Origin of the sequence: Streptomyces curacoi (assembly GCF_001513975.1) — a bacterium.
GTDB lineage: Bacteria > Actinomycetota > Actinomycetes > Streptomycetales > Streptomycetaceae > Streptomyces > Streptomyces curacoi.
On sequence record NZ_KQ947985.1, the window covers coordinates 688,266 to 744,017 of the forward strand.

Annotated in this window: 56 protein-coding genes (1 of these 56 cut by a window edge); 38 read left to right on the plus strand and 18 right to left on the minus strand. The window is 71.5% G+C overall.

Translation table 11 applies throughout. The annotated features are described in order from the left end of the window. Window positions 1-937 precede the first annotated feature (937 nt). The 7 genes from AQI70_RS08660 (at window position 938) to kynU (ending at window position 8,735) form a co-directional block, all read left to right on the plus strand. Window positions 938-1,735: an aldose epimerase family protein gene (locus AQI70_RS08660; protein ID WP_062146107.1), complete on the plus strand. Its 798-nt coding sequence runs from the start codon at window positions 938-940 to the stop codon at window positions 1,733-1,735. A gap of 10 nt (window positions 1,736-1,745) precedes the next feature. Beyond that, window positions 1,746-2,294, plus strand: a complete 549-nt coding sequence (gene pyrE / locus AQI70_RS08665; protein WP_003999325.1) for an orotate phosphoribosyltransferase — start codon at window positions 1,746-1,748, stop codon at window positions 2,292-2,294. Window positions 2,295-2,442: 148 nt separating this feature from the next. Then, entirely contained in the window at window positions 2,443-3,474 is a 1,032-nt protein-coding gene (gene fbaA / locus AQI70_RS08670; protein WP_062146109.1) for a class II fructose-bisphosphate aldolase, read from the plus strand. A 73-nt stretch (window positions 3,475-3,547) separates the two neighbouring features. Beyond that, entirely contained in the window at window positions 3,548-5,083 is a 1,536-nt protein-coding gene (locus AQI70_RS08675; RefSeq protein WP_062146111.1) for an MFS transporter, read from the plus strand. Window positions 5,084-6,002: 919 nt separating this feature from the next. Next, window positions 6,003-6,416 (plus strand): DUF3151 domain-containing protein, encoded by a 414-nt coding sequence (locus AQI70_RS08680; protein ID WP_003999322.1) that lies wholly within the window; start codon window positions 6,003-6,005, stop codon window positions 6,414-6,416. 152 nt (window positions 6,417-6,568) lie between these two features. Continuing rightward, entirely contained in the window at window positions 6,569-7,429 is an 861-nt protein-coding gene (locus tag AQI70_RS08685; protein WP_062146112.1) for a tryptophan 2,3-dioxygenase family protein, read from the plus strand. After that, on the plus strand, window positions 7,422-8,735 hold the full coding sequence (gene kynU / locus AQI70_RS08690; protein ID WP_244181526.1) for a kynureninase: 1,314 nt from the start codon (window positions 7,422-7,424) through the stop codon (window positions 8,733-8,735). The genes AQI70_RS08685 and kynU overlap by 8 nt, the downstream gene beginning before the upstream one ends. On the opposite strand, the gene AQI70_RS08695 is transcribed toward kynU, so the two are convergent. After that, window positions 8,732-9,334, minus strand: a complete 603-nt coding sequence (locus AQI70_RS08695) for a TetR/AcrR family transcriptional regulator (RefSeq protein WP_062146114.1) — start codon at window positions 9,332-9,334, stop codon at window positions 8,732-8,734. The genes kynU and AQI70_RS08695 overlap by 4 nt on opposite strands. A 198-nt stretch (window positions 9,335-9,532) precedes the next feature. Between AQI70_RS08695 and AQI70_RS08700 the strand changes: the two genes are divergently transcribed. The 9 genes from AQI70_RS08700 (at window position 9,533) to AQI70_RS08740 (ending at window position 19,137) form a co-directional block, all read left to right on the plus strand. Then, the gene (locus tag AQI70_RS08700) at window positions 9,533-10,489 is read left to right on the plus strand and encodes an alpha/beta hydrolase (RefSeq protein ID WP_062146116.1); all 957 of its coding nucleotides are present in this window, start codon (window positions 9,533-9,535) and stop codon (window positions 10,487-10,489) included. Between the two features lie 277 nt (window positions 10,490-10,766). After that, window positions 10,767-11,768 (plus strand): alpha/beta hydrolase, encoded by a 1,002-nt coding sequence (locus AQI70_RS08705; RefSeq protein ID WP_062146118.1) that lies wholly within the window; start codon window positions 10,767-10,769, stop codon window positions 11,766-11,768. Next, complete coding sequence (locus tag AQI70_RS08710; protein ID WP_062146120.1) at window positions 11,761-12,990, plus strand: acyltransferase family protein; 1,230 nt, start codon at window positions 11,761-11,763, stop codon at window positions 12,988-12,990. Before AQI70_RS08705 ends, AQI70_RS08710 begins: the two co-directional genes overlap by 8 nt. Continuing rightward, window positions 12,983-14,329 carry a sensor histidine kinase gene (locus AQI70_RS08715; RefSeq protein ID WP_062146122.1) on the plus strand — a complete coding sequence of 449 codons (1,347 nt, stop codon included), beginning with the start codon at window positions 12,983-12,985 and terminating at the stop codon, window positions 14,327-14,329. Before AQI70_RS08710 ends, AQI70_RS08715 begins: the two co-directional genes overlap by 8 nt. A gap of 16 nt (window positions 14,330-14,345) precedes the next feature. Beyond that, the gene (locus tag AQI70_RS08720; RefSeq protein ID WP_062146124.1) at window positions 14,346-15,020 is read left to right on the plus strand and encodes a response regulator; all 675 of its coding nucleotides are present in this window, start codon (window positions 14,346-14,348) and stop codon (window positions 15,018-15,020) included. Between the two features lie 135 nt (window positions 15,021-15,155). Beyond that, window positions 15,156-16,496 (plus strand): sensor histidine kinase, encoded by a 1,341-nt coding sequence (locus tag AQI70_RS08725; RefSeq protein WP_062146126.1) that lies wholly within the window; start codon window positions 15,156-15,158, stop codon window positions 16,494-16,496. After that, a complete protein-coding gene (locus AQI70_RS08730; protein WP_062146127.1) occupies window positions 16,493-17,158 on the plus strand; it encodes a response regulator in 666 nt (221 codons plus the stop codon). Before AQI70_RS08725 ends, AQI70_RS08730 begins: the two co-directional genes overlap by 4 nt. A gap of 73 nt (window positions 17,159-17,231) precedes the next feature. After that, window positions 17,232-18,452, plus strand: coding sequence for a cytochrome P450 (locus AQI70_RS08735; protein WP_062146129.1), 1,221 nt, complete (start codon window positions 17,232-17,234; stop codon window positions 18,450-18,452). Between the two features lie 88 nt (window positions 18,453-18,540). Further along, window positions 18,541-19,137 carry a Uma2 family endonuclease gene (locus tag AQI70_RS08740; protein ID WP_062146132.1) on the plus strand — a complete coding sequence of 199 codons (597 nt, stop codon included), beginning with the start codon at window positions 18,541-18,543 and terminating at the stop codon, window positions 19,135-19,137. A gap of 5 nt (window positions 19,138-19,142) precedes the next feature. On the opposite strand, the gene AQI70_RS08745 is transcribed toward AQI70_RS08740, so the two are convergent. Both AQI70_RS08745 and AQI70_RS08750 read right to left on the minus strand, forming a co-directional pair. Further along, on the minus strand, window positions 19,143-20,747 hold the full coding sequence (locus tag AQI70_RS08745) for an ABC transporter permease (protein WP_062146134.1): 1,605 nt from the start codon (window positions 20,745-20,747) through the stop codon (window positions 19,143-19,145). Next, window positions 20,744-21,646, minus strand: coding sequence for an ABC transporter ATP-binding protein (locus AQI70_RS08750; RefSeq protein ID WP_062146136.1), 903 nt, complete (start codon window positions 21,644-21,646; stop codon window positions 20,744-20,746). The genes AQI70_RS08745 and AQI70_RS08750 overlap by 4 nt, the downstream gene beginning before the upstream one ends. Before the next feature lie 73 nt (window positions 21,647-21,719). Here AQI70_RS08750 and AQI70_RS08755 point away from each other — a divergent pair, with 73 nt between their 5' ends. Further along, on the plus strand, window positions 21,720-22,217 hold the full coding sequence (locus AQI70_RS08755) for a GbsR/MarR family transcriptional regulator (RefSeq protein ID WP_079051200.1): 498 nt from the start codon (window positions 21,720-21,722) through the stop codon (window positions 22,215-22,217). 81 nt (window positions 22,218-22,298) lie between these two features. Here AQI70_RS08755 and AQI70_RS08760 read toward each other — a convergent pair whose 3' ends face one another. Further along, on the minus strand, window positions 22,299-23,156 hold the full coding sequence (locus AQI70_RS08760) for a diacylglycerol kinase family protein (RefSeq protein WP_062146141.1): 858 nt from the start codon (window positions 23,154-23,156) through the stop codon (window positions 22,299-22,301). 195 nt (window positions 23,157-23,351) lie between these two features. On the opposite strand from AQI70_RS08760, the gene AQI70_RS08765 reads away from it, so the two are divergent. After that, a complete protein-coding gene (locus tag AQI70_RS08765; RefSeq protein ID WP_037887231.1) occupies window positions 23,352-24,635 on the plus strand; it encodes an adenylosuccinate synthase in 1,284 nt (427 codons plus the stop codon). A gap of 116 nt (window positions 24,636-24,751) precedes the next feature. Here AQI70_RS08765 and clsA read toward each other — a convergent pair whose 3' ends face one another. Next, window positions 24,752-25,369 (minus strand): cardiolipin synthase ClsA, encoded by a 618-nt coding sequence (gene clsA, locus AQI70_RS08770; protein WP_062146143.1) that lies wholly within the window; start codon window positions 25,367-25,369, stop codon window positions 24,752-24,754. Window positions 25,370-25,567: 198 nt separating this feature from the next. On the opposite strand from clsA, the gene AQI70_RS08775 reads away from it, so the two are divergent. Beyond that, a complete protein-coding gene (locus AQI70_RS08775) occupies window positions 25,568-26,032 on the plus strand; it encodes an RICIN domain-containing protein (protein WP_079051201.1) in 465 nt (154 codons plus the stop codon). On the opposite strand, the gene AQI70_RS37170 is transcribed toward AQI70_RS08775, so the two are convergent. Both AQI70_RS37170 and AQI70_RS08780 read right to left on the minus strand, forming a co-directional pair. Beyond that, on the minus strand, window positions 26,017-26,214 hold the full coding sequence (locus AQI70_RS37170) for a DUF397 domain-containing protein (RefSeq protein WP_079051202.1): 198 nt from the start codon (window positions 26,212-26,214) through the stop codon (window positions 26,017-26,019). The genes AQI70_RS08775 and AQI70_RS37170 overlap by 16 nt on opposite strands. Beyond that, a complete protein-coding gene (locus AQI70_RS08780; protein ID WP_425264607.1) occupies window positions 26,211-26,453 on the minus strand; it encodes a Scr1 family TA system antitoxin-like transcriptional regulator in 243 nt (80 codons plus the stop codon). The genes AQI70_RS37170 and AQI70_RS08780 overlap by 4 nt, the downstream gene beginning before the upstream one ends. A gap of 66 nt (window positions 26,454-26,519) precedes the next feature. Between AQI70_RS08780 and AQI70_RS08785 the strand changes: the two genes are divergently transcribed. The 3 genes from AQI70_RS08785 (at window position 26,520) to AQI70_RS08795 (ending at window position 27,654) form a co-directional block, all read left to right on the plus strand. After that, window positions 26,520-26,786: a cupin domain-containing protein gene (locus tag AQI70_RS08785; protein WP_062146149.1), complete on the plus strand. Its 267-nt coding sequence runs from the start codon at window positions 26,520-26,522 to the stop codon at window positions 26,784-26,786. After that, entirely contained in the window at window positions 26,783-27,226 is a 444-nt protein-coding gene (locus AQI70_RS08790) for a PIN domain-containing protein (protein ID WP_062146151.1), read from the plus strand. Before AQI70_RS08785 ends, AQI70_RS08790 begins: the two co-directional genes overlap by 4 nt. Window positions 27,227-27,357: 131 nt before the next feature. After that, window positions 27,358-27,654 (plus strand): hypothetical protein, encoded by a 297-nt coding sequence (locus AQI70_RS08795; protein ID WP_062146153.1) that lies wholly within the window; start codon window positions 27,358-27,360, stop codon window positions 27,652-27,654. On the opposite strand, the gene AQI70_RS08800 is transcribed toward AQI70_RS08795, so the two are convergent. From AQI70_RS08800 to AQI70_RS08810, 3 genes are all read right to left on the minus strand, one after another. Continuing rightward, window positions 27,647-28,297, minus strand: a complete 651-nt coding sequence (locus AQI70_RS08800; RefSeq protein ID WP_062146155.1) for a phospholipase D-like domain-containing protein — start codon at window positions 28,295-28,297, stop codon at window positions 27,647-27,649. The genes AQI70_RS08795 and AQI70_RS08800 overlap by 8 nt on opposite strands. Window positions 28,298-28,550: 253 nt before the next feature. After that, complete coding sequence (locus AQI70_RS08805) at window positions 28,551-29,252, minus strand: GntR family transcriptional regulator (RefSeq protein ID WP_062146157.1); 702 nt, start codon at window positions 29,250-29,252, stop codon at window positions 28,551-28,553. 280 nt (window positions 29,253-29,532) lie between these two features. Next, entirely contained in the window at window positions 29,533-30,888 is a 1,356-nt protein-coding gene (locus AQI70_RS08810) for an aspartate aminotransferase family protein (RefSeq protein ID WP_062146159.1), read from the minus strand. A gap of 166 nt (window positions 30,889-31,054) precedes the next feature. Here AQI70_RS08810 and AQI70_RS08815 point away from each other — a divergent pair, with 166 nt between their 5' ends. From AQI70_RS08815 to AQI70_RS08830, 4 genes are all read left to right on the plus strand, one after another. Beyond that, on the plus strand, window positions 31,055-31,657 hold the full coding sequence (locus AQI70_RS08815; RefSeq protein WP_062146161.1) for a type 1 glutamine amidotransferase family protein: 603 nt from the start codon (window positions 31,055-31,057) through the stop codon (window positions 31,655-31,657). Further along, window positions 31,654-32,112, plus strand: coding sequence for a MarR family winged helix-turn-helix transcriptional regulator (locus AQI70_RS08820; RefSeq protein ID WP_003999293.1), 459 nt, complete (start codon window positions 31,654-31,656; stop codon window positions 32,110-32,112). Before AQI70_RS08815 ends, AQI70_RS08820 begins: the two co-directional genes overlap by 4 nt. Window positions 32,113-32,187: 75 nt before the next feature. Further along, on the plus strand, window positions 32,188-34,080 hold the full coding sequence (locus AQI70_RS08825; RefSeq protein ID WP_062146162.1) for a serine/threonine-protein kinase: 1,893 nt from the start codon (window positions 32,188-32,190) through the stop codon (window positions 34,078-34,080). Between the two features lie 150 nt (window positions 34,081-34,230). After that, complete coding sequence (locus AQI70_RS08830) at window positions 34,231-35,844, plus strand: substrate-binding domain-containing protein (protein ID WP_079051203.1); 1,614 nt, start codon at window positions 34,231-34,233, stop codon at window positions 35,842-35,844. Window positions 35,845-36,034: 190 nt separating this feature from the next. Here the strand turns inward: AQI70_RS08830 and AQI70_RS08835 are convergent, their stop codons facing one another. Then, complete coding sequence (locus AQI70_RS08835; protein WP_062146560.1) at window positions 36,035-36,787, minus strand: SLATT domain-containing protein; 753 nt, start codon at window positions 36,785-36,787, stop codon at window positions 36,035-36,037. Window positions 36,788-37,119: 332 nt separating this feature from the next. Here AQI70_RS08835 and AQI70_RS08840 point away from each other — a divergent pair, with 332 nt between their 5' ends. The 5 genes from AQI70_RS08840 to AQI70_RS08860 all read left to right on the plus strand — a co-directional run bounded on the left by AQI70_RS08840 (window position 37,120) and on the right by AQI70_RS08860 (window position 39,810). Continuing rightward, a complete protein-coding gene (locus AQI70_RS08840; RefSeq protein ID WP_079051204.1) occupies window positions 37,120-37,464 on the plus strand; it encodes a YbaB/EbfC family nucleoid-associated protein in 345 nt (114 codons plus the stop codon). A gap of 91 nt (window positions 37,465-37,555) precedes the next feature. Further along, window positions 37,556-38,155, plus strand: a complete 600-nt coding sequence (gene recR, locus AQI70_RS08845; protein ID WP_030053254.1) for a recombination mediator RecR — start codon at window positions 37,556-37,558, stop codon at window positions 38,153-38,155. After that, window positions 38,148-38,810 carry a DUF5063 domain-containing protein gene (locus AQI70_RS08850; RefSeq protein ID WP_062146166.1) on the plus strand — a complete coding sequence of 221 codons (663 nt, stop codon included), beginning with the start codon at window positions 38,148-38,150 and terminating at the stop codon, window positions 38,808-38,810. The genes recR and AQI70_RS08850 overlap by 8 nt, the downstream gene beginning before the upstream one ends. Before the next feature lie 158 nt (window positions 38,811-38,968). Beyond that, entirely contained in the window at window positions 38,969-39,385 is a 417-nt protein-coding gene (locus AQI70_RS08855; RefSeq protein WP_062146169.1) for an SsgA family sporulation/cell division regulator, read from the plus strand. Between the two features lie 71 nt (window positions 39,386-39,456). Beyond that, window positions 39,457-39,810 (plus strand): hypothetical protein, encoded by a 354-nt coding sequence (locus AQI70_RS08860; protein WP_244181527.1) that lies wholly within the window; start codon window positions 39,457-39,459, stop codon window positions 39,808-39,810. 66 nt (window positions 39,811-39,876) lie between these two features. Here the strand turns inward: AQI70_RS08860 and AQI70_RS08865 are convergent, their stop codons facing one another. Continuing rightward, on the minus strand, window positions 39,877-40,608 hold the full coding sequence (locus AQI70_RS08865) for a sulfite exporter TauE/SafE family protein (protein WP_062146171.1): 732 nt from the start codon (window positions 40,606-40,608) through the stop codon (window positions 39,877-39,879). Between the two features lie 193 nt (window positions 40,609-40,801). On the opposite strand from AQI70_RS08865, the gene AQI70_RS08870 reads away from it, so the two are divergent. After that, window positions 40,802-41,305 (plus strand): SgcJ/EcaC family oxidoreductase, encoded by a 504-nt coding sequence (locus AQI70_RS08870; protein ID WP_062146173.1) that lies wholly within the window; start codon window positions 40,802-40,804, stop codon window positions 41,303-41,305. On the opposite strand, the gene AQI70_RS08875 is transcribed toward AQI70_RS08870, so the two are convergent. The 4 genes from AQI70_RS08875 to AQI70_RS08890 all read right to left on the minus strand — a co-directional run bounded on the left by AQI70_RS08875 (window position 41,271) and on the right by AQI70_RS08890 (window position 45,351). Beyond that, window positions 41,271-42,629 carry a sensor histidine kinase gene (locus AQI70_RS08875; protein ID WP_062146175.1) on the minus strand — a complete coding sequence of 453 codons (1,359 nt, stop codon included), beginning with the start codon at window positions 42,627-42,629 and terminating at the stop codon, window positions 41,271-41,273. The genes AQI70_RS08870 and AQI70_RS08875 overlap by 35 nt on opposite strands. Next, window positions 42,626-43,342: a response regulator transcription factor gene (locus AQI70_RS08880; protein WP_062146177.1), complete on the minus strand. Its 717-nt coding sequence runs from the start codon at window positions 43,340-43,342 to the stop codon at window positions 42,626-42,628. Before AQI70_RS08880 ends, AQI70_RS08875 begins: the two co-directional genes overlap by 4 nt. 88 nt (window positions 43,343-43,430) lie before the next feature. Beyond that, entirely contained in the window at window positions 43,431-44,618 is a 1,188-nt protein-coding gene (locus AQI70_RS08885) for a cytochrome P450 (protein WP_062146179.1), read from the minus strand. Then, window positions 44,608-45,351, minus strand: coding sequence for a cyclodityrosine synthase (locus AQI70_RS08890; protein ID WP_079051206.1), 744 nt, complete (start codon window positions 45,349-45,351; stop codon window positions 44,608-44,610). The genes AQI70_RS08885 and AQI70_RS08890 overlap by 11 nt, the downstream gene beginning before the upstream one ends. Before the next feature lie 569 nt (window positions 45,352-45,920). On the opposite strand from AQI70_RS08890, the gene AQI70_RS08900 reads away from it, so the two are divergent. From AQI70_RS08900 to AQI70_RS08915, 4 genes are all read left to right on the plus strand, one after another. Then, window positions 45,921-47,213 (plus strand): aspartate kinase, encoded by a 1,293-nt coding sequence (locus tag AQI70_RS08900; protein ID WP_062146183.1) that lies wholly within the window; start codon window positions 45,921-45,923, stop codon window positions 47,211-47,213. Further along, window positions 47,210-48,262: an aspartate-semialdehyde dehydrogenase gene (locus AQI70_RS08905; protein WP_062146185.1), complete on the plus strand. Its 1,053-nt coding sequence runs from the start codon at window positions 47,210-47,212 to the stop codon at window positions 48,260-48,262. The genes AQI70_RS08900 and AQI70_RS08905 overlap by 4 nt, the downstream gene beginning before the upstream one ends. Before the next feature lie 400 nt (window positions 48,263-48,662). Then, window positions 48,663-49,343: a SigE family RNA polymerase sigma factor gene (locus AQI70_RS08910; protein WP_079051207.1), complete on the plus strand. Its 681-nt coding sequence runs from the start codon at window positions 48,663-48,665 to the stop codon at window positions 49,341-49,343. A 119-nt stretch (window positions 49,344-49,462) separates the two neighbouring features. After that, window positions 49,463-50,503, plus strand: coding sequence for a hypothetical protein (locus AQI70_RS08915; protein ID WP_062146187.1), 1,041 nt, complete (start codon window positions 49,463-49,465; stop codon window positions 50,501-50,503). 195 nt (window positions 50,504-50,698) lie between these two features. On the opposite strand, the gene AQI70_RS08920 is transcribed toward AQI70_RS08915, so the two are convergent. Continuing rightward, the gene (locus tag AQI70_RS08920; RefSeq protein ID WP_062146190.1) at window positions 50,699-51,538 is read right to left on the minus strand and encodes an SURF1 family protein; all 840 of its coding nucleotides are present in this window, start codon (window positions 51,536-51,538) and stop codon (window positions 50,699-50,701) included. Window positions 51,539-51,650: 112 nt separating this feature from the next. Between AQI70_RS08920 and AQI70_RS08925 the strand changes: the two genes are divergently transcribed. After that, window positions 51,651-53,489: a S9 family peptidase gene (locus tag AQI70_RS08925; protein ID WP_062146192.1), complete on the plus strand. Its 1,839-nt coding sequence runs from the start codon at window positions 51,651-51,653 to the stop codon at window positions 53,487-53,489. A gap of 97 nt (window positions 53,490-53,586) precedes the next feature. Here the strand turns inward: AQI70_RS08925 and AQI70_RS08930 are convergent, their stop codons facing one another. Beyond that, window positions 53,587-55,509, minus strand: a complete 1,923-nt coding sequence (locus tag AQI70_RS08930; RefSeq protein ID WP_062146194.1) for an NAD-binding protein — start codon at window positions 55,507-55,509, stop codon at window positions 53,587-53,589. 181 nt (window positions 55,510-55,690) lie between these two features. Here AQI70_RS08930 and AQI70_RS08935 point away from each other — a divergent pair, with 181 nt between their 5' ends. Next, window positions 55,691-55,752, plus strand: partial view of a permease gene (locus tag AQI70_RS08935; protein WP_374195760.1) — the beginning only. Its footprint extends 958 nt past the window's final position; the window shows 62 of its 1,020 coding nt (coding positions 1-62); it begins with the start codon at window positions 55,691-55,693; its stop codon lies beyond the right edge, outside the window.

Sequence of the window (55,752 nt, forward strand, 5' to 3'; positions counted from 1 at the left end):
CCTCCTGGGGGCCTGCGGCCCCCAGACCCCCGCCATCGGCCCTGAACGGGCCTCGTCCTCAAACGCCGGACGGGCTGGAATGCCGGCACGGGCGCCGGGAAGTGACTGCCCGCTGAGTCTGCGGGCCCCTGCGGGTGGGTGGGGGCTCGGGATGGTGCGGTCTCGTCCTCAAGCGCTGGGCGGGCTGGTTGTTGTCGGCTCGGCGCTGGGAAGTGACCGCCACCGGGTGTGGGGCGCCAGCGGGTGGGTGGGGGTTTGGGATGGTGCGGTCTCGTCCTCAAGCGCTGGGCGGGCTGGTTGTTGTCGGCCCGGCGCTGGGAAGTGACCGCCACCGGGTGTGGGGCGCCAGCGGGTGGGTGGGGGTTTGGGATGGGGTGGTCTCGTCCTCAAACGCCGGGCGGGCTGGTTGTTGTCGGCCCGGCGCTGGGAAGTGACCGCCACCGGGTGTGGGGCGCCAGCGGGTGGGTGGGGGTTTGGGATGGCGTGGTCTCGTCCTCAAACGCCGGACGGGCTGGTTGTTGTCGGCCCGGCGCTGGGAAGTGACCGCCACCGGGTGTGCGGCGCCAGCGGGTGGGTGGGGGTTTGGGATGGGGTGGTCTCGTCCTCAAGCGCCGGACGGGCTGGAATGCCGGCACGGGCGCCGGGAAGTGACTGCCCGCTGAGTCTGCGGGCCTCAGCGGGTGGGTGGGGGGTGGGGATGGTGCGGTCTCGTCCTCAAGTGCCGGGCGGGCTGGAATGCCGGCACGGGTGCCGGGAAGTGACCGCCCGCTGAGTCTGCGGGCCCCTGCGGGTGGGTGGGGGTTTGGGATGGGGTGGTCTCGTCCTCAAGCGCCGGGCGGGATGGGCAATGCCGACCGGTGTGTAGGGACGGTGCCTCTCCTCGGTGGGGACCGGAATCGGAGCACCGTGCTCTTGATCGCCCCAGTAGGGTCGTCCCGTGAGTAACGAAGACATCACGCTGACCGCGGGTGACGCGGAGGTGACCCTGCAGCCGGGGAACGGTGGGCGGGTCGGTGGGCTGCGCGTCGGGGGGATCGAGTTGTTGCGGCGGGGGGAGCGGTTCGGGTGTTTCCCGATGGTTCCCTGGTGCGGGCGGATCCGGGACGGGCGGTTCCTGGACGGTGCCGTCGTGCGGCAGCTGCCGCTCAACGCCCCGCCGCACGCCATCCACGGCACCGCACGGGACGGCGCCTGGCGCATCGCCCGCGTCACCGGTGACGAGGCCGTCATGGCGTACGACCTCGTCGAGCCGTGGCCCTACTCCGGCCGGGTCACCCAGGTCGTCCGTCTCGCCGAGGACAGCCTCACGCTCACCATGGCCGTCGAGACGTACGACACCTCCTTCCCGGCCCAGATCGGCTGGCACCCCTGGTTCAACCGGAACCTCGGCGGCGAAGGCGCCCAGGACGTCCGGCTCGACTTCAGCCCCGCCTGGCAGGAGGAGCGGGGTGAGGACCACCTCCCCACCGGCAATCGCATCGATCCCGAGCCCGGCCCCTGGGACGACTGCTTCGGCATGCCCGGCGGAGTCGACGTCACCCTCACCTGGCCGGGGCAGCTGGAGCTGAAGGTGGCCAGCCGGGAGGAGTGGGTCGTGGTGTACGACGAGCAGGAGGCCGCCGTATGCGTCGAGCCGCAGACCGGGCCGCCCAACGGGCTGAACACCATGCCCCGCCTGGTCACGCCCCTGGAGCCGCTGGAGGCCACGACCGTCTGGAGCTGGCGGCGCCTCTAAGCTGGGCGGCATGACAGACGTACGCGGCGAGCTGCTGCAGCAGATCAAGGACAAGGCCGTGGTGCACGGCAAGGTGACCCTGTCTTCGGGGCTGGAAGCCGACTACTACGTCGATCTTCGGCGCATCACCCTCGACGGGGAGGCGGCCCCGCTGGTCGGGCAGGTGCTGCTCGACCTCACCGCGGAGCTGGAGTTCGACGCGGTGGGCGGGCTCACCATGGGTGCCGACCCCGTCGCCGCCGCCATGCTGCACGCCGCCGCCGCGCGCGGGAAGAGGCTGGACGCCTTCGTCGTACGCAAGGCCGCCAAGGCGCACGGCCTGCAGCGCCGGGTCGAGGGGCCGGACATCGCGGGCCGGCGGGTGCTCGTCGTCGAGGACACCTCCACCACCGGTGGCTCCCCGCTCGCGGCCGTCGAGGCCGTGCGCGAGGCGGGCGCCGAGGTCGTCGCCGTCGCGACGATCGTCGACCGGGCCACCGGCGCCGCCGAGAAGATCCAGGAGGGCGCGGGAGTGCCGTACCTGTTCGCGTACTCCAAGGACGAGCTCGGTCTGGACTGACGGGCGCTCGGAGCATCCCGGTTCGTCTGGAAAGATGGGGCCGACGACGACGTCACACACCCCCCAAGGTCTAGGTCAGGGCCGTAAGAAAAGCGCAGAGCAGCGCAGTAACGCTGTACGTCAACCCGCACACTCAAGGAGCGGACAGATGCCCATCGCAACCCCCGAGGTCTACAACGAGATGCTCGACCGGGCGAAGGCAGGCAAGTTCGCCTACCCGGCCATCAACGTGACCTCCTCCCAGACCCTGCACGCGGCCCTGCGCGGTTTCGCGGAGGCGGAGAGCGACGGCATCATCCAGATCTCGACTGGTGGCGCCGAGTTCCTGGGCGGTCAGCACAGCAAGGACATGGTCACCGGCGCCGTCGCCCTGGCCGAGTTCGCGCACATCGTCGCCAAGAAGTACGACATCACCGTCGCCCTGCACACGGACCACTGCCCGAAGGACAAGCTCGACGGGTACGTACGTCCGCTGCTCGCGGTGTCGGAGGAGCGCGTCGCCCGCGGCGAGAACCCGCTGTTCCAGTCGCACATGTGGGACGGCTCGGCCGAGACCCTCGCCGACAACCTCTCCATCGCGCAGGAGCTGCTGGAGCGCGCCCGCGCCGCCAAGATCATCCTTGAGGTCGAGATCACCCCGACCGGCGGCGAGGAGGACGGCGTCTCCCACGAGATCAACGACTCCCTGTACACGACGGTCGACGACGCGATTCGTACGGCGGAGGCCCTCGGCCTCGGCGAGAAGGGGCGCTACCTGCTCGCCGCGTCCTTCGGCAACGTCCACGGCGTGTACAAGCCGGGCAACGTCGTGCTCCGTCCCGAGCTGCTGAAGGAGCTCAACGAGGGCGTCGCCGCCAAGTACGGCAAGCCGTCCGGTTCCCAGCCGTTCGACTTCGTCTTCCACGGCGGCTCCGGCTCCACCGAGCAGGAGATCGCGACCGCGCTGGACAACGGCGTCGTCAAGATGAACATCGACACCGACACGCAGTACGCCTTCACGCGTCCGGTCGCCGACCACATGTTCAAGAACTACGACGGTGTCCTCAAGGTCGACGGCGAGGTCGGCTCGAAGAAGACCTACGACCCGCGGACCTGGGGCAAGCTCGCCGAGGCGTCCATGGCCAAGCGTGTGGTCGAGGCCTGCTCGAACCTGCGCTCGGCGGGTACGAAGATCAAGTAACCGGGCGGCTGCCGCACAGCCGACCCTCGCGAGCCGGGTGCCGTCGCACCCGGCTCGCTGTATACCTGGGGGCATGCCCGACGTCCGGCTGGCCTCACCGCAGGGCAAGTGGATCCTGCTCACCACCGTTCTCGGCTCCAGCATGGCCATGCTGGACTCGACCGTCGTCAACGTCGCCCTCCCCCGCATCGGCCGCGATCTCGACGCCGACCTCGCGGCGCTCCAGTGGACCGTCAACGCGTACATGCTCACGCTGGCCGGGCTGATCCTGCTCGGCGGTTCGCTGGGGGACCGGTACGGGCGGCGCAGGGTCTTCGTCGTCGGCGTCGTCTGGTTCGCCGTCGCCTCGCTGCTGTGCGGCATCGCACCGAACGCCGGGGTGCTCATCGCCGCCCGGGCCCTGCAGGGCGTCGGCGGGGCGCTGCTCACGCCGGGCTCGCTGGCCCTCATCCAGGCGTCCTTCCATCCCGACGACCGGGCGCGGGCGGTCGGCCTGTGGTCGGGGTTCGGGGGCATCGGCGCCGCGGTCGGCCCGTTCCTGGGCGGCTGGCTGGTGGACGGGCCGGGCTGGCGGTGGGTGTTCCTGCTCAACGTCCCGCTGGCCCTGCTGTGCGTCCCCGTCGCCGTCCGCCATGTCCCCGAGTCCGGCGACGGCGGCAGGCACGGCCGCTTCGACGTGCTCGGCGCGGCCCTCGGCGCCCTGTCCCTCGCCCTGGTGACCTACGCGCTGATCGAGGCCCAGGAGGGCTCGATCCTCGTGCCCCTCACCGCGGTGGCGGGCGTGGCCGCGGGTATCGCCTTCGTGTACGTCGAGAGGCGCCGCCCGGACCCGATGATGCCGCTCGACATCTTCTCGTCCCGCCAGTTCACCGCGGTCAACCTGGTCACGCTCTGCGTCTACGCGGCCTTCGGCGGCTTCTTCTTCCTCGCCGCCCTCCAGCTCCAGGTCGTCGTCGGCTACTCCGCCCTCGGCGCCGGTACGGCGCTGCTGCCGACGACCGCCCTGATGCTGCTGTTCTCGGCCCGCTCGGGCGCCCTCGCCGACCGGATCGGCCCGCGCATCCCGCTGACGGCCGGGCCGCTGCTGTGCGCGGCCGGACTGCTGCTGATGCTGCGGGTGGGCCCGGACGCCTCCTACGCCGTCGACGTCCTCCCCGCCCTGCTGGTCCTCGGCCTCGGCATGGTCACCCTGGTCGCCCCGCTCACCGCCACGGTCCTGGCCTCCGTGGACACCGCCCGCGCCGGCCTGGCCAGCGGCATCAACAACGCGGCGGCCCGGGCGGCGGGCCTGGTCGCGGTGGCCGCGCTGCCGCTGCTCGCCGGGATGGGGGAGGAGGCGTACCGCTCGCCCGGGGCGTTCGACGAGGCGTTCGGGCGGGCGATGGCGATCTGTGCGGGACTGCTGGTCCTCGGGGCCGGGGTGGCCCTCGCGACGGTACGGCCCCTGCCACCGGACTGCCGCAAGCCGGAATGCCTCCACCACGGCTCGATCACAGCACCGCCCCTGGAGGGGGTACGCAGCAAGCCGCGACTGTCGGTGGAGTCGGTGGAGGGGGACGGGCTGGGAGGGCCCGGTGGGGAGGGGCGGACGGGGCGGCTTGGGCGGTGATGGGGGGGACGGGGGCAGGTTGGCCTGGGTGGTGAGGGGTGGGCGGGCCGGCCTGGGCGGGGAGGGGCGGGCTGGCGGGCCGGGCGATGGAGGGCGGGCCGGTTGGGCCTGGGCGGTGAGGGGTGGACGGCGGGTCGGGCTGGGTGGTGATCGGGCGGCGGGCCTGGTCGTGGTGGCTGCGCTGGTTGGGCGAGGAGGGGTGGACGGGGTGGCTCCGGCGGTGAGAGGTGGACAGGTGGCTCGGGCCGTGAGAAGTGGACGGGTCGGCTTGGGTGGTGAGGGGCGGGCTGGCAGGTCTGGGCGGTAGGAGGTGCACTGGTCGGGCTGGGTGGTGATCGGGCGGCGGGCCTGGTCGTGGTGGCTGGGCAGGCTTGGGCGGTGACGGGTGTGCTGGCAGGCCTGGGCGGTGGAAGGCCGGCTGGCAGCTTGGGGAGTGAGGGGCGGAACGGGGTGGTCCGGGCGGTGAGAGGTGGACGGGTGGCTCGGGCCGTGAGAGGCGGACGGGTCGGCTGGGGTGGTGAGGCGGGCTGGCAGGCCGGGCGGTGGAAGGCGGGCTGGCAGGTGGGCGGTAGGGGGTGCACTGGTCGGGCTGGGTGGTGATCGAGCGGCGGCCTTGGTCGTGGTGGCTGCGCTGGTTGGGCGGTGACGGGCGTGCTGGCAGGCCTGGGCGGTGGAAGGCCGGCTGGCAGGTCTGGGGACTGCGGGGCGGACCGGGTGGGTCGGGCGGTGAGAGGTGGACGGGGTGGTTCGGGCCATTGAGAGGCCGAGGGGTCGGCTGGGGTCGTGGGGGCGGACGGGTCGGCCTGAGTGGTGAGCGGTGGACTGGCAGGCCGGGCAGTGAGGCGCGGACTGTTCGACCCGGGCCCTGAGGGCGGGGCACGGGGTTCGCCGGGTGGGGGGATGGCCCACACTTGGACCCATGGCCATTCACGAAAACCTGCTCGGGGGCCCGCCCCCGACCCACCTCCCCGACGACCCCGAGCCGCGCGAGCTGCTCGCCGGCGGCACCGCCCCCGCGGACGTCGCCGCGAAGTACCCGACCTCCTCCCTGGCCTGGGCCCAGCTGGCCGACGAGGCGTTCGAGCGGGGCAGCGTCGTGGAGTCGTACGCCTATGCCCGCACGGGCTACCACCGCGGCCTCGACGCCCTGCGCCGGAGTGGCTGGAAGGGCCACGGCCCGGTCCCCTGGGAGCACGAGCCGAACCGCGGCTTCCTGCGCGCCCTGCACGCCCTCGCCCGCGCCGCGGGAGCGATCGGCGAGCAGGAGGAGTACGAGCGCTGCACGCAGTTCCTGAAGGACTCCTCGCCGACCGCGGCCCAGACGCTGGGCTAGGCAGGCGGTCCGCGCGGCCCGCCCGGTCGGTGTGACCAGGGCGGGCCTTGCGATGTCCGGGGGCGATCCCGGAGTATGCGAGGTGGGGACCGGGGCCCCTTTGCCGATAACGGCAGGGCGGACCGCTACCCGGAGTAACACAGGAGACAGCGATGTCCCAGCAGGCTCACAAGTCCGTGGAGACGTCCACGGGGACTCAGGAGCCCGAGACCCCGAATCTCGACTTCGCGGGCACGACGCCGTACGAGGACTACGTCAAGGCGGACGTGCTCACCCATCTCCAGCACACCCTCTCCGACGATCCCGGAGAGATGGTCTTCCTGGTCACGACCCAGGTGATGGAGCTGTGGTTCACGGTCATCGTCCATGAATGGGAGACCGCGGCGCGCGCGCTGCGCGAGGACCGGCCGGGCGTGGCGATCGACGCCCTGAAGCGTTCGGTGCGCGAGCTGGAGGCCCTGAACGCCTCCTGGAAGCCGCTCGGCCAGCTCACGCCGGCCCAGTTCAACGCGTACCGCGGCGCCCTCGGCGAGGGCTCCGGCTTCCAGTCGGCGATGTACCGCCGTATGGAGTTCCTGCTCGGTGAGAAGTCCGCGTCCATGCTGGTCCCGCACCGCGGCGCCCCGCGCGTCCACGCGGAACTGGAAAAGGCGCTGCACGAGCCGAGCCTGTACGACGAGGTGCTGCGCTTCCTCGCCCGGCGCGGGTGCGCGATCCCGGAGTTCGTGCTGAAGCGGGACGTGACGCAGCGGTACGAGCCGTCGGAGGCCGTCGAGGCGGTCTGGACCGCGCTCTACTCGGGCGACCAGAACGCCGAACTTGCCCGGCTGGGCGAGGCGTTGACCGATGTGGCGGAACTGGTGTGGCGCTGGCGCAATGACCACCTGGTAGCCACTCGCCGCGCCATGGGCGCGAAGACCGGCACGGGCGGTTCGGCGGGGGTGGCCTGGCTGGAGAAGCGGGCGCAGAAGAACGTGTTCCCGGAGCTGTGGACGGCGAGGTCTCATGTCTGAGTTCGCCGAGACCGCCGAGACCGCCGAGACCGCCGAGATAGCCGGGATAGCCGAGACCCCCGAAATAGGCGAGATAGGCGAGACCGTCCAGACCGCCGAGTTCGCCGCGAAGGCCGAGAAGCTGGACGCGGCCGACGAACTCGCCGCCAAGCGCGCGGAGTTCGTGCTGGACGAGGTCGTCTACCTGGACGGCAACTCGCTGGGCGCGCTGCCGGCGAACGTGCCGGGCCGGGTCGAGGACGTCGTACGCAGGCAGTGGGGCGAGCTGCGCATCCGGTCCTGGGACGAGAGCGGCTGGTGGACCGCGCCCGAGCGGATCGGCGACCGGATCGCTCCGCTGGTCGGCGCGGCGGCGGGCCAGATCGTGGTCGGTGACTCGACAAGTGTCAACGTCTTCAAGGCACTTGTGGCGGCCGTGCGGATGGCCGGCGAGGACCGCGACGAGATCCTGGTCGATGCGACGACCTTCCCCACGGACGGGTACATCGCCCAGTCGGCGGCGCGGATGACCGGCCGTACGCTGCGGCCCGTGGCGCCCGCCGAGGTGCCGGCCGCGCTGTCCGGCCGTACCGCCGCCGTCCTGCTCAACCACGTCGACTACCGCACCGGCCGGCTGCACGACCTGCCGTCCCTCACCGCCGCCGTGCACGCGGCGGGCGCGGTGGCCGTCTGGGACCTCTGCCACAGCGCGGGGGCGCTCCCGGTGGGGCTGGACGAGCACGGGGTCGACCTCGCGGTCGGCTGCACCTACAAGTACCTGAACGGCGGCCCGGGTTCACCGGCGTACCTGTACGTACGCCGAGAGCTGCAGGATCGTTTCGACTCCCCGCTCCCCGGCTGGAACTCCCACGCCGATCCCTTCGGCATGCGGAGCGACTTCGAACCGGCGGCGGGCGCACCGCGCGGTCGCGTCGGTACGCCGGACATCCTCTCCATGCTGGCCCTGGAGGCCGCGCTGGAGGTCTGGGAGGGCGTGTCGATCGAGGCGGTGCGGGCGAAGTCGCTCGCGCTGACCGACTTCTTCCTGGAGTGCGTCGGGGCGTACGCGCCCGAGGGGGGCGTGGAGTCGGTGACTCCGGTGGCCCATGAGGAGCGCGGCAGTCAGGTGGCGCTGCGCTGCGCGGACGCCGGGGAGGTGATGAAGGCGCTCATCGAGCGCGGCGTGGTCGGCGACTTCCGGCACCCCGACGTGCTGCGCTTCGGTTTCACGCCCTTGTACGTCGGGTTCGCCGATGTGGAGCGGGCGGCGCGGGTGCTGGCCGAGGTGCTGCGGGGGGATGGGCCGCGGGGAGAGGCGCTGCGCTAACCGACGTACACCCCCGCCACGGCAGCCGCGTGCGCGGCTCGCGCTGCGCGCTCCGCGGCGGGGGCGTCGGGGATCACCCCGGTCGTCAGCAGCTGGTGGTAGAGGGGCGCCGACACCGCCCGTACGACCGCCGCCGCGTCCGTCCCGGCGGGCAACTCTCCTCGGGCGACCCCCTGTTCCACGCAGGGAGCCCACTCCGCCACCCGCACCTCGTAGAACCGCCCGAGCGCCTGCGCGGTGCGTTCGTCGCAGGTCGCCGCGGCGATGACCGCGCGGAACAGGGCGCCCTGCCGGGGGTCCGCCAGCGTCCGCTGGACCAGCGCTGCGTTGGCCCGCAGATCCCCCAGTACGGACCCGGTCTCCTCGCGCGGCAGGGACTGCTCGGCCATGTCGGCGAGGAGGTCGGCCACCAGGCCGGTCACCGAGCCCCACCGCCGGTACACGGTCGTCTTGCCCACCTCGGCGCGCCGGGCGACGTCCGCGAGGTCGAGGCGGTGGAAACCGTGCTCCGCCAGGACGTCCCCGGCCGCGCGCAGCACTGCCGCACGGACACGCGCGGTACGCCCTCCGGGACGTACGGTGCCGGGCTCGGCGGACATATCGGCCTCCTTGGTGCAGGTACGGGCTGTGCCGCCAGCGTAACGAAACAGCAGAACCGTTTGGTCCTCACCCAGCGTGACATCCCCGTGTCCGTGCACGTCACCAGCCTGATACCGTCCCCGCCAACGGCCGAATTCACCCCTGGTCCGCCACCCCCGCTTTCGTCCAATTCCGTTTCATCGCTGAGAGGTTGGAGCATGTCGGACGACGTCGCCGCAGCCCGGGCCGCCGCCGAAGAGGAGTCGGTCTTCTCGCACCCGCCCGTCGACCCCGACGCCATCGCGTCGTACGGCACCCACCCCGACCAGGTGATCGACTTCTACGCACCGCGCGGCGAGGCCCGTCCCGGCGGGCCGGCGCCGCTGGTCGTGGTCCTGCACGGCGGGGCGTGGCGGGCTCCGTACGACCGGCGGCATGTGACGCCGTTCGCGGACTTCCTGGCGCGGCGGGGGTTCGCCGTGGCCAATGTGGAGTACCGGCGGGGGGCGGAGGGCGAAGCGGGTGCCGGTCAGGGCGGGGCGGGTTCGGGTTCGGGTTCGGGTTCCGGTTCGGGTTCGGGCGCGAGTGCGGGTGCGGGTGCGGGCGGTCCGGTCGCCGGGCGCTGGCCGGAGACCTTCGACGACGTCGCCGCCGCGCTGGACGCGTTGCCGGCGCTCGTACGGGAGGCGCTCCCGCAGGCCGATCCGCGCCGGACCGTGCTCACCGGTCACTCGGCCGGCGGTCACCTGGCCCTCTGGGCGGCGGCCCGCCATGTCCTCCCCGCGGACGCCGCCTGGCGCACCGACCGTCCCGTGCCCCTGCGGGGTGTGGTCGCGCTGGCCCCGATCGCCGACTTCACGGTCGCCGACAAGCTCGACGTGTGCGGGGGTGCGGCGCGGCAACTCCTCGGCGGGGGCGAGGAGTTCGCCGAGCGTCGGCCCTATGCCGACCCCGCGCTCCTGCTCCCGACCGGCATCGCGACGACGCTCGTCCAGGGCCGCACGGACGACGTCGTCCCGCAGGCGGTCGCCGAGTCGTACGCGGATGCGGCGGCGAAGGCGGGGGAGGTGGTCGGTCTGACGCTGCTGGAGGACGTCGGCCACTTTCCGCTGATCGATCCGGCGGCGGACGCGTGCGCGGTGGTGGCGGAGGAGATCGCGCAGTTGGCGTGGTGAGCCACGTCGCGGGTGAGACGCACTCATGGGCGGGGGCTGCGACCGGAGGGCGTGACCCCGGAGGGCGTGACCCGGAGGGCGAGACCCCGGAGGGCGTGACCTCTGAGAGCCTGCTCCCGGAGGCCTGCCCCCGGAGAGCGTGACCCTCTCATACCCGTAGTACCTGAGAGCTACGTCGCAGGTGAGCTCCCTGGCACGACGCGGACGACGCGTACGGATCCGTAACTTCCCATCCTGACAAGCCCGATGGCCGGGCTGACCGGGAGGGAAGACGACCATGGGGCGTACGACGGGGGCTGCCGAGGCGAGCGAGCGGAACAACACGCCGCGCACCCACCGATGGCGCCGCGTTCTCCTCGCCGGCCTGATAACCGGCGCCCTGGTCGTGCCCCTGTCCGGTGCGGCCCGCCCCGAGATCCCCGCCCCGGCCCCGGCCGCCCCCGCACCGGTGACGGCGGCGACGCTGGACGAGACGTACGCGGCCAACCGCGCCAACGCCGCCGAGGCGTCCCGCATGGCCGCGGCCCACGGCAACCGCGAACGCGCCGCCGCGGACCGGGCGATGGCCGACCCGTCCCGCGACTTCCTCTCCTTCGACGGCCGCGGTTCCGGCCTCGCGACGGAGGTCTTCGGCGACCTGGCGCGGGCCGAGCGCGTCGCCGTGCTGGTCCCGGGCTCCGACACGTCCATCGACACATACGACCGTTTCCGCGACGCCGCCCGCGCCCTGTACCAACGGCTCGCCCGTGAGGCCCCGCAGGACACCGCGGTCGTGGCGTGGCTCGGCTACGAAACACCGGGCACGGTCAGCACGACGGTCGCGACGACGGGCCGGGCCGAGCAGGCCGCCCCGAAGCTGCGGGAGTTCATACGGCAGTTGCGCACCCTCACGGACCGGAAGCCGCGGGTCTCCCTCCTGTGCCACTCCTACGGCTCGGTGGTCTGCGGTCGCGCGGCGTCCCACCTGGACGTGGACGACATCGCGCTGATCGGCAGCCCCGGCACCGGCGCCGACACCGCCGCGGACCTGCGCACCGCGGCCCGCGTGTGGGCGGCGCGCGGCAGTGACGACTGGGTGGCGGAGGTCCCGCATGTGCGGCTGGACCTGCTCGGCACGACCGTCGGCTTCGGCACCGACCCGATGTCCCCGTCCTTCGGCGCCCGGGTCTTCGCGGCGGGCGACGGCGGCCACAGCGACTACTTCAGGCCGGGCTCGACGTCCCTGGCGAACCTGGCCCGCATCGCCCTGGGCGAGACCTCGGAGGTGACCCATGGCTGAGTCCCGCACCGCGATGCCGCTGCACGGCGCACGCCAAGGCCTGCACCGGGGCGCCGCCCGGGTCGATGCCGCCACGCCCGCGGACCGGGACCGGGCCGTCGACGCCCTGCGGGCCCTGGCCATCCTCGGTGTCGTCCTCGGCCACTGGCTGGTCACGGCCCTGGTGGCGGACGGCGGTTTTGGCCTGCGCACCGCGAGCCCGCTCCGCCACCTGCCCTGGCTGGCCCCGATCTCCTGGGTGTTCCAGACCCTCGCGGTGTTCTTCCTGGTCGGCGGCCATGTGGCAACCCGCGGCTACGCCTCCGCCCGAGCGCGCGGCACCACATACGGACAGTGGCTGACGTCCCGGCTGTCCCGCCTGTTCAAACCGGTGGCGGCCATCCTCACCCTGTGGACGGTGACGTCGGCTCTGCTGCTCCTCTCGGGCACGGACATCGACACGGTCCACACCCTGCTCAAACTGGCCCTGTCCCCGCTGTGGTTCCTTCTGGTCTTCGCCGCGCTGACGGCGGCGACGCCCCTCCTGCTGCGCGTCCACCCCCTCTGGCCCCTGGCCGTCGTTCTCCATGTGGACCTCTTCCGCTTCGGCCTGGGCGGCCCGGCCTGGCTCGGCTGGGTGAACGTGGTGGCCGGCTGGCTGGTGCCGTACACCCTGGGCGCGGCCTGGAGCCGGGGCGAGCTGGAGCACCGTCGCGCCGGCTGGATCCTGCTGACGGGCGGCGCGCTGGTGACGGCCGCGCTGGTCGCCTGGGCGGGCTACCCGGCGTCCATGGTCGGCGTCCCCGGCGCCCCGATCTCCAACCTCAGCCCACCGACGCTGGCCGCCGTCACCTTCGGCCTGGCCCAGTGCGGCCTGGCCCTGCTCCTGCGCGGACCACTGCGCCGTACGATGCGCCGCCCCCTGGTCTGGGCGGCGGTGGCCCTGCTCAACCTCTCCGCGATGACGATCTTCCTCTGGCACCAGACGGCCCTGATGGCGACCACGGCCACGGGCCTGGCGGCGGGCCACCTCCCCGGCCTGCACACCCTCCCCGACGACCTGGGCTGGGTGGCGGCCCGTCTGGCCTGGCTCCCGCTGTTCACCCTGGTCCTGGCGCTGTGCTGGACGGCGTTCCGCGCCTACGAACAGGGCCCGCGGCGCCCGACCGGTCGCCCTTCGCGCGTGGTCCGATCCCAGCCCGCCGCTCAGGGCGCCGAAGCGGAGGCACACCACGATGCCTAGGGTTGGCCATGTGACGGAGACGGGGATCCAGCGGGGCTTCACCAGTCGGGTCCGGCGCTGGCTGGGGGTGCTGCGCGAGGACCTGTGGACCGCCGAGTCGGATCCGCTGCCGCCCTCCACATGGCTGCGCTGGCTGCCGCACGGCGTGCTGTGCATCGTCGCGTTCGCGGTCGCCCTCGGCGCCGTGGCACAACTGACGGACAACGGCGGGGCGGGCGGCCAGGTCGCCTTCCTGATCGGGCTCGCGCAGGGCGGTGCGGTGGTCCTCGCGCTGTGGCGGCCTGTGCCCGGATGGTGGCTGTCGATGGCGGCCATGGTGGCGGGTGCCGTCGACGTGCGCCGTCACCTGCTGGCCGGCAGCGCGCACGACTTCACCTGGCCCTGGTCGTCGGCCGGGATCATCGGGCAGATGGCCGTGCTGCTGCTGCTCGCCCTGCGGGTGCGCACCCGGGTGTCCCTTGAGGCGCTGGCCCTGAGCGCGCTCGTCACCTACGTCATCCAGGGACTGTGGGGGGCGGGCGGCTACCAGCCCACCGGGGTGCTCGCGATCACCCTGTTCGCGGTCGTCGTGCTCCTCGGCATCGCCCTGCGCGGACGCCGCGAGGCGCGCGCCGAGCTGGTGCAGCAGACCACGCTGACGGCCGAGGAGCGGGCCCGGCGCACCCTGCTGGAGGAGCGCAGCCGTATCGCACGCGAGCTGCACGACGTCGTCGCCCACCACATGTCGGTGATCTCCATCCAGGCCCAGGTCGCCCCCCATCTCGTCGAGAACCCCTCCGACGAGCTGAGGGAGAACCTCACCGGCATCCGGCAGAACGCCCTGGACGCGCTCACCGAACTGCGCCGCGTGCTGGGCGTCCTGCGCTCCGAGAACCCCGAAGACCCCTACGGCCTCGGCGAACCCGGCAGCGCGGCCGCCCCCGACGCCCCCCAGCCCATGCTCGACCGGCTCGACGCCCTCATCGAGAACACCCGTACCGCCGGGCTGGACGTCGTCACCGACATCAGGGGCGAGGCCCCCTCGTATCCCACGGGCGTGGAGCTGTCCGCGTACCGGATCATCCAGGAGGCGCTGAGCAACGCCCTGCGGCACGCGCCGGGATCAGAGGTGCGGGTCGAGATCTCGCACGACTTCCACGGCCTGCATCTGGGTGTCGTCAACTCCCGTCCCCAGCGACCGGGTCCGCCCTCCCCGGGGGCCGGTCACGGCCTGCTCGGCATGCGTGAACGTGCGGCTATGCTCGGCGGCCATCTCATCGCGGCCCCGACCCAGCAGGGCGGTTTCGCGGTCTCGGCCTTCCTCCCGCGGGGCGACACCCCGCCGCCTGCCCACCCCTGACAGGAGAACCGACCCCATGACGAGCAGCCCCATCCGCGTAGTCATCGCCGACGACCAGCAGATGGTCCGGCAGGGCTTCACCGTGCTGCTCAACACCAAGCCCGACATCGAGGTGATCGGCCAGGCGGTCGACGGCCTGGACGCGGTCGCGAAGGTCGCCGAACTCGCCCCCGACGTCGTCCTGATGGACATCCGCATGCCCGAGCTCGGCGGCATCGAGGCCACCCGCCGTATCACCACCAGCACACCCCAGATCAAGGTGCTGGTGCTGACCACCTTCGACCTCGACGAGTACGTGTACGAGGCGCTGCGGGCGGGCGCCTCGGGCTTCCTGCTCAAGGACGCCTCCGCCGACCAACTGGCCGAGGCGGTGAGGGTGGTGGCGGCCGGCGACGCGCTGCTCGCGCCCGGCATCACCCGGCGGCTGATCGCCGAGTTCTCCCGCCTGGACAGCCGGCCCCGCGCCCCCCTCAAGGACCGCGTCGGCGACCTGACCGAACGCGAGACGGAGGTCCTCGCCCTGATCGCGCAGGGCTTGTCGAACGCGGAGATCGCCGAACGCCTCGTGGTGGCCGAGCAGACCGTGAAGACCCATGTGGGCCGCATCCTGGTGAAGCTGGGTCTGCGGGACCGGACGCAGGCGGCGGTGTTCGCGTACGAGTCGGGGCTGGTGCGGCCCGCCGGGTACTGAACGCGGGCCCGTACGGCCGGCACGGCGGTGACCGGGCGCGACCGGCGGGGATACCCGTAGTACCTGAGAGGGACCCGCCAGAACCCCTCTCACTGGGGACGACCACGACACCGCCCTGCGCCTACCGTTCTGTACGTGACCGAGACGACCCACACGCAGACACCGCCACCGGGAGACGGGGCCAAGCCGCGCAGCCCGGAGATCCGGCTGGCCGCGGGCGCCCTGCACGGGCTGCGGCAGGATCTGTTCCACGACGCCTTCGCCTACCGCCCGCTGCGCCGGATGAGCGTCGACGGCCCGCTGACCCGGCGACTTCCCGGCCGCATGCGTGAGTACGCGGCCTGGACCCCGCACGCCTTGATCGCCGCAGCGGCCCTGCTCACGATGGCCATCGCCACCGTCGACACCAGCGGCCCGGCCCTGCTGCTCGGCCCGCTCTGCGTGATCCCCGTCCTGCTGACCATGGCCCGGCCCGTCGGGGCGTTCTGGCTGTCCATGGCCGCCACCCCGATCGTCGCGGCGCTCAGCGGCAGCTGGGGCGACTGGCCGTGGATGCCCGGCGCCTTCGCCTGCCATCTGACCGTGCTGACGGTCGTGGCCGTGCGCACCAGGCCGCGTACGGCGGCGTGGATGTGGGCGCTGACGGCGGCGTACGGCCTCCTGGCGGAAGCCGGCTTCGGCCCGAGCTACTACTACGGCACGAACACCGGCCCCATGCTGGTCGTCTCCGCGATGGTCCTGCTCTGCGTCGCCGTCTGGCACATACGCCGCGAGGCCAAGGAAGAGGTCACCGCCCAGCAGACCGAGACCGCGCAGGAGCGCTCCCGGCGCACGCTGCTGGAGGAGCGCACGACGATCGCCCGGGAGCTGCACGACGTGGTCGCCCACCACATGTCGGTCGTCGCCATCCAGGCCGAGGCCGCCCCCTACCGCGTGGAGAACCCCCCGCCGGAGCTGGAGAAGGCCTTCGCCACCATCCGGGAGAACGCGGTGGCGGCCCTCACCGAGCTGCGCCGCGTCCTGGGCGTCGTCCGCGCCGAGGACTACGAGGCCCCGGACGCCCCGCAGCCCACCCTCGCCGACCTGGACGCGCTGCTGGCGAATGTGCGGGACGCGGGACTGAGCGTCGAGAAGGCGGTGACCGGCGCGGTGCGGGAGCTGCCGCCCGGTGTGGAGCTGTCGGCCTACCGGATCGTGCAGGAGGCGCTGAGCAACAGCCTGCGGCACGCGCCCGGCGCGAGCGCCCGCGTGGAGATCGGCTACGTCCTCGGCGGCCTCGGCCTGCGCATAGTCAACGGCCCGCCGCCCGCGTCGGCCCTGGTCAAACCCTCCCCGGGCGCCGGGCACGGCATCACCGGTATGCGGGAGCGCGTCTCCATGCTGAACGGCGAGATGACGGCGGGCCGGACGGACGACGGCGGCTATGAGGTGACGGTGTTCCTGCCGGTCGCCGCGACGACCGAGGACGGCTCATGACCATCCGCGTGCTGATCGCGGACGACCAGATGATGGTGCGCGAGGGCTTCTCGGTCCTGTTGAACGCGATGCCGGACATCGAGGTCGTCGGCGAGGCGGTCAACGGGCGCGAGGCGGTGGAGCGGGTGCGGGACCTCGCCCCCGACGTGGTGCTGATGGACATCCGCATGCCGGAGCTGAACGGCATCGAGGCGACCCGGGAGATCGTCGCGGCCGACGGGACGGCCAAGGTGCTGGTGCTGACGACCTTCGACCTCGACGAGTACGTGTACCAGGCGCTGCGCGCGGGAGCCTCGGGCTTCCTCCTCAAGGACGCCTCGGCGCGCCAGCTCGCCGACGGCGTGCGCGTGGTGGCGGCCGGCGAGGCGCTGCTCGCCCCGTCGGTCACCAAGCGGCTGATCACCGAGTTCTCCAAGCTGTCCGACTCCCCGCGCCTGATGTCCTCCGCGCACGCGGCGTACGGGGAGCTGACCGAGCGGGAGACGGAGGTGCTGGTCCTGATCGCGCAGGGCCTGTCGAACGCGGAGATCGCCGAGCGGCTGGTGGTCGCCGAGTCGACGATCAAGACCCACGTCAGCCGGATCCTGGTGAAGCTGGGGCTGCGGGACCGTACGCAGGCGGCGGTGTTCGCGTACGAGGCGCGGCTGGTCACGCCCGGCTGAGCCGGCCCGCCGCCCGGGCCACGGCGGGGGACACCCCTGGTCAGACAGGGGGAGGCCGGGCTAACGTCCGTGCATGGCAGCTCCTTCCGCCCTCGCCTTCGACCCGTGGGACCCGGCGTTCCTGGCCGACCCGTACCCCGCCTACGCCGAGCTGCGTGCCCGGGGCCGGGTGCACTACTTCGAGCCCACCGACCAGTGGCTGGTGCCGCACCACGCGGACGTCTCGGCGCTGCTGCGCGACCGCCGGCTGGGCCGGACGTACCAGCACCGGTTCACCCATGAGGAGTTCGGGCGGACGGCGCCGCCGCCGGAGCACGAGCCGTTCCACGTCCTCAACGACCACGGGATGCTCGATCTGGAGCCGCCGGACCACACCCGGATCAGGCGGCTGGTGTCGAAGGCGTTCACGCCGCGCACGGTGGAGCGGCTGAAGCCGTATGTGCGGGGGCTGGCCGGGGACCTGGTGTCGGCGCTGGTCGAGAAGGGCGGCGGGGATCTGCTGACGGACGTGGCGGAGCCGTTGCCGGTCGCGGTGATCGCCGAGATGCTGGGCATCCCGGAGTCGGACCGGGCTCAGCTGCGGCCCTGGTCGGCGGACATCTGCGGGATGTACGAGCTGAACCCGTCGCAGGAGACGGCGGCGAAGGCGGTCCGTGCCTCGGTGGAGTTCTCGGAGTACCTCCTGGAGCTGATCGCGGCCCGCCGCGAGGAGCCCGGCGACGACCTGATCTCGGGCCTGATCGCGGCGTACGACGAGGGCGACCGCCTCACCGAGCAGGAGATGATCTCGACGGCGGTCCTGCTGCTGAACGCCGGCCACGAGGCCACGGTGAACGCCACGGTCAACGGCTGGTGGGCGCTGTTCCGCAACCCCGACCAGCTCGCGGCCCTGCGCGCGGACCACTCCCTGGTCCCGTCGGCCATCGAGGAGCTGATGCGCTACGACACCCCGCTCCAGCTCTTCGAGCGCTGGGTGCTGGACGAGATCGAGATCGACGGCACGACGATCCCGCGCGGCGCGGAGATCGCGATGCTCTTCGGCTCCGCCAACCACGACCCCGAGGTCTTCACCGACCCCGACCGCCTGGACCTCACCCGCGAGGAGAACCCGCACATCTCCTTCAGCGCCGGCATCCACTACTGCATCGGCGCTCCGCTGGCCCGCATCGAGCTGGCGGCGTCCATGACGGCGTTGCTGGAACAGGCGCCGACGCTGCGGCTGGCGGTAGAGCCGGAGCGGAAGCCGAACTTTGTGATCCGGGGGTTGGAGGGGTTGCGCGTCGAGGTGGGATGATCACTCGTTCGGCTGATCGCTGAGCGAATCCCGGTCGATGGTCGGCGGTGGCTCGTCAAGCTGGTGCCTGCCTGCGAAGGGAGGCACCATGACGGTTATGGCAGAGCGTGCGTCAGATCAGATGTCGGTGGACCTGTTCGAGCGGATCGCCGAATTCGCTGCCCGTGAGGACGAGACCGTCAGCTTCGAGTTCATCGGCGGACGGATCGAGGTCAAGAAAGTGGCGGACGCCAGGCATGGCGAGATCGCGATGTGGCTGGTCTTCGAGTGCAAGCGGGCCCGGCCCGAACTCACCCTCTATGTAGCGAACCAAGGGCTGAAGGTGGAGGCATACCGGAAGGGTCGCGCGCTGCCTGACGCCGTGCTTGCACCTGTGGGTTACTTCAACCGCGAAGGCGACTGGACCGATCCCGACGGCGTGCTGATGGCCGTAGAGATCACGTCGTACGACTCGGACACCCACAAACGCGACCGCGTGGATAAGCCCCGGGCGTACGCCGAGGCGGGCATCCCGGTCTATCTGCTGATCGACCGGGACAACCTCTCGGTTCTTGTGCACAGCAACCCGAACCCGGAGTTCGGCTACCAGGACATCCACGTGGCCAGGCTCGGCGACAAGTTTGCTCTCCCTGATCCGGTCGGCATCGAACTCGACACCGAGGAATTGAAGCAGTACGTCGACTGAACCGGTCAGGTCGTCATGTCCCGGCGGCGCAGGCCGGTCAGCCCCACTGCGACCAGTGCCGCCGCCAGCCCCAACAGGACCAGCACCGGCCCCCACTCCATCCCCCCGCCCGGCAGCTTCGGCAGATGCCCGAACGGCGACAGGTCCAGCACCGCCTGCGGAACATCCAGCGCGGGCCCCACCCAGCCGATCAGCAGTACCGCGCCGGCCACGCCCCACGCCGCCATCGCGGCCCGCGGCAGCACCCCGTACAGCAGGACCGCCAGCCCGCCGATGACCCACACCGCCGGGAGCTGGACCAGGCAGGCTCCCAGGAGCGGGCCGACCTGCTTGCCGTAGCCGACGGCGAAACCCAGGCCCGCGAGCAGCATGATCAGTGCGGAGCCCGCGAAGGCGATCACCAGGTGGCCCGCCGCCCAGCGGAGCCGCCCCACCGCGTTGGCCAGCACCGGTTCCGCCCGCAGCGAGGTCTCCTCGCCGTGCAGCCGCAGCACCGACGCCACGACGTACAGCGCGGCGATCAGGCCGAGCATCCCGACCATCGACGCCAGGAACGCGTCCGTGATGCCCGACTGCCCGCCCATCCGCCGGAAGATCTCGCGGGCGTTGTCGTTGTCGCCGACCAGGTCGGCCACCCCGTCGGTCAGCCCGCCGTAGACGACCCCGGCGAGGAAGAAGCCGATGCCCCAGCCGAGCACGCTGCCGCGCTGCAGCCGCCAGGCCAGCGCACCCGCCGTGCCGAGGCGGCCGTCGGCCGGTCCTGGCCGGGTGGGCAGGAAGCTCATGCCCACGTCCCGGCGCCCGGCGAGTGCGTACGCCACCGCGCCCTGCGCCGAGGCCGCCGCCGCGAACAGCAGCAGCACCCACCAGCGCTCGTCCGCGAAGGCCCGCAGGTTCTCCAGCCAGCCCAGCGGTGACACCCACGTCAGCGCCGACGAACCGTCGTCCGACGCCGAGTCGCCCGCCGCGCGCAGCACGAACGCGGCGCCCAGCAGCCCCGCCGTCAGCCCCCGCGCCAGCCGGGCGCTCTCCGTGAACTGGGCGACGATCGCCGCCAGCGTCGCGAAGACCATGCCGACCCCGGCGAGGCCGAGCCCGAGGGCGAGCGCCCCGGAGGCGCCCTGGCCGGACAGCCCGGCCGTGACCAGCAGGGCCAGTACGGCGTTCGCGACCGCCGCCGTCAGCAGTGCGGCCGTCAGGGAGGCCCGGCGGCCCACCATGCCGGACGCCACCAGCTCCTGGCGGCCGCTCTCCTCCTCGTCCCGGGTGTGCCGTACGACGAGGAGGAGGCTCAGCACGGCCGCGAGCGCGCCCGCGTACACGCCGACGCGCCAGGCCGTGAGGGCGCCGACCGAGTCGTCGAAGACGGGGCCGATCAGGGCGCGGAAGGAGGCGTTGGCCGCCGTGTCCCGCACGAGGCCGGCGCGTTCGGCCGGGGTGGCGTACAGGTTCTCCAGCGTGTTCGGCATGGAGAGGATCATCAGCGCGTTCACCGCCACCCACACCGGGATCATCAGCCGGTCGCGGCGCAGCGCGAAGCGCAACAGCGTGCCGGTGCCCGCCAGTTGGCGCGAGCGTGTCGGCCGTACCGCGAGCGCCGTGGTGGTCATCGGGCCACCTCGCTCATGTCCGCCTGGTAGTGCCGCAGGAACAGCTCCTCCAGCGTCGGCGGCGTCGACGTCAGCGACCGCACGCCGGACTCGCTGAGCGAGCGCAGGACGGCGTCGAGTTTGTCGGTGTCGACCTGCAGCCGGACGCGGCGGCCCCGCACGTCGAGGTCGTGGACCCCGGGGAGGTGCGACAACCCGTCGGGCGGGCCCGCCAGTTCGGCCGTGACGCTGGTCCGGGTCAGATGGCGCAGGTCGGCGAGCGAACCGCTCTCGACCGTACGGCCCTTGCGGATGATGCTCACCCGGTCGCAGAGCTCCTCGACCTCGCTGAGGATGTGACTCGACAACAGGACGGTTCGGCCCCTGTCCCGCTCCTCCTCGACACAGCGCTGGAAGACCTCCTCCATCAGCGGGTCCAGGCCCGAGGTCGGCTCGTCGAGGATCAGCAGGTCCACGTCCGAGGCGAACGCGGCGACCAGGGCGACCTTCTGCCGGTTGCCCTTGGAGTACGTGCGGCCCTTCTTCGTCGGGTCCAGCTCGAAGCGTTCGACCAGCTCGGCGCGGCGCCGCCGGTCGAGGCCGCCGCGCAGCCGGCCGTAGAGGTCGATGACCTCGCCGCCGGAGAGGTTGCGCCACAGGGTGACGTCGCCGGGCACGTAGGCGATCCGGCGGTGCACCTCCACGGCGTCCGTCCAGGGGTCGCGGCCGAGCACCTGCGCGGCGCCCGAGTCGGCGCGCAGCAGGCCGAGCAGGACGCGGATGGTGGTGGACTTGCCGGCGCCGTTGGGGCCGAGGAAGCCGTGGACCTCGCCGGTCTCGACATCCAGGTCGAGGCCGTCGAGCGCGTGCGTCCTGCCGAACGACTTGTGCAGTGCGGAGACCGTGATTGCCCTCGTCATTCTTCAGAACGTACGCTTCTTTCAGAAATTTGTGAAGTTAAGGAAGCGTATGAATCGTGGATAGGATGGGCGCATGAGGGAATCAGCGCAGGCCGGGCGGGACGCAGAGGCCGTGTCGAAGTTCGTGGAGTCCTTCGCGGCGCAGCTCGTCGAGGCCGGGATGCAGCGCATGGCCGCCCGCGTCTTCGCCGCGCTGCTCTCCTCCGACAAGGGCGTGCTCACCTCCGCCGAACTGAGCGAACAGCTGCAGATCAGCCCCGCGGCGGTCTCCGGAGCGGTGCGTTATCTGGCCCAGACGCACATGGTGTCGCGGGAGCGGGAGCCCGGTTCGCGCCGGGAGCGCTATCGGGTCCACGGTGACCAGTGGTACGAGGCCCTGACCAACCGTGAAGCCGTCATCAAGCGGTGGGAGGGCGCTCTGCGCGAGGGCGTCAACAGTCTCGGCCCCGATACCCCGGCGGGCCGCCGCATGGCCGAGACGCTCGCCTTCTTCGAGTTCATCGAGGGCGAGATCGCGGCGATGATGGAGCGGTGGCGGGCGCACCGCGAGAGGACCTTCGGGCAGGGCTGACCCTCGGCTGACCGGGGCCCGCCCCGGAGTGCCCGGGATCGTCCCGCCCCCGGGATCGTCCCGCACCCGGGATCCTCCCGCTCACCCCTCCGGCAGCACCAGCCTGAGCCCGCCTTCCCCCACGGTCCACGTCCGTCTGCGCAGCGGCCCCGACACCGTCGCGTCCGCCGCGTACCGGAAGTGCGCCCCCGAGACGGTCACGGTCCGCCCCTCGGCCCGCAGCGGGGAGGCCTCCGCGCCCACCGAGGCCGGCCGTACCTCCACCGCGGCCACCCCGGCGGCTCCCGGGGTCACCGACACCGCCTCCACCGGCTGGCCGAGGTCCACCAGCGTCGCCCCGTCGACCTCGACCCGCAGCCGCGACGGCCCGGACCCGGCAGGGGAGGGAGGCCGGGCCGGCACGAGGGTCCGTACGAGGGACTGACAGGTCCGCAGCCACGGCCGCCCGGCACCCGACCCCACCGCGGTGGCCCCGGCCGGCGCGGCCGGGTCCCGTATCGGAGGGATCCGCAGCGCGCCAAGGACCACCCCGTCACTGTCGTCGACGAGCAGATCCAGCCGCCGCTCCACCCCGTCCAGCACCGCCCGGGCCGCCGCCACCGCCCCCGTCGGCACGCCGAGGGATCCGGCCAGCGACAGCGCGCCCCCGACCGGCACCACGGACAGCACGCATTCGGCCAGCTCCCGCCGCCGGTGCAAAAGCGACACCGCCCGCATCAGAGCCCGGTCGTCACCGACGACCACGGGCCGCCGCGAGCCGCGCCGCGCCAGTGCCCGGGCGAACTCGTCCGGCCCCTCCGGCAGGCACACCTTTGTCGCCGCACCCGCGCTGAGCACGTCTTTCGCGATCCTGACGGACTCCCCGTCCGTCCTCCGAGCGACCGGATCGATCACCACCAGCAGCTGATCGGACATCGCGAAAGTCGCCACCTCGGCCATGCCTCGCTTCCTCGGGTAGCATCTTTGTGCAAGAGCCCCTTGCGCTATTGCGCCAGGGGCTTCGTCTATTCCGGGGCCATCCGGTCGACGGTTCGCGGCCAATGAAGATCGCGGCCGGTCGTGGTGCACGCGGCGGAAACCCTACGCGTACACCCCTGACCTTGGACATGCCCCGCCCGGAAGGGGTGTACGCGCGTGCCCGCACTTGTGCTGCTCGGTGCTCAGTGGGGTGACGAAGGCAAGGGAAAGGCGACGGACCTGCTAGGCGGATCCGTCGACTACGTGGTGCGATACCAGGGCGGCAACAACGCCGGCCACACGGTAGTCGTGGGTGATCAGAAGTACGCCCTCCACCTTCTCCCTTCCGGAATCCTCTCGCCGGGGTGTACCCCGGTCATCGGCAACGGCGTCGTCGTCGACCCGTCGGTCCTGCTCTCCGAGCTGAGCGGGCTGAACGAGCGCGGCGTCGACACGTCGAAGCTCCTCATCAGCGGAAACGCGCACATCATCACGCCTTACAACGTGACCGTCGACAAGGTGACGGAGCGCTTCCTCGGCAAGCGGAAGATCGGCACCACCGGCCGCGGCATCGGCCCGACCTACGCCGACAAGATCAACCGCGTCGGCATCCGCGTCCAGGACCTCTACGACGAGTCGATCCTGACGCAGAAGGTCGAGGCGGCCCTCGACGTCAAGAACCAGATCCTCACCAAGCTCTACAACCGCCGCGCGATCGCCGTCGAGCAGGTCGTCGAGGAGCTGCTGGGCTACGCCGCGAAGATCGAGCCGTACGTCGCCGACACCGTCCTGGTCCTCAACCAGGCCCTTGAGGACGACAAGGTGGTCCTCTTCGAGGGCGGCCAGGGCACGCTGCTCGACATCGACCACGGGACCTATCCCTTCGTCACGTCCTCCAACCCCACGGCGGGCGGTGCGTGCACGGGCGCGGGCGTGGGTCCGACGAAGATCAGCCGCGTGATCGGCATCCTCAAGGCGTACACCACCCGCGTCGGTGCCGGCCCGTTCCCGACCGAGCTCTTCGACGAGGACGGCGAGGCGCTGCGCCGCATCGGCGGCGAGCGGGGCGTGACGACCGGCCGTGACCGCCGCTGCGGCTGGTTCGACGCGGTCATCGCCCGCTACGCGACCCGCGTGAACGGCCTGACCGACTTCTTCCTCACCAAGCTGGACGTCCTGACCGGCTGGGAGCAGATCCCGGTCTGCGTGGCGTACGAGATCGACGGCAAGCGCGTCGAGGAGCTCCCGTACTCCCAGACCGACTTCCACCACGCGAAGCCGGTCTACGAGATGCTGCCGGGCTGGAGCGAGGACATCAGCAAGGCCAAGTCCTTCTCCGACCTGCCGAAGAACGCCCAGGCGTACGTCAAGGCGCTGGAGGAGATGTCCGGCGCGCCGATCTCCGCGATCGGTGTGGGGCCGGGCCGGGACGAGACGATCGAGATCAACTCGTTCCTGTAGGCCTGTAGGCCTGTAGGCCTGTAGGCCAGTGGGCCTTGGTTCCGGTCAGTTCGAAAAGCTGCGCCGCGTCCGACTCCCGGGCGCGGCGCAGCTTTGTGTGTACAGGGCCTTCTCGACTACCGGACGGTGGCCAACCTCAGTCTGCGCACCTGAGTCGTGTAAAGAGCCGCAGACCACCAGTACAACCCGGCCCCCCAGATGGCCAGCGCCCATCCAAAAATGCGCGCAAACTGAGCCAACGAATCCCCGCCGTCGGCCAACAGGAGCAGTGGGAATGCGTACATGAGGTTGAAGGTGGCCGCTTTTCCGATGAAATTGACCTTGAGTGGACCGTATCCGATCCGCCGCAGGGTGGCGATATTCAGGGCCATGAATACGTCACGTGCGAGAAGCAGGACCAGGAACCACCAGGGAATGATATCCCGCAAGACCAGTGCAAGCAGCGTAGAAATCGTGTACAGCCGGTCGGCCGCGGGATCCAGGATTTGGCCGAGGCGAGTTATCTGATTCCAGCGGCGAGCTAGTTTCCCGTCAAGGTAGTCGGTGATACCGCTGACCACCAGAAGAGCAATAGCCCATTCGTCAAGGCTCGGGTTTCCGAAGTAGGGCTGGAGGACGAGCCACAAAAATACTGGAACCCCAGCGACGCGCAGGGCGCTCAAGGCGTTCGGGATCGTCAACACCTTGTCCAGGCGATCCTCTTCCACTTCCCGGCCTCCAACTGGGGCACCCAGGGCCCGAAATTTTCATTCCAAAGCAGACAGTACTTGATCTTATCAGAGTCCCCGTGCTATTCGAGGTCGCATGTTGGCATTTTAGGCCATAGCTGGACATTGGTGGCAATATTTCGAGATCTTGCAGTATGAAATCAGTACCTGTTAGATTGCCTGTACGTCGCCTGACCAGCGACATCTTTCATAAGGGGGTATTTCATGAACATGAGGCGCCTGACTGTGGTCCTGTCGACCACCGCGCTTACGTCTGCCGTCTTGCTGGCTGCTTCAGGTAGCGCCGTCGCGGCAAATCGGGTCACTTGGAAGAACGCCGCAACCGGCCGCTATCTCAGCATGGACACCGGCATCACCGGCACTGGGACCAAGGTGGTCACCGACGAGCGGAATGCCGGCGGATGGGTCGAGTCCAAGAACTCCGACGGCTCGTTCACTATTAAGTACGACGGCTTCAGCACGGGAGACAAGTGCCTGGACAGTAACGCCAGGGGGTCCGTCTACGGGATTTCCTGCAATGGCGGAAACAATCAGAAGTGGTTCGAAACGAAGACTTCCACCGGGTGGCGCCTGAAGAACAAGGCGACCGGACGCATCCTGGACAGCAACGCGTCCGGGTCTGTCTACACGAAGCCCGACAACGGTGGTAAGTATCAGCGTTGGCTCTGACACCTGCCAATGAAGGCGGCCCAGGCCTTGCCGGAGGCGGTGAGGTTTGGGCCGTCGGGGTTCTTGGAGTCGCGGATGTGGATGGTGGTGGCGTGGGGGCAGGTGGCGACTTCGAGGCAGGCGCCGCCGCTGCTGTCGCTGTAGCTCGACTTGAACCAGCGAAGGTTTCCGGTGCCGGTCATCGTTCCTCTCCTGCCAACCGCTCGATGAAAGCCAGTGATTCGTCGGGACTCAGGGCCTGTGAGCGGATCCTCGCATAGCGGTGCGCCAGTTGGGACACCTCGGCCGGATCGCTGACCAGAATCCCTTGGTCCTCGACCTCCAAGTACACGACGTGCTCATGGTCCTTGGTCTCCACGAGGTGCATGGGGCCGCAGGCCCCCGCGTATGTCCCGCGCAACCCGCGTTCCAGGGGCAGCACAGCACCAGACAAGCCTCGACATGCGCGGCCGCCGAGAAGGTGGTATACCGCCGGTATACTGTCCTCATGGCTGACACCACGATCAAGGTCGACCCCTCTGTCCGGGACCGTCTCCAGGAGCTGGCCCGGGAGCGCGGGATGAGCATGCGGGACTTCGTGGCGGAGCTGGCCGGGGCCACACCCACCAAAGAAGAGCTGCGCAAGCGGTACGAGGAGACCAGGGCGTACGTCGAGGAGCACTTCCTGGGCAGGCCGTACACCGACGAGGACCAGAAGGCCGGCGAGAAGCTGTGGGCCGACCTGGAAGCCGGACGCATCGGAGAGGTCCAGTGACTGACGAGGAGCGGTACCCGCTGCCGCGTGCCGTCATCTTCGACGACACAGCCGCGCTCGCCCTCGGCGGGGGGAACGTCATGGCCTCGCGGCTCGTGGTCGAGGCCGAGAAGGATCCCGCCCTGCGGGTCTACATCCCGGCGCTCAGCCTTGCCGCCGCCGAGCGCGAGCGGGCCGGAGTCGCCGAGCACCTGGGTGCGCTGCCGTCCGTCAACGTCGAAGGGCTCGACTTCGCGGCCGCTGCCGCCGTGGGCAAGCGCCTGCGGACGGCCGGCGCCGAGGACGAGGGCAAGGACGAGCCGGACTGGAGCGGCGCACATGTGCTGCACCTCGCGCTGCCCACCGTCGAGTGGCCACGCGGGCGTCCCGTCCTGACCAGGACGCCGACTCGCTACCGGGGCACAGGCATCCGCACCATCCGCATCGTCGAGCAGCCCTGACCCGACCGATGGAGGGCGCCCGCCGGATGCCCTCCCCTCGTGCCGCTGCTTCCGATGGACCAGTGAGCGAGCGAAGTGCGCACACCGCCCATAGCGTGAGGCCAAGAACGACCAGAAGAAAGGTGCGTGCCATGCGCATGCTGCTCAAGGCCAACATCGACACCGAGAAGTCCAACGACCTCATCCGCAGCGGCAAGATGCCCCAGGTGGTCCAGGAGATCCTGGAGAACGTCAAGCCGGAGGCCTCCTACTTCACCGTCGACCAGGGGCAGCGCACCATGCTCCTGTTCTTCGACATGAAGGAAAGCTCCCAGATGCCCCCGATCGCGGAGCGCCTCTTCCTGGAACTGGACGCCAGGGTGGATTACACGCCGGTCATGAACCCCGACGACCTGCAGAAGGGGCTGTCCGAGCTGCGCCTCAGCTGAAGACGATCATCGACCCCTGCGCCAGACTCCGCGTCGCCGCCGCGTGCAGCCCCAGCCAGACATGCCGTTCGCGGGCGAAGGGGCTCGGGTCGTAGGGGGCGGCACCGGCCGGTTCCTCCAGGGCCGTGGGCGCCAGCGGGGGCTGGGGGGCCGCCGGAGGGTTGGCCGGGTCGATGCCGATCACCGGGGCCACGAACTCCAGCTCCCGCAGCAGGGACTGGGAGGAGCCCAGCGGGCCGCCGCCGGCCAGGAGTTCGTCGTTGGCGAGCGGGTTGGGGAAGTCGACGGGGACGTAGGCGCCCGCGTGGTCGTAGTGCCAGACCAGGTGCGACTGCTGGGCCGTCGTCTCGAACATCTCCAGGAGCTGCTCGTAGTCGCCGCCCAGTTCGTCGACCGGGGTGACCGGCAGGCCGCAGACCTGGAGCAGGTACGCGCGGCGCAGGAAGTGCAGCGCGTCGTAGTCGAAGCCGGCGACCGGGGCGACGTCTCCGGACAGGCCCGGCATGTACTGGTACACCGGCACCGGCGGCAGCCCGGCCTCGGCGAGCACCTTGTTGTATTGCGCGAGTTCCTCGGCGAAGGGGTTGTCGGGCGTGTGGCACAACACGTCGACGAGCGGTACCAGCCACAGGTCACAGGCCAAAAGAGGGCTCCTCGCATAGCACGTTGGTCAGGGCAGGGTAATCGGTGCGGCGCGGGGTCGGCTCCCCTCGTGCAGGTCCCATACCCACACTCCGGCGACCCACCTCCCGGTCGGCCCCTCAGCTTCTGCACGGTCCGCCGTTCTCCGGCGTGCTCCGGGAGTTCGCGCACCCGCTGCCAGGCGCAGCCGGTCCCCGGCCCGTCTCGCCGGACGGCGTGGCCTTCGCGGCGGTGGCCGGCTCCCCCCGCGTCGCTCATCCGGCCGCCAGGCGCTCGATCAGGGCGAGGGACTCCGCGTCGTAGGCGGCGATGATCGAGCGGGCGGTGGGCAGGTCGCGGCGCATCAGGGCGTCGACCAGCTCGGTGTGCCGGGACCACAGGTGGCCGCGCAGATCGTCCAGGCGGCGCAGGTGCTGGACCGCGCAGACCCAGGACTGCACGCGCAGCCGGTGCAGGAAGTCGGCGAGGTAGGGGTTGCCGAAGAGGGCGCCGAGTTCGCGCCAGAAGCGCAGGTCGTAGCCGATGAGGACGGTGAGGTCGCCGGCGGCGGCGGCGCGCTGTGCCTCGTCGGCGCGGCGGCGTACGCCGAGGACGGCGGCGTGGACGCGTGGGTCGTCGGGGTCCCGGTGGCTCGCGCGGTCGGTGGCCAGGACCTGGAACATGCCGTCGGTGACCAGGCCGCGGGCCTCGACGATGCCGCGGTAGTCCGCCACGGAGTACTCGTGCACACGGAAGCCGCGGTGCTGGTCGGCTTCGAGGAGGCCCTGCGCGGAGAGGTCGACGAGCGCTTCGCGGACCGGCGTCGCGGAGACGCCGTACTGCTCGGCGATCTCCTTGACGGTGAACTCGCGCCCCGCCTGCAGCCGCCCGGCCAGCACTTCGTCCCGCAGCGCGTCCGCGATCTGCTGCCGCAGGGTGCTCCGCGTGACGGAGCCGTTGCCGCCGATGCCGGGCATGGTCAGGGCGTCTCCCGTTCGTCGCGATGAGGTGGCGTGCGTGTCTTCGCGTGCACGTATATGTCTACGAGCACGCCACCTTACGCGTTCGGGCCCGGGGGAGGTTTCTGTGGGGAACGGCTGGTTTTCTCGCCCCCGCCGCGCCTGCCCGTCCCATCCCTGAAGGGGCTGGGGGCCTGCGGCCCCCAGCTCCCTGCTTCGGCCCCTGAACGGCCTCCGTCCTCACCCGCCGGACGGGCCGAAACGATGCCTGACCGGCGCTGACAAGCGCACCGGCCTCCTACTGCGTGTACTCGTCCGCCACCGCCAGCGCAGCGTCCAGCGCCGCCAGGCCTTCCTTCAGCTCGGCCTCGCTCACGTTGCACGGCGGCACGACATGGGTGCGGTTCATGTTCATGAACGGCCAGATACCCCCGGCCTTCGCGGCGGCGCCGAACGCGGCCATCGGGGCGTTGGCCTCACCGGCGGCGTTGTACGGCACCAGCGGCTCGCGGGTCTCCCGGTTCTTCACCAGCTCGACCGCCCAGAACATGCCGACCCCGCGCACCTCGCCGACGCTCGGGTGCCGCTCGGCCAGCTCGCGCAGTGCCGGCCCGACCACCTCGGCGCCCAGCCGGGCGGCGTTCTCGACGATGCCCTCCTCGGCCATGACGTTGATCGTCGCGACGGCGGCGGCGCAGGCCAGCGGGTGTCCGGAGTAGGTCAGCCCGCCCGGGTAGGGCCGCTTGCCGAACGTCTCGGCGACGGCCCCGGAGATGGCGACCCCGCCCAGCGGCACATACCCGGAGTTCACGCCCTTGGCGAAGGTCATCAGGTCCGGCGTGACGTCGAACAGATCCGCCGCGAACCACTCACCGGTCCGCCCGAACCCCGCCATGACCTCGTCCAGGACGAAGACGATGCCGTACTTGTCGCAGATCTCCCGGACGCCCGCCAGGTAGCCGGCCGGCGGCACCATGATCCCGGCCGTCCCGGGAATCGTCTCCAGGATGATCGCGGCGACGGTCGACGGCCCCTCGAAGGCGATCGTCGTCTCCAGGTGCTCCAGCGCCCGCGCGCACTCCTGCTCCTCGGTCTGCGCGTAGAAGCGGGAGCGGTACAGGAAGGGCGCCCAGAAGTGCACGACACCGGCCGTGGCGCTGTCGGAGGCCCAGCGGCGCGGGTCGCCGGTGATGTTCACGGCCTGCTGCGTACCGCCGTGGTACGACCGGTACGCCGACAGCACCTTCGGCCGCCCGGTGTGCAGCCGGGCCATCCGTACGGCGTGCTCGACGGCGTCCGCGCCGCCGTTGGTGAAGAAGATCTTGTCCAGGTCGCCCGGCGTACGCTCGGCGATCAGCCGCGCCGCCTCCGACCGCGCCTCGATGGCGAAGGCGGGCGCGAAGGTGGTCAGGTGTGCGGCCTGCTCCTGTATCGCGGCGACGACCTTCGGGTGCTGGTAGCCGATGTTCGTGTAGACGAGCCCGCTGGTGAAGTCGAGGTAGCGCCTGCCGTCGTAGTCCCAGAAGTACGACCCCTCCGCACCGGCGACGGCGAGCGGGTCGATGAGCTCCTGCGCGGACCAGGAGTGGAAGACATGCGCACGGTCCGCGGCCTTCACGGCGGCGCCGACCTCGGGATCTGGCTGAGGGGTCATGCGGTGAGCGTAGGTATCCGGGACACGGGCGCGATATCGGCGTCCTGTCTGCGGTCGGCCGGTTTCCGCGACAGGTTGTCGACGCGGAGGCAGGCCATGAGTGCCATTGACAGCAGGCTGTCGAAGTGACAGCATTCTGTCATCTTCGAGGTCTCCAGGAGGAACCATGAGCAAGCCCGTGTACCTCGCCGTCTACGACACCCTGGCCGACTGGGAGCCGGGCTACGCCACCGCCCAGCTCGCGCGCGCCGGATACGGGATCCGCACCGTCGGCCCCACCCGCGAGCCCGTCACCACCGTCGGCGGCCTCCGCATCCAGCCCGACCTGGCCCTGGCGGACGTACGGCCGTCCGACGCGTCCCTGCTGATCCTCCCGGGCGCCGACTCGTGGGACGCGGGCGACGAGCTCGCCCCCTTCGCCCGCACGGCCCGCGCCTTCCTGGACGCCGGGGTGCCGGTGGCCGCGATCTGCGGGGCGACGGCCGGGCTGGCGCGTGAGGGCCTGCTCGACGACCGGGACCACACCAGCGCGGTCTCCTTCTACCTGGCCGCGACCGGGTACGGCGGTGCTGAGCGGTACGTCGAGGCCGACGCCGTCACCGACCGGGGGCTCGTCACCGCCGGCCCCACCGAACCCGTCGCCTTCGCCCGGGAGATCCTGCGGCTGCTGAAGGTGTACGACGACGAGGCCGTGGACGCCTGGTACCGCCTCTTCCACGACTCCGACGCGACGGCGTACGGCGTACTGGAGAAGGCCGGGGTGCTGTGAGCCGGGAACGCCAGGAGCTGCTCAGCCGCAGCGCGCTCGGGGTCTTCCGGCTCAACGGCCAGTTCCTCGCGGTCGCCGAGGAGCTGGCCCGGCCGGCCGGGCTGACGGCGTCGTGGTGGCAGGTGCTGGGAGCGGTGCTCGGCGAACCCCTCCCCGTGTCCGGCATCGCCCGCGCGATGGGCATCACCCGGCAGAGCGTGCAGCGCATCGCCGACCTGCTGGTGGACAAGGGCCTCGCCGAGTACCGGCCCAACCCGGCCCACCGCCGCGCGAAACTCCTCGCGCCGACCGAGCAGGGGCGGGCCGCGGTCTCCCGGATCGACCCCGGTCACGCGGCCTTCGCGGACCGGCTGGCGCAGGCCTTCGGGGAGGCGGAACTCGCCGATGCCGTAAGGGTTCTGGAACGGTTGTCGAAGGTGCTCGACCAGATCACCGTTCCTGTTACGGAACCGTAGACGCCGCCCCGTTCACCTCCCCGTATGCCGCACTATCGTGTGGCCGTCGGGTAGACGGGGGTTGGGGGGCGTGCGATGGAGAAACCGGGGGCCGGGGACCCACAGCTGATCGGGGCCTATCGGCTGCTGGCGCGACTGGGCGCGGGCGGCATGGGGGACGTGTTTCTCGCCCGGTCCGACCGTGGCCGTACCGTCGCCGTCAAGCTCGTACGGCGGGAGCTGGCCGCACAGGAGGAGTTCCGGGCCCGGTTCCGGCAGGAGGTGCAGGCCGCGCGGCGGGTCGGCGGGTTCTGGACCGCGCCGGTGCTCGACGCGGACACCGAGGCCGAGGTGCCCTGGGTCGCCACCGGGTACGTCGCCGGGCCCAGCCTCCAGCAGGTCGTCGGGCACGACCACGGGGCGTTGCCCGAGCGGTCGGTGCGGATCCTGGCGGCGGGGCTGGCGCACGCGCTCAAGGACATCCACGCCGCGGGGATAGTGCACCGGGACCTGAAACCGTCCAACGTCCTGGTCACCATCGACGGGCCCCGCGTCATCGACTTCGGGATCGCCCGCGCCCTGGAGACGGTGGGCGAGAGCGGGCTGACCCGCACCGGAGCGCTCGTCGGCTCGCCGGGGTTCATGGCGCCCGAGCAGGTGCGCGGGGACCGGATCACGCCCGCCTGCGACGTGTTCTGCCTGGGCTCGGTGCTCGCGTACGCCGCGACCGGCAAGCTGCCCTTCGGGTCCCTCGACAGCGGCGCCCACGCCGTGATGTTCCGGATCGCCCAGGAGGAGCCCGACCTGGCGGGGATGCCCGAGGGGATCGCCGAGCTGGTGCACGACTGCCTGCGCAAGGATCCGGGGGCCCGGCCGACGCTGGACCGGATCCTGGCGCGTACGGGTGCCGAGGACACCGTCGCCGACGGGCGGTCGCGGGATCCATGGCTGCCGAGTGCGCTGGTCGCGCAGCTGGGGCGGCACGCGGTGCGATTGCTGGACGCGGAGGATCCGGTGGGCCCGGCGCAGGGCGGGTCGGCGGGAGCGGGCTCCGCGGAGCCGACTCCCGCGGCCTCCCCCGAACACGCTCCGGCCGCCGGTGCGACACCGACGGACCAGCTCCCCACCGTGGCCGCCCCGCGGAGCGGGCGGACCGCGCCGCCCGGCCCGGCCGCACCGGCTCATCCGGCGTACGGCTCCCCGCAGCAGCACCCTCAGCAGCCGGCATACGGCTACCCGCCGCCGGACTCCGCTCCGCCGGCCGGCTCGACGCCGCCGTACGGTCCGAATCCGCCGCAGGGGCCGAATGCGCCGTACGGTCCGAATCCGCCGTACGGCCCGGGCCCGTCATACGGCCCCCCTCCGCCGTACGACGCACCCCTGCCGTACCTCCCCGCCGCCCCACCCGAAGCACCCCACCGAAGCGGCCGTTCCACGGTGGCCCTCGTCCTGGTCGCCCTGGTCGTCGCGCTCGGGGCCGGCGGCTCGGTGTACGCCCTCATGAACGGCGGCGGTGACGACCGGGCAGGCGGCGATCCGACCGTCTCCCCGACCGTCTCGACCGCCACCACCGGCCCCTCGCCCTCCGCCCCCACCGCCTCCGCCCCGCCCCCGACCGCATCGGCCCCGGCGGACGGCGTGATCCCGACGGAGTACCTGGGCACCTGGACGGCCTCGATCGACAACACCGGCGGCGAGAACACCCGCCGGCTGACCCTCCGGCAGGGCGAGGTCGGCGACACCGTGCTCACCCTCGTCGCCGACGGCTCCACCGGCAGCGGCAGCTACCACTGCGTCTTCGAGGCGGAACTGGCCCAACCGCCCGGCGAGAACGGCCCGTTGCGGCTCGGCCCGTCCACGGTGACGGCCGGCGAGCCGGCCACCGCCTGCTCGCCGGGCGCCGCCACAGAGGTCACGTTGCTGCCGGACGGCAGGCTGGAACGCGTGAACACGAGCAGCGGGGAGAAACTGACGTACACGCGCCGGTGATGTACGGCCGTCCCGCCGACCGCCGAACTCGCGTTCCCTGTACGGTCCTTGAACGTCCGGCGAACTTCGGCCGACGAGGCCGGAATCCGCCCTCGCACAGGCATACGGTGACCCCACGATCCGACTCCGGGGAGTGGCGGGGGCACCCATATGGAGTGGCTGAGCGCAGAGAATCTGGTGGCCGTGGGCACCGCCGTCCTCGGTATCGCCGCGTCCGGCCTCATGGTCTGGTACGAGCGCCGGGTGCCGCGCCGCAAGCGGATCGGCTACCGCGTGCAGATGGACAACCCGATCGGCGACGACGTACGGCTGGGCCGGGCCAACGTCCGCCTCGGCCTCTTCGACGAGGTCCCCGTGATGTCCGACGCCACCCTCGTCCTGCTGCGCATCGAGAACGACGGCTCCCAGAGCATCGCCGACAACGACTACACCGGCCGCGAACTCCACGGCCTGACCGCGGTGTTCACCGACCGCACCGTGCGCGGCGTGTCGGTCACCCAGCCGACCGAGACCGACCATCTGAGAGAGCACTTCACGCCCGCCGCCGGCTTCGGCTACGAGGGCAACACGCTGCGCATCCCGCGCGTCCCGCTCAACCGGGGCGACCACTTCAAGCTGCTGGTGCTGCTGTCGGGCGGTGACGTGGGCTGTCCGATACGGCTGCGGGGCGGCATCCGGGACGGCGCGGTGCATCCCAACCGCAGTGCGACGCCGGACGACAAGCCGCCGCTGTTCAGCCGTGCCGCCCGGCTGATCACCCTCATGCTCACGGTCAGCGTGGTGACGCTGGCGACGATCGTCGTGGCCCAGGACGAACACCGCCCGCCGATCGGCTGCGCGAGCGGCACCCTGACGATCACCGGCTCGACGGCCTTCGCGCCGGTGCTGCGGGAGGTGGCGAAGAAGTACGAGCAGGAGTGCGCCGACGGCGGCGACGGGGTCACGATCGAGGTGGACGCGCACGGCTCGACGGCGGGTCTGCGGGAACTCGCGGCGGCCGGCGCGCAGGCGGAGCGGGCGGACAAGGGCTCACCGCCGGTGGTGGCCCTGTCGGACGGCCCCAAGCCGAGCGGTCTGCCGCAGCTGCGGGAGAACCGGGTGGCGGTCTCGGTCTTCGCGCTCGTGGTGAACGACGACGTACGCCTGACGAACCTGTCCACGGCAGACGTACAACGGCTGTACCGGGGCGAGATCGCGAACTGGCGCCGGCTGGGCGGCCCCAACCTGCCGGTGCACCTCGTCAGCCGGGACGCCAACTCGGGAACGAGACAGGTGTTTCAGCGCCGGGTGCTGGGGCGGGGCGAGATCGCGAACTCGTCCGTCGACTGCGTGCACAAGGACGATGTGACGGCGCCGGTCATCCGCTGTGAACTCGACTCGACGGACCAGGTGCTGGCAACGGTGGCCGACCTCCCCGGCGCGATCGGCTACAGCGAGCTCAACGCGGCGACGAACGCCAAGGGCCTGCACCTGCTGAGGCTCGACGACGACACGCCGTCCGTCGACGCCATCGAGCAGGGCGAGAGCGCCTACCCGTACCGCGAGATCGAGTACGCGTACACCTACGGCCAGCCTCCGGCCGACTCCCTGGCGTCGAGCTTCCTGACGTACCTGTCCCGGGGCAACGGCCAGGACGTGATCCGCACCCACGGGCACCTGCCCTGCTGGACACCGGGGGGCCTGAGGCTGTGCGCCGCCGGTGCCGGCAATCGGCGGCCACTTCCCGGCGCTGGGTCGGCATCATCCAGCCCGTCCGGCGTCTGAGGACGATGGCGGTCACTTCTCGGCGCTGGTCCAGGCGATCTCAGCCCGTCCGGCGTTTGAGGACGAGGCCCGTTCAGGGCCGAAGCGGGGGTCTGGGGGCCGCAGGCCCCCAGGGCCGGGGTCGAAGGGGCGGAGCCCCTGGAGGATGGGACGGGTAGGGGCGGCGGGGGCGAAAATCCTCCCGGCCCCGTCACCGCGGCTCGGGCGGCCGCTGCCGAGGCATGTTCGGCCGCGCACCGTTCGCCGGCGGCACGGAGAACCGCCCCTGTCCCACCCCCACGTCCTGCCGAGCCCCACCGGCCACGGCCGACTGGATCCCCAGCGGCGCGGACCCCGTCCGGAACTCCACCATCCAGTCCGCCGTCTCCGCCCGCACCAGCTCGGTCACATCCTCGGTGAACCGCCGCAACACCCCCAGACACCGCTCCGCCGCCTCACTCGCCGTCCCCTCGGCCGGCCCCAGAATCTCCCGCACGCACTCCGTCGCCCAGTCGAACTGCAACGCCTGCAGCCGCCGCTGCACCGCCTGCGCCGTGGCGACGTCCCTTATCCACCCGGACGTCACCCCGAAGAACCGGTCGATCGCCACACACGCCACCGCCAGCAGCAGCGCCAGATATCCCCACGGCGCCACCCCGCTCGCGACCCCCGTCATATCGAGCAGAGGCAACGCGGCCCCCACGATCGCCCCCGCCGCGGCCCCGCCCCGCAGCGCCCGGGCGGCCCGCCGCTTCCACACCCGGTCCGCGAGATACCACGCGGCCGTGTTCAGCGCCCCCCGCTCCACCCACCGGTAGAGCTCGTCCAGCCGCACCGCCGGCTCCCCCCAGTCCCCGAGCGGAAACGCCCGCCCCATCAGATCACCCGGCCGCAGTCCGGCCGCCCCTTCGCCGCCCCGCCCGTCCTGTGGCGACCTCTCGGGCTGCATCTCCGGCTGACCCACCCGGCACTCCCTACTGATCACGGTGCGTGACACCACGTACACCACGTACGACCCGGGTAAGACCCCCACAGCGCACGCAACGTCACACAACACCTGAGGCTGACGCGCCGGACCCTTCCTACCGCCCAATGGGTGGCGAAGAGATGCCTTTCGCCTCTTTTCCGCCCGGAAGGGGGGTCTTGATCAGGTATAGGACAGCAGTTCCTCTCACTCGAAAGAGTGCCGGGGCGACGGCTGCGCGGACCACGTAGGCTCGTGCTGAACGGGAAAGCCGAGCGGAAACCCCGTACAGACACCCGTGCAGACACGCGTACACACGCAAGGAGCTGATCGTGATCCCCGGTGGTGGCCAGCCCAACATGCAGCAGCTGCTCCAGCAGGCCCAGAAGATGCAGCAGGACCTGCAGCGGGCACAGGAGGAACTGGCGCGGACCGAGGTCGAGGGTCAGGCCGGCGGCGGCCTGGTGAAGGCGACCGTGACGGGCGCCGGCGAGCTCCGGGCCCTGCAGATCGACCCCAAGGCGGTGGACCCGGAGGACACCGAGACCCTCGCCGACCTGATCATCGCGGCCGTTCAGGCGGCCAACGAGAACGCGCAGAACCTCCAGCAGCAGAAGCTGGGCCCGCTGGCCCAGGGCCTGGGCGGCGGCAGCGGCATCCCGGGCCTGCCGTTCTGACGTTCCGGCGTTCTCCGGCTTGCCTTTCTAAGACGGGCCGCGGCCAACTACCGTACGTACCGTAAGGAACCCCAGGAAGGACGGCAGTCCGTTGTACGAAGGCGTGGTCCAGGACCTCATCGACGAGCTGGGACGGCTGCCCGGCGTCGGTCCCAAGAGCGCCCAGCGGATCGCCTTCCACATCCTCCAGGCGGAACCGACGGACGTACGCCGCCTCGCGCAGGCCCTGATGGAGGTCAAGGCGAAGGTCCGCTTCTGCGCGACGTGCGGGAACGTCGCGCAGGAGGAGCTGTGCAACATCTGCCGGGACACGCGCCGCGACCCGGCGGTCATCTGCGTGGTCGAGGAGCCGAAGGACGTCGTCGCGATCGAGCGGACCCGGGAGTTCCGTGGCCGCTACCACGTCCTCGGCGGCGCGATCAGCCCGATCGAGGGCGTCGGTCCGGACGACCTGCGGATACGAGAACTTCTCGCGAGGCTGGCCGACGGGACGGTCACGGAGCTGATCCTGGCCACGGACCCGAATCTCGAGGGCGAGGCCACGGCCACGTACCTCGCACGCATGATCAAGCCCATGGGCCTGAAGGTCACCCGCCTGGCCAGCGGCCTCCCGGTGGGTGGCGACCTGGAATACGCGGACGAGGTCACCCTCGGCCGCGCCTTCGAGGGGAGACGACTCCTAGATGTCTGACGCCACGCTGCACGCGACCGAGCAGAACCCGGACGACTTCGCGGTCCAGATCGCGGACCAGATCGAGAGCTTCCTGGTCGCCGTCACGGAGGTCGCGAAGGGCGACGAGCCGGGCTCGACCGTGCCCTTCCTCCTGCTGGAGGTCTCCCAGCTCCTCCTGGCCGGCGGCCGCCTCGGCGCCCACGAGGACATCGTCCCCGACGAGCGCTACGAGCCCGACCTGGGCCCGGAGCCGGACGTCGACGAACTCCGCGAGAACCTCGCCCGCCTCCTTGACCCGGTCGACGTCTACTCGGAGGTCTTCGACCCCTACGAGCCCCGCAAGGCCCCGGTCCCGGCCCGGATCTCCGACGACCTGGCCGACGTCATCACCGACCTCCGCCACGGCATGGCCCACTACCGCGCCGGCCGCACCACGGAGGCCCTGTGGTGGTGGCAGTTCTCGTACTTCTCCAACTGGGGCTCGACGGCCTCCGCGACCCTGCGCGCCCTGCACTCGGTCCTGGCCCACGTCCGCCTGAACCAGCCCCTGGAGGAACTGGACGGCCTGGACACGGACCAGGGCGTGATGGGCGACGAGACCCTCGAATTCGAGGCCGGCAAGGTGATGGAGCAGGAGATCGGCGAGCAGCTGGGGCTGCGGCCGGCGCAGTAGGAGGCGGGCGGCGCGGCGCTTCCTGCGGTGGTGTGACGCGGGTTACAGCAAAAGGCTTCTGAAGCGGCGTAATGCACGGGCCCCTCGGGCGGTCTCACAGGCACCGGCACAACGGCCACCCCCGGCCGGTGCCCCCGCCCCCGAATCGGAGCCCGACCATGCACGTCACCCTGGAGCAGCCGACCGGCGCCCGCCTGATCACCGCCGCGGACCAGGCCATCGCGATACCCGCCACCCTCCGCTACACCTCCGCCGACCCGCTGGCCGTACACCTCGACTTCCCGCCCCATGTCACCGTCGACGGCGAGGTCACGACCTGGACGTTCGCCCGCACGCTCCTGGCCGAGGGCCTGCGCGCCCCGGCCGGGCCCGGCAGCGTACGGGTCCGCCCGTGCGGGGCGTCCCACACCTACGTGGAGTTCCACTCCCCGGCGGGCACGGCCGTGCTCCGCTTCACCACCTCGGACCTGTACCGCTTCCTGGCCCGCACGTACACCGTGATCGCGCCGGGGGAGGAGACCGTGGGGGCGGAGCTGGACCAGGGGCTGGCGGCGCTGTTCGGCGGACGGGTGTAACCGGGATCCTCCAAGGTGGTCGCAGGGCGACTCGGTCAACGGCGTTGGTGGGGACGGGAATCGGACTCTGCGTGACCGGGGCTCTGGGGTTGGTCGTGGGCGGCGTGCTGGACGTCGGCGCCGCGGATCCCTGGGCGAGCGTGGCCGGGGGAGCGGCGGGGCTGATCGGACTGGCGGTGACGCTGTACGCCTTCCTCGGACCGGCGCCCACGGCCGCCGCCGTGACCGCGAGCGGTACGCGTGCGGTTGCCGCGGGCGGCAGCATCGGCGCGGTGTCGACGGGGGACGGGACGTCGACCACGCCACCGCCGCCCACGACGCCCGGCTCGCCCACGCGGCCGGCGAGCGGGCCCGTCACCGCCTCCGGGGAGCGTTCCGTCGCGGCCGGCGGGGACATCGGTTCGGTGTCGGCAGGTGACGGGTGACGGGTGACGGGTGAGGGGTGACGGGTGAGCGGGTCTGTGGCGGCACTCAAGGAATTCGTGGACTGATCACAGCCCCCACAGGCCCTTCCCCACGGCCGTCACCCCGCCCGTCAGGGCCAGCAGCAGGACGAGCAGGCGGGCCCGCCCCTCCGGTATCCGGGAAGCGAGCCCTCTGCCGATGAGCCCGCCTGCCCCCATCGCCGCGGCCACCAGAACCCACTGCGCCCCGCTCAGCCCCGGCACCCCGTTCGACGCCACGGAGAACGCGTTCACGACCACGCCGTAGAACATCGCGTTCGGCACGAACTCCCGTACCGTCCACCCCGCGTTGACCGCGTACAGGGACACCGGCGGACCGCCCACCCCCGCCGCGGAGTTCATGAAACCGCCCACCGCCCCGGCCGCGACCGCGCCCTTCGCGCCCCGGAGGGCGGGGACGCGGGCTCCCCGCATGATCAGCAGCACGGCGAGCGTCACCAGGCCGCCCATGGTCAACAACAGGACCGGCTCGGGGAGTTGGCGAGTCAGCCAGGTCCCCGCCGGCACCGTGCACGCCGCCGCCGCGCACAGCGGCACCATCGCGCCCATCCGCACCCGGCGCCAGCCACCCGCGAGCCCCACGACACTGATCACCCCGGCCGCGCAGTTGGCCAGGACCACCCCTTGCGTCGGTCCCAGCAGCAGGACAAGGGCCGGTACGGCGACCAGTGCGAAGCCCATCCCCGTGAGCCACTGCACGCTGGAGCCGAGCAGGACGACCCCGGCCAGCAGTATGTCTCCCGCCCACTCACCCGTCACAGGTCGGTATCCTTCCGCCGCCGACAGCGCGTGATCAATGACTGCAAGGCGCGAATTGGACGAGCCCTTTCCCGGGGCTGTACGTCGCCTGCACGGGCCCTAACCAGTGCCACGCGAATCTGGAGTCACCTCCACCGCACAGAACGCGGAGGGAGGAGAAACACCAGGTCAACCCCCCTGCACTGGAGATGCGATGACCCGTCGTTCCGTAAGCAAGCGCGTAGCCGTCGTCACCGCCACCGCCGTCGTCGCCGTCGGTACCTTCGCCGCCGGAGTCGGTGTCGCCGGTACCGGAGGGGATGACAAGGCGGCGAGCAAGAAGCAGATAGCCGGGCTGTTCGACCAGTGGAACAGCACGCTGCAGACCGGCGACCCGAAGAAGGTCGCGGACCTGTATGCGAGCGACGCGGTGCTCCTGCCCACCGTGTCCAACAAGGTCCGCTCCGACCGCGCCGCCATCGTCGACTACTTCGAGCACTTCCTGGCGAACAAGCCGGTCGGCAAGAAGATCGAGACGCACGTCAACGTCCTCGACGGGAACTCCGCGATCGACGCGGGTGTCTACCAGTTCACGCTCACCGACAAGGCGACCGGTGAGAAGAGCGTCGTCAAGGCCCGCTACACGTACGCGTACGAGAAGCGGAACGGCGAGTGGAAGATCGTCAACCACCACTCCTCGAAGCTGCCCGAAGGCTGATCGTCACCTTCAGCCCGCCCCCGGGCGCGTCGGTCAGCGTCACGGTCCCGCCGTCGTCCGTCACCAGCTGTTTGACGACGGCGAGGCCGAGGCCCGAGCCGGACTTCCCGGTCAGGCCCTGGCCGCGCCAGAAGCGGTCGAAGGCGCGGGACTTCTCGGCGTCCGACATGCCGGGGCCCTCGTCCAGGATCGACACATCCACCACCTCGCCCCGGGGCTCCACCCGGACGGTGATCGTCCCGCCGTCCGGTGAGACCTCCAGGGCGTTGGAGAGCACGTTGTCCAGTACCTGGTCCAGAGCACCAGGGCTGGCCAGCACAGACGGCCGGCCGTCGGCACTCCCCCTGAGCGCGATGGTGACTCCGCGCTCGTCGGCGGCCGGCCTCCACACCGCGAGCCGTTCCCGCACGATGTCCATCAGCGGGAGCGGCTCGGCGGCCGTCACCTTGGCCTCGGCCCGGGCGAGCACCAGCAGGCCGTTGACCAGGCGGCTCATCCGGACCACCTCGGCGGTGGCCTGCTCCACGTCCTCGCGTACGAACTCGTCGTCCACTCCGTCCGCGATGTTGTCCAGGGACAGGCGCAACGCCGTGAGGGGGGTCCGGAGTTGGTGCGAGGCGTCGGCCACGAAGATCCGCTGCGAGGCGACGAGCGTGTCGAGGCGTTCCGCGCCCTGGTTCAGGGTGCGGGCGAGCGTCTGGGTCTCCGGCGGGCCCGTGACCGGGGAGCGCGCGGTCAGGTCGCCGTCGCTGAACTTGCTCGCCATGGAGTTCAGTTCGCGCAGCGGCGCGGTGATGCGGCGGGCGACGAACGCGCCGATCGCGGCGGCCGCGGCCAGCACGAGCAGGGCCAGTGCCGCCCGGAAGCCCCAGATCTGCCACAGCCGCGTGGTCATGTCCGAGGTCGAGTACACGATCCGCACGGCCGCATCCCCCTGGGCGGGGACGGGGACGGTGATCGTCAGGTGCTTGCCCCAGATGAAGTCGGAGCCCCAGTCGGTCGTCGGCTCGTTCCGCTCCACGGCCCGGGTCAGCGCCGCGTCCGCCGCGGGCTTGGGCAGGTCCGGAGCGCAGCTGCTGGTGGGAGTCACCTGGACGTTGCCGGGTGTCTCGGCGCCGTACGCCTTGGCCACCTTCGTCAGGGCGTCGCACGAGGTGGTGTCGCTGTTGCCCAGCAGCAGCGCCATGGTCTTGGCCTCGCGCAGGACGGACAGCTCGGTGTCGTCCCGCAGCTGCTTGGTGAGCGTGAAGGCCACCGGCACGGTGAACAGGAAGATGGCGACCGCGACGAGCAGGATGTAGCTGCGGATGAGCTGGCGGTTCATGAGGCGTCGCTGCCCTCGCCGTCGCCGCCCTTCGCGTCCCGGACGATCTCCAGCCGGAACCCGACCCCCCGAACCGCCTCGATCGTGATCGCCCCCGCCAGCTTCCGCCGCAGCGCCGCCACATGCACGTCCAGCGTCTTCGTCGGGCCGAACCAGTTGGCGTCCCAGACCGCCTCCATGATCTGCTCGCGCGACATCAGCGCCCCGGGCTCCTCGGTGAGGAAGGCCAGCAGGTCGTACTCCTTGGGCGCGAGGGACACCTCCTCGCCGTCCAGGCGGACCCGGGCCGCCTTGCGGTCGATGGTCAGGCGGGGGCCGTAGCGGTCCGGGCCGGCCTCGGCGGCGGCAGCGGGCGTACGGGGCTGCAGGCGGCGCATCACCGCTCGTATCCGCGCGATGACCTCGCGGACGCCGAACGGCTTGGACACGTAGTCGTCCGCACCGAGCTCCAGCCCGACCACCCGGTCCGTCTCGTCGCTGCGCGCGCTGATCACGATGATCGGCACGTCGCCGCGTTCGCGCAGCGCCTTGCAGACGTCGAGGCCGTCGGTGTCGGGCAGGCCGAGATCGAGGAGGACGACGTCGTAGGGGGCGTCGTGGCTCAGCGCCGCGGCACCCGTGGTGACCCATGCCACCTCGAAGCCGTAGCGCAGCAGGCCGCGCCGAAGCGACTCGGCGACCGGTTCGTCGTCTTCCACCAGCAGTACGCGCACATGCGCACCATAGTGGTTGAACTTTAAAGACGTCCGGTCGCCGATCCTGATAGCGGTCAATGGCTGGACATAATGGGTTAAACCTCGGCTACCACATCACCGGCAGCCGCTCCGGGATCCGCTTCATGAACCCGGTCCGCCACACCAGCTGCTCGATCGGCACCGCCAGCCGCAGCCCGGGCATCCGCTCCAGCAGGGTGTCCAGGGCGATCTCGGCGTGCTTGCGGCCGAGCGCGGTGGCGGGGCAGTAGTGGCGGCCCCCGCCGAAGGACAGATGGGCGGTGGCGTTCTCGCGGCCGAGGTCGACCGTGTGCGGGTCGGGGAAGGCGGCCGGGTCGAAGTTGGCGCCCTCGACGAGGACCAGGACGAGGTCGCCCGCCCGCACCTCCACGTCGCCCAGCCGTACGTCCTCGGTCGCCAGCCTCGGCAGGCCGTCGCCGATGGACAGGTTGATCCGCAGCAGCTCGTCCACGGCCGCGGGGACCAGGGTGCGGTCGGCGAGGAGGCGGGCGTGCAGCTCGGGGTGCTGGATCAGCGACACCAGGGCCATGGCCAGGAAGCCCGAGGTGGAGATGACGCCCGCGCCGAACATCGTCACCCCGACCGTGGCGAGCATCTCGTCGGTGAGATGGGCGTAGTCGGGGTCCGCGCGCAGGGCGGCGAGCTCTCCCATCAGGCCCATCGTCGCCGGGTCGTCGAGCCGCTCGGTCATGTACGCGATGTCCCGGTCCCAGTTCAGCCGGGCGCCCGCGATCGGGCAGGCCGAGTTCATGAACGCGATGTCCAGACTCCGCATCAGCCGGGGCGCGTCCGCCAGCGGGATGCCGAGGATGCGGCAGTGCATGCCCGCCGAGTACGGGTCGGCGAAGCCGCCCCGCAGATCCACCGGCGCGCCCTCGCGGACCAGCCCGTCGACGAGCTCGGCGGCGTACGACCGCATCCACTCCGCCAGACCGGGGCTCTTCGGATTGAGCGCCTTCAGTACGGCCTTGCGCAGCCCGGCGCCGGTGATGTTCCCCATGTTGTTGACGACCTCGGGCGGGATCGTCAGCGCGTACTGGCGGGGCACGCCCGGCGCCGAGGTGTCCTTCAGGCTGAAGCGCGGGTCTTCGAGGACCTGCTTGCACAGCTCGTACGACGACACGAGCCAGGCCTCGTCACCGGCGATGGTGCGCACCCGGCGCACGGGTGCGTTGGCGCGCAACTCCTCCACCTCGGCGGGGATTTGATCGCCGCGCCAGGAGAACGGGAAGTCGATGAGGGCTTCAGTCTGCATCGGTGGTCCCCTCGGCCGGAGTGACGATGGCGTGGCCCTGGTTGCGGGAGGCGCGCAGGCCGGCGCCGCGGGCGTAGAGCAGCTCGGCCATCGGCAGCAGCTGGTGGTAGCAGTTGAGGGAGGAGGGGACGTCGAGGATGGCGGGGGTGTCCAGGAAGAGGGGTGCCTCGGCGCAGACGTAGGCGAGGCAGACCTCGCGCTGGGCGTCGGTCGCGCGCCCCGCCCGGCCGGCCAGGAAGGAGTCCACGAGTTTCTCGCAGGTCGCGTGGAACGCGCCGTCGGTGGCGAGCCGGGCCTGGAGGTGGTCGTGGATCTCGCGGTACGCCGGGTTGCCGTGGAAGTCGGACATGGCGTGGGCGCGCAGCCGCGTGCCGTCGGGGTCCACCGCCTGGACGGCGCCCAGCACCTTGGCGCGCACGCCGCGCAGGTTCTTCACCGCCTTGCGGCGCGCGTCGTCGGGCGGATAGCCGGACGCCGCGTACATCTCGGCCACGTACAGGTCGGTGTAGACGAAGTCCACCCGCTCGAACAGGGCGAGGCCCCAGCGGGCGAGGTCGTGGACGCGGCGGGCGGAGAAATAGCTGTTGCCCGGGGAGACCCCGATGACGGCGTGGTCGCCGGCGGCGCGGATGACCTCGCAGTGCGGAGTGAAGGGCTGGACATCGAAGAGGCCGGCCGGAGAATCGGCCTCGGTATCGGCCCGGGTGACGTGCTGGATCTCTGGAACGGTCACAGTCGTCAAAGGAGGAGAGTCCTTCGCGTCGCTAGTCCCGATGGAGCCTTGTGCTCCTGGTGTGGCGACGACGACGCGAAGTTAGCGGTCGACTACGCAGAGCGTCAATGGCGGAGCCGGGCGGTCCCGTGCGCGGTCCTCACCAGGGCGGTCGTCAGACGACGGGGGAGAGGACGTTCGGGAGCCGAAGGAGGTCCGCGCCATCGGCGCCCACGTGGATGGCGCCGTTCGCGGCCGTGTAGAGCGTCCCTCCCAGAAGGTCGACGTGAATTTCAGCGTGGGCCGGGGCCGCCGGCGTCGCCGCGCCCGCAGTGAGCTCGCCCGACAAGCACGCGGCCGTGGGGGGTGCGGTGGTGAAGAGGTCCCAGTCGGAGGCAGGGGCGCCCGGCGCACGCTCTCGCATGCCGGGGTGCGGGCCCCAGTGACCTGCACCACTTCCCCGTATGCACTGCCGTCCACCGGGCAGGGACCACCCCGAGCGAACGAATCTCACCATCTGGGAACCCCAAGGTCGTTTTCGGGCGCTCGTTAGACTGAGCCGACACACACGGACTGAGCGAGGAGCGCACGTGGGCCTTGTCGTGCAGAAGTACGGAGGCTCCTCCGTAGCCGATGCCGAAGGCATCAAGCGCGTCGCCAAGCGGATCGTGGAAGCCAAGAAGAACGGCCACCAGGTGGTCGCCGTGGTTTCCGCGATGGGCGACACGACGGACGAGCTGATCGATCTCGCCGAGCAGGTATCCCCGATGCCTGCCGGGCGCGAGCTCGACATGCTGCTGACCGCCGGAGAGCGGATCTCCATGGCCCTGCTGGCCATGGCGATCAAAAACCTGGGCCACAGCGCCCAGTCGTTCACCGGCTCCCAGGCAGGTGTCATCACCGACTCGGTCCACAACAAAGCCCGGATCATCGATGTGACGCCGGGCCGGATCCGTGACTCGCTGGACGAGGGCAACATCGCCATCGTCGCCGGGTTCCAGGGTGTGAGCCAGGACTCCAAGGACATCACCACGCTGGGGCGTGGCGGGTCGGACACCACCGCTGTCGCGCTGGCCGCCGCCCTCGACGCCGAGGTGTGCGAGATCTACACCGACGTCGACGGCGTGTTCACCGCCGACCCGCGCGTGGTGAAGAAGGCGAAGAAGATCGACTGGATCTCCTTCGAGGACATGCTGGAGCTGGCCAGCTCCGGCTCGAAGGTGCTGCTCCACCGCTGTGTGGAGTACGCCCGCCGCTACAACATCCCGATCCATGTCCGGTCCAGCTTCAGCGGGCTTCAGGGCACGTGGGTCAGCAGCGAGCCACTCGTTCGAAAGACGCAGCAGCAAGGGGACAAGCAGGTGGAGCAGGCCATCATCTCCGGTGTCGCGCACGACACCTCCGAGGCCAAGATCACCGTCGTCGGTGTGCCGGACAAGCCGGGCGAGGCCGCCGCGATCTTCCGCACGATCTCCGACGCCGAGATCAACATCGACATGATCGTGCAGAACGTGTCCGCCGCCTCCACCGGGCTGACGGACATCTCCTTCACGCTCCCCAAGGCCGAGGGCCGCAAGGCCATCGACGCCCTGGAGAAGAACAAGAGCGGCATCGGCTTCGACTCGCTGCGCTACGACGACCAGATCGGGAAGATCTCGCTGGTCGGCGCCGGTATGAAGACCAACCCGGGTGTCACGGCCGACTTCTTCACGGCCCTGTCCGACGCGGGCGTGAACATCGAGCTGATCTCGACCTCCGAGATCCGCATCTCGGTCGTCACCCGCGCCGACGACGTCAACGAGGCCGTGCGCGCCGTGCACACCGCCTTCGGTCTCGACTCCGACAGCGACGAGGCTGTCGTGTACGGAGGCACCGGGCGATGACTCGTCGACCGACGCTCGCGGTCGTGGGAGCGACCGGAGCCGTCGGCACGGTCATGCTCCAGATCCTGTCCCAGCGCGCGGACATCTGGGGCGAGATCCGTCTGATCGCCTCACCGCGCTCGGCCGGCCGCAAGCTGGCCGTGCGCGGCGAGGAGGACGAGGTGGTGGCGCTCACCGAGGAGGCCTTCGCCGGGGTCGACATCGCGATGTTCGACGTACCGGACGACGTGGCCGCCCGCTGGGCGCCGATCGCCGCCGCCAAGGGCGCGGTGGTGGTGGACAATTCGGGCGCCTTCCGGATGGACCCGGATGTGCCCCTGGTCGTCCCCGAGGTCAATCCGCACGCGGTGCGGATGCGGCCGCGCGGGATCGTCGCCAACCCCAACTGCACGACCCTGTCCATGATCGTGGCCCTGGGCGCGCTGCACGCCGAGTTCGGGCTGCGCGAGCTGGTGGTGTCCTCGTACCAGGCGGTGAGTGGCGCCGGACGCGCCGGGGTCGAGACGCTCCGGCAGCAGCTGTCCCTGGTCGCCGGTACGGACCTGGGGACCAGCCCCGGGGACGTACGGCGGGCCATCGGCGAGAACACCGGGCCGTTCCCGGAGCCGGTCGCGCTCAACGTCGTGCCGTGGGCCGGGTCGCTGCGTGCGGACGGCTGGTCGTCGGAGGAGATGAAGGTGCGGGGCGAGTCCCGCAAGATCCTCGGGCTGCCGCAGCTGCCGGTCGCGGTGACCTGTGTGCGGGTGCCGGTGCTGACCGGGCACTCGCTGACCGTGCACGCCCGCTTCGAGGGTGAGGTCACGGTCGCCAAGGCGCGCGAGATCCTGGCCACGGCGCCGGGGGTCGTGCTGTACGACGACCCGGAGGCGGGCGAGTTCCCGACGCCCGCCGATGTGGTGGGCACGGATCCGACCTGGGTCGGGCGGGTGCGGCGCGCGCTCGACGATCCGACGGCGCTCGAACTCTTCGTGTGCGGGGACAATCTACGCAAGGGCGCGGCGCTCAACACCGCGCAGATCGCGGAGCTCGTGGCGGCGGAGTTCCTGTGAGACCCCCCGCGGTGCCGGAAAACACCTGGGCCCTGTCCGAATCGTTTGTAGGATCTGTGGGACCAGTGTGAGCCGAACGATGGTCCGGACCACTTGAACCGGGTCCGGCGGCAGCCGAAGATTTTCTCCCCGCCCTCTGCAACCGCTTGCAGGGCGGGGAGCGTCTTTGCGGTCGCCCTTATGGGGCGGGAAGACGCGTTTTTTTCTGGCGTGGGGACGCCATGGGCAGGGCGTGGGGACGCCCGTTCATATGGGACATAAGGGAAGAGCGGGTAGGCATGTGGGCGTTTGACGCACTGTCGGCTGTGCTGCCTGGCACGAGAGGGTCGGCTGCTGGGACTGGCGCAAAAGTGACGTCCGGCACGTACAACCCTCCAGGGGGGACGCGTGTCCAACAGGCGTGGCAGAGGTACTCGACTTCAGCGCGGCGACCCGCGGCACGGCCCTACGGCCGCCCCGCCGGCCCGTTCGATCACGCATGCCCGGCGCGCCCGGCGGCATGCCGGTGATCGCGCCCATGCCCGCAGCGCGGCCCGCCCGCATTCCCAGTCAGCGTGACGGTGCCGACGCCGAGAGCACCGCGGCGGCCGGTACGACCGTCGATCACCTCACCGAGACCTACCGGGCCCACTACCGCTCGCTGCTGGGTCTCGCAGCCCTCCTCCTCGACGACACCGCCTCCTGCGAGGACGTCGTCCAGGAAGCGTTCATCCGCGTCCACTCCGCGCGCAAGCGCGTCCGTGACCCGGAGAAGACGCTGGCGTATCTGCGCCAGACCGTCGTCAACCTGTCCCGCTCCGCCCTGCGCCGCCGGATACTGGGTCTGAAGCTGCTGTCCAAGCCGATGCCCGACATGGCGAGCGCGGAGGAGGGGGCGTACGACCAGCTGGAGCGCGACTCGCTGATCCGGGCGATGAAGGGCCTGCAGCGCCGGCAGCGCGAGGTGCTGGTCCTCAGGTATTTCGCGGACATGACGGAGGCTCAGGTCGCCGAGACGCTCGGCATCTCGCTGGGCTCCGTGAAGGCGTACGGCTCGCGCGGCATCGCGGCGCTGCGGGTCGCCATGGAGGCGCCGGCATGAGCGAGGACCATGAGGGGCGGCGTCAGCTGCACGTCCCCCACGAGCCCTATGAATGGCGAGAGCCGACGGGGCGTCCGGACAAGCAAGAGCCGAAGCAATCGCACGCTGGGAACGGAACTGTGAACCACGGCCCCGACGACCAGGGCCCCGAGGGGCTCGACTCGGACGAGCTGGCACTGCGCCGCATACTGCACCAGGCGGTCGAGGAGATCGAACCGCGTGACGGCACGCTGGACCATCTGCGGCGGGCGGTGCCCGCACGGCGGGCGCGCAAGCGGCAGGCGCTCGTCGGCGCGGCGGCCGCGGTGCTGTTCCTCGGCACCGCCGTTCCGGCCCTGGTGCACGTCTCCAACTCCACCGGCTCCAGCGTCAACTCCGAGTACGCCGGCCACGGCGAGCAGGCGCAGGGCGGGGCCGGTCAGGGCAAGGAGACCGAGGGCGGCGAGAGCACGTCCGGCGGTTCCTCGGGCAAGACCGAGGACAAGGGCAAGGGCAGCGAGAAGGAGAAGGACGAGGACACCGGCGCCGGTACCGGCAGCGGCACCGGAGGTTCCGACGACCCCTCGGCGGCCGGCCCGGCAGACGTCACCCCGTGCACCGCCGACCAGCTCGGCACGTCAGGCGGGACCACCGCCGCCCCCGACTCGTCCGGCACGGTGTACGGCACCTTCCGCTTCAGCAACATCTCCGCCACCGACTGCACGGTGAGCAGCCCCGGCGGGGTGAACTTCATCACAGCGGGAGCGGCGGACTCCACCAAGATCACCACGTCCCGCCATGTCGGCGGCGACGCGGCGGCCGGTCTGCCCGATCCCTCCCAGGAACTCACCTCGCTCGTCCTCAAGCCGGGCGCCGCGTACGAGGTGAGGTTCGCCTGGATCCCCTCGGAGACCTGCCCCACGACGACCGACCCCACCGAGGGCCCCGACGACCCCACACCCACCCCGACCCCGACCGAGAACCCCACCGGCACTACGGAGGGCACGTCCACGGGCGGTGACACAGGCACCTCCACCCAGCTGATGTCGCAGGACACCACGGCGGACGGAAGCGTCACGGTCACCAACACGGCGGAGGCGGGAGCCCCGACGGCCACGGCGTTGGTGTCCAACGCGTGCGCGGGGATCATCTACTACACGGGCGTGCTGGCCGGGGCGTAGCAGCGGGGCTTGACGGTCGTTCCCATGCGCGACACAGCGTGGCCGGCCCTCACGGGCCCGGCCGGGGCGGGGGAGCGCACTCGGCCGGGAGAGCGCGGGCCGAGCGGTACGGCGCTGAGCACCCCGGCACCGTGCCGGCGCCGGGCACACGGGCCCCGGCAGCCGCAGGCACCGGGCGCCGCGCAAACCTCCGCTCTAGGCGTTCGCCTTCTCCTGTGCCGGTCCCTCGCTCGGCTGCTCCCCGGTCTGCTGTGGGGCGCCCCCGTCGGCCGCTCCGTCCGGTACCAGGCCCAGCTCGGCGTCCCGGACGAACTCCACCTCGCGGCGGAACAGGCGGAACCACATGAAGACCACGAAGCCCGCGAAGACGAACCACTCGCCGGTGTAGCCGAGGTTCTGGAACGCCTTCAGGTCGAGGCCGGTGTCCTGGGGAGTGGTCGCCGGGACGGGCTTCATGGCGGAGTCGGCCTTGTTGAGGGTGACCCAGGCGTCGTAGACGTCGTACGGCACGAGGTTCACCAGCGACGCCGCGCTGATCGCCGCGGTCTGCCCGGACGGCAGGCCGCCCTGCGCGGGCACGCCGTTCTCGCCGGGCATCTCGGACGCCTGGAGCACGCCGGTGATCGTGACCTCGCCGGTGGGCGCGGCGGGGGCCTCGGCCCGGTCGGCGTCGCCGGGGAGCCAGCCGCGTACGACCGGCAGGGCCTTGCCGTCGTCGGTGCGCAGCAGCGTCAGGACGTAGTAGCCCCGCTTGCCGTCCAGCTCCCGGTCCGGCACCAGCAGCTGCTTGCCGTACCGCCCGCTCGCGGTGGCCTGCCTGCCCACCGTCGCCTTGTCGACGGGCAGCAGCTCGGTGAGCGGACGGGCCGCCTCCCGCTTGTTCTCCGCGGCCTGCGCACCGGCGCTGCGATGGTCCTCGACCCGCGCCTCGAACCGGCTCAGCTGCCACGACCCCATGAAGACGCAGAAGGGGATGGCCAGCAGCACGAAGACGTTGATCCCCCACCAACGGGGCGTCAGCAGAAACCGGTACACGCCTTCAACGGTACGGGGCTCCTGCGGAGGGCCGGGCCGCGGGGTCCCGAAGTTATCCACAGGCTGGGGACCTGGCCAGCGAATTGTCGGCCGGGCCAGGCACTATGGGGCCATGACTGAGAGCCACAGGTCCGATTCGCGGGATCACCTCAAGCAGGACAAGGACATGCCGGACTGGGAGAAGCGCTTCCGGGCGCCTCGGGTGTCGCTGCCCGACTGGGCGGAGGACGCACCGGACCGCTCCTTGTTCGTGTCGAACGCCACAGGGACGTACGAGCTGTACGCCTGGGACCGCGCGACGGGCGAGCAGCGCCAGGTGACCGACCGGCCGAACGGCACGACGGACGGCTTGCTCTCCCCGGACGGCGAGTGGATCTGGTGGTTCGACGACAAGGACGGCGACGAGTTCGGCGTCTGGCGCCGGCAGCGGTTCGGCGGCGGCGAGGACGAGCTCGCGGCGCCGGGCCTGGACCCGTCGTACCCGGCGGGCCTCGCCCTCGGCCGGGACGGCCGTACGGCGATCGTGGGCCGCTCCACGGACGAGGACGGCACCACGATCTACCTGACCCGCACCGGCGAGCCCCCGGTGGAGCTCTACCGCCACCGGGAGTCCGCGGGCGTCGGCGACCTCTCGCACGACGGCAGACTGATCGCCCTCGAACACACCGAGCACGGCGACGCGATGCACTCGGCCCTGCGCGTCCTGCGCCCCGACGGCACGACGGTCGCCGAACTCGACGACACCAAGGGCGGCGCCGTGGAGCTGGGCCTGGAGGTCCTGGGCTTCGCGCCGGTCGACGGCGACACGCGCCTGCTCATCGGCCACCAGCGCCGGGGCCGCTGGGAGCCGCTGGTGTGGGACGTGGCGACGGGGGAGGAGACGGACCTCGCGCTGGAGCTGCCGGGCGACGTGAGCGCCGAGTGGTATCCCGACGGGAGCGGTCTGCTGATCGTGCACAGCTTCGAGGCGCGCAGCGAGCTGTTCCGGTACGACCTGGCCCGGCGTGAGCTGGCGCGGATCCCGACCCCGGCGGGCTCGGTGTCGGGGGCGACGGCCCGTCCGGACGGCAGCGTGGAGTACCTGTGGTCGTCGGCGGCGGAGCCGTCCGCGGTCCGGTCGACGGCGGGGCATGTGGTGCTGGACCCGCCCGGCATGAAGTCCCCGGGCTCGGTGCCGGTGGAGGACGTGTGGGTGGAGGGCCCCGGCGGCCGCATCCACGCGCTCGTGCAGCGGCCGGCGGGCGTCGAGGGCCCGCTCCCGACCGTGTTCGACATCCACGGCGGTCCGACCTGGCACGACAGTGACGCGTTCGCGGCCGGGCCGGCGGCCTGGGTGGACCACGGGTACGCGGTCGTCCGCGTCAACTACCGCGGCTCCACGGGCTACGGCCGCGCCTGGACCGACGCCCTCAAGCACCGGGTCGGCCTGATCGAGCTGGAGGACATCGCGGCGGTCCGGGAATGGGCGGTGACGTCGGGCCTCGCCGACCCCGAGCGTCTGGTCCTGACCGGCGGCTCCTGGGGCGGCTACCTCACCCTGCTCGGTCTCGGCACCCAGCCGGACGCGTGGACGCTGGGCATCGCGGCGGTCCCGGTCGCCGACTACGTCACGGCGTACCACGACGAGATGGAAGCGCTGAAGGCCATGGACCGCACCCTGCTGGGCGGCACACCGGAGGAGGTGCCGGAGCGCTACGAGGCGTCCTCACCGCTGACGTACGTCGACCAGGTGAAGGCACCGGTCTACATCTCGGCGGGCGTGAACGACCCACGCTGCCCCATCCGGCAGATCGACAACTATGTGAAGCGGCTGGAGGCCCGGGGCGCGGTGCACGAGGTGTACCGGTACGACGCCGGGCACGGGTCGCTGGTGGTCGACGAGCGGATCAAGCAGATCAGGCTGGAACTGGACTTCGCCGAGAGGCACTTGAAGGCGCCGCGGCGCCCGTGACGCCACGGGGGTGAGGGGGCGGAGTCCTTTCGGCTCACGCCCCGGCCCCTCACGTCCCCGGCCGCTCACGCCCCCGGCCGCTCACGTCTCCGCCCGCTCACGTCCCCGCCCGCTCCCGCGACCGCCTCCCCAGCAGTTCCGCCAGGCCCCTGCGCGTAGCCGCCAGCACCACCCGGTCGTCCTTCTGGAGGACATAGGTGTCGGGCAGGTCCCACACCCACCCCGACGCCCCGCCCGCCCGGCCGTCCTCGTACGCCTCCTCCGCCGCAGGCTCCTCCCGGCGATCGTCGCGGCGCTCGTCCCGTGCGGTCCTGTCCAGGGCCAGCACCCGCCAGGCACCCGCCCGGAAGGCCTGGCCGACGGTCTTGTCCTCCAGCTGTGGATGGCCGGCCACGTCCACCGCCGCGAACAGCAGCACCCGCCGCTCGACGGGGATCGCCCCCAGGATCTGGCGGCCCATCATCGCCCCGGCGAAGGCGGGCGCGGCGAGATGGCTCACGCTCCGGCTGCGGGTGGACGCGTGGGGGTGCGCGGCGCGCAGGGTGCGGTAGACGGCGGTGGCGAAGTCGTCGTCGTACAGGCGCAGGACCACCCGGAGGTCGGGGCGCACGGAGCGTGCGTACAGGGCGGCCTCCAGATTCGTGGTGTCCGCGCTGGTCACCGCGAGCAGCGCGTGCGCCCGATGGATCTTCGCCGCCTCCAGGACGCCCTCCTGCGTGACGTCCCCCAGCACCACCGGCACCCGCAGCCGCCGGGCCGTCGCCAGTCCCCGCGCCTCGGGGTCGGCCTCGACGCACACCACGGGGATGTGCAGTTCCCGCAGCCGGGTGAGCACCCGGGTGCCGATCTTGCCCAGGCCCAGCAGCACCACGTGCCCGCCCAGCCCGCGCGGTGGTTTGCGCAGCGCGGACGCGGAGCGGAAGGTGCCCAGGGCCTCCAGCACCGCCGCCAGCAGCACCGGAAGGAGCAGCAGACCGATCAGCCCGGACAGCAGCTGGAGGATCTGCCGGGCCGTCGACTGGTGGAGCGCGGGTTCGTTGATGGCGAAGAGGTCGAGGAGGGTGATGTACGTCGCGTACAGCGGGTGTTGGCCGGTCACCAGGGTCAGCGCCACGGCCAGCGCCGCCACACAGCCCACCAGTCCCGCCAGCGACCACCGCAGCCGCCGGGAGAACAGCGACGCGAACGACGGCACCGCGCCTCGCCCCGACGGCAGCGAGGGCCCCGCGAACGACACCTGCTCCAGGACGACCGTCCCGCGCCCCCTGGCCTCCCGTACCGCCGCCGCGTCGGGCAGCAGCAGCGGACCCTGCTCCCCGCCGCCCTCCGAACCGTCCGCTCCCGCCGGGTCGTTGCCGGTCGAGGACAGCAGGGCCAGCGTGGCCAGCCCGGAAGGGGGCGCCTGACCGGGGCGCGCGGGCGGGCGCTCCACCGCGCGCAGCAACAGACCTTCCGCCTGGACGACCTTGGTGGTGCCGGCGACGGCCGCGGCGGCCAGCGCGGGGGCGGCCGTATCGGCGTCGGACAGGACGGTCGTGGAGGCGTCCAGCCCGATGTCGCCGAGTCCGGTCGCCAACGTGGCGGCCTGGTCGAGGAGTTCCTCGATGTGCTGGCCCAACCGGCGGTTGTACAGGCGCAGGACGAGCCGGAGGCGGGGGTTGAGGCGGCGGGCGGTGAGGGCGCCACGGATGTTGGTCTCGTCGTCGTCGTAGACGAGGGCGAGCGCGGCGGCCTGCTCCACGCCCGCCTCGGCGAGCTTGGCCTCGGTGGCCTCGGCGGCCTCCACCACCCGGATGCTCCCGGCCGGTTCGCCGCCGCCGACGGCCTGGCCGCCCGCGCGGCCCACGGCCGCGGTCACCACGCCGAGCAGCGCCGCCGACGCGGCCCGGGCCCGGCCCACGACCGGCGGCCGTACCGTGCGCTCGGAGGGCGGCACGACGAGCGTGACCTGTTCGCCGTAGACCCCCCGTAACTCGGCGGCCAGCCGGTGCGCCAGCCCGTCGTCGCCGCACACCACCATGTGCGCGGCCGTGTCACTCCCCGGACTCTGACTCGGAACGCTCCCCACGAGGGACAAGACTGCCTCATGTGACGGGTGGTTCCACAGGCGGTCGCCGCGCCGTTGAACGCCCGCTCCCCTCCGGCCGTACCGGAGGGGAGGGAAACCAGCGCCCTTCCGCAGCACCGGAGGTACCTCGCCCGTGGCGATCACCAAAGCCGCCCCGCGGCGGCCCGACGACCGCAGGGACCCGGAGCGGTCCGA

What these genes read in the sequence shown, in the direction of transcription:
- AQI70_RS08695 (WP_062146114.1), bottom strand. Translation starts at nt 9,334, where the DNA reads ATGTCCGCCGAGCCCGGCACCGTACGTCCCGGAGGGCGTACCGCGCGT.
- AQI70_RS08925 (WP_062146192.1), top strand. Translation starts at nt 51,651, where the DNA reads ATGACTGAGAGCCACAGGTCCGATTCGCGGGATCACCTCAAGCAGGAC.
- AQI70_RS08815 (WP_062146161.1), top strand. Translation starts at nt 31,055, where the DNA reads ATGAGCAAGCCCGTGTACCTCGCCGTCTACGACACCCTGGCCGACTGG.
- AQI70_RS08795 (WP_062146153.1), top strand. Translation starts at nt 27,358, where the DNA reads ATGCGCATGCTGCTCAAGGCCAACATCGACACCGAGAAGTCCAACGAC.
- AQI70_RS08775 (WP_079051201.1), top strand. Translation starts at nt 25,568, where the DNA reads ATGAACATGAGGCGCCTGACTGTGGTCCTGTCGACCACCGCGCTTACG.
- AQI70_RS08705 (WP_062146118.1), top strand. Translation starts at nt 10,767, where the DNA reads ATGGGGCGTACGACGGGGGCTGCCGAGGCGAGCGAGCGGAACAACACG.
- AQI70_RS08680 (WP_003999322.1), top strand. Translation starts at nt 6,003, where the DNA reads ATGGCCATTCACGAAAACCTGCTCGGGGGCCCGCCCCCGACCCACCTC.
- AQI70_RS08730 (WP_062146127.1), top strand. Translation starts at nt 16,493, where the DNA reads ATGACCATCCGCGTGCTGATCGCGGACGACCAGATGATGGTGCGCGAG.
- AQI70_RS08685 (WP_062146112.1), top strand. Translation starts at nt 6,569, where the DNA reads ATGTCCCAGCAGGCTCACAAGTCCGTGGAGACGTCCACGGGGACTCAG.
- fbaA (WP_062146109.1), top strand. Translation starts at nt 2,443, where the DNA reads ATGCCCATCGCAACCCCCGAGGTCTACAACGAGATGCTCGACCGGGCG.
- AQI70_RS08745 (WP_062146134.1), bottom strand. Translation starts at nt 20,747, where the DNA reads ATGACCACCACGGCGCTCGCGGTACGGCCGACACGCTCGCGCCAACTG.
- AQI70_RS08720 (WP_062146124.1), top strand. Translation starts at nt 14,346, where the DNA reads ATGACGAGCAGCCCCATCCGCGTAGTCATCGCCGACGACCAGCAGATG.
- AQI70_RS08870 (WP_062146173.1), top strand. Translation starts at nt 40,802, where the DNA reads ATGACCCGTCGTTCCGTAAGCAAGCGCGTAGCCGTCGTCACCGCCACC.
- AQI70_RS08905 (WP_062146185.1), top strand. Translation starts at nt 47,210, where the DNA reads ATGACTCGTCGACCGACGCTCGCGGTCGTGGGAGCGACCGGAGCCGTC.
- AQI70_RS08755 (WP_079051200.1), top strand. Translation starts at nt 21,720, where the DNA reads ATGAGGGAATCAGCGCAGGCCGGGCGGGACGCAGAGGCCGTGTCGAAG.
- AQI70_RS08850 (WP_062146166.1), top strand. Translation starts at nt 38,148, where the DNA reads ATGTCTGACGCCACGCTGCACGCGACCGAGCAGAACCCGGACGACTTC.
- AQI70_RS08885 (WP_062146179.1), bottom strand. Translation starts at nt 44,618, where the DNA reads ATGCAGACTGAAGCCCTCATCGACTTCCCGTTCTCCTGGCGCGGCGAT.
- AQI70_RS08675 (WP_062146111.1), top strand. Translation starts at nt 3,548, where the DNA reads ATGCCCGACGTCCGGCTGGCCTCACCGCAGGGCAAGTGGATCCTGCTC.
- AQI70_RS08750 (WP_062146136.1), bottom strand. Translation starts at nt 21,646, where the DNA reads ATGACGAGGGCAATCACGGTCTCCGCACTGCACAAGTCGTTCGGCAGG.
- AQI70_RS08805 (WP_062146157.1), bottom strand. Translation starts at nt 29,252, where the DNA reads ATGCCCGGCATCGGCGGCAACGGCTCCGTCACGCGGAGCACCCTGCGG.
- AQI70_RS08785 (WP_062146149.1), top strand. Translation starts at nt 26,520, where the DNA reads ATGGCTGACACCACGATCAAGGTCGACCCCTCTGTCCGGGACCGTCTC.
- AQI70_RS08735 (WP_062146129.1), top strand. Translation starts at nt 17,232, where the DNA reads ATGGCAGCTCCTTCCGCCCTCGCCTTCGACCCGTGGGACCCGGCGTTC.
- AQI70_RS08760 (WP_062146141.1), bottom strand. Translation starts at nt 23,156, where the DNA reads ATGGCCGAGGTGGCGACTTTCGCGATGTCCGATCAGCTGCTGGTGGTG.
- AQI70_RS08715 (WP_062146122.1), top strand. Translation starts at nt 12,983, where the DNA reads ATGCCTAGGGTTGGCCATGTGACGGAGACGGGGATCCAGCGGGGCTTC.
- AQI70_RS08830 (WP_079051203.1), top strand. Translation starts at nt 34,231, where the DNA reads ATGGAGTGGCTGAGCGCAGAGAATCTGGTGGCCGTGGGCACCGCCGTC.
- AQI70_RS08930 (WP_062146194.1), bottom strand. Translation starts at nt 55,509, where the DNA reads ATGGTGGTGTGCGGCGACGACGGGCTGGCGCACCGGCTGGCCGCCGAG.
- AQI70_RS08875 (WP_062146175.1), bottom strand. Translation starts at nt 42,629, where the DNA reads ATGAACCGCCAGCTCATCCGCAGCTACATCCTGCTCGTCGCGGTCGCC.
- AQI70_RS08700 (WP_062146116.1), top strand. Translation starts at nt 9,533, where the DNA reads ATGTCGGACGACGTCGCCGCAGCCCGGGCCGCCGCCGAAGAGGAGTCG.
- AQI70_RS08855 (WP_062146169.1), top strand. Translation starts at nt 38,969, where the DNA reads ATGCACGTCACCCTGGAGCAGCCGACCGGCGCCCGCCTGATCACCGCC.
- AQI70_RS37170 (WP_079051202.1), bottom strand. Translation starts at nt 26,214, where the DNA reads ATGACCGGCACCGGAAACCTTCGCTGGTTCAAGTCGAGCTACAGCGAC.
- AQI70_RS08710 (WP_062146120.1), top strand. Translation starts at nt 11,761, where the DNA reads ATGGCTGAGTCCCGCACCGCGATGCCGCTGCACGGCGCACGCCAAGGC.
- kynU (WP_244181526.1), top strand. Translation starts at nt 7,422, where the DNA reads ATGTCTGAGTTCGCCGAGACCGCCGAGACCGCCGAGACCGCCGAGATA.
- AQI70_RS08810 (WP_062146159.1), bottom strand. Translation starts at nt 30,888, where the DNA reads ATGACCCCTCAGCCAGATCCCGAGGTCGGCGCCGCCGTGAAGGCCGCG.
- AQI70_RS08825 (WP_062146162.1), top strand. Translation starts at nt 32,188, where the DNA reads ATGGAGAAACCGGGGGCCGGGGACCCACAGCTGATCGGGGCCTATCGG.
- pyrE (WP_003999325.1), top strand. Translation starts at nt 1,746, where the DNA reads ATGACAGACGTACGCGGCGAGCTGCTGCAGCAGATCAAGGACAAGGCC.
- AQI70_RS08740 (WP_062146132.1), top strand. Translation starts at nt 18,541, where the DNA reads ATGACGGTTATGGCAGAGCGTGCGTCAGATCAGATGTCGGTGGACCTG.